44 protein-coding genes and 1 tRNA gene (1 of these 45 running past the window's edge) are annotated in these 57,671 nt (G+C 45.0%); 21 read left to right on the top strand and 24 right to left on the bottom strand.

What is annotated here, in order from left to right; all coding sequences use genetic code 11:
- The 5 genes from MWG72_RS11440 to MWG72_RS11420 form a co-directional block, all read left to right on the top strand.
- Window positions 1–1,500: the 3' portion of a cation:proton antiporter domain-containing protein gene (locus tag MWG72_RS11440; protein WP_247144083.1), read on the top strand. It extends 354 nt beyond the left edge of the window; 1,500 of the gene's 1,854 nt are visible here — the last part of the coding sequence; its start codon lies off the left edge, out of view; it ends in the stop codon at window positions 1,498–1,500.
- Between the two features lie 50 nt (window positions 1,501–1,550).
- The gene (gene hslO, locus MWG72_RS11435) at window positions 1,551–2,426 is read left to right on the top strand and encodes an Hsp33 family molecular chaperone HslO (protein ID WP_004647344.1); all 876 of its coding nucleotides are present in this window, start codon (window positions 1,551–1,553) and stop codon (window positions 2,424–2,426) included.
- A gap of 322 nt (window positions 2,427–2,748) precedes the next feature.
- Window positions 2,749–3,210: a DUF2147 domain-containing protein gene (locus tag MWG72_RS11430; protein ID WP_247144082.1), complete on the top strand. Its 462-nt coding sequence runs from the start codon at window positions 2,749–2,751 to the stop codon at window positions 3,208–3,210.
- 484 nt (window positions 3,211–3,694) lie between these two features.
- A complete protein-coding gene (locus MWG72_RS11425) occupies window positions 3,695–4,024 on the top strand; it encodes a chaperone modulator CbpM (RefSeq protein ID WP_004278573.1) in 330 nt (109 codons plus the stop codon).
- A gap of 89 nt (window positions 4,025–4,113) precedes the next feature.
- A complete protein-coding gene (locus tag MWG72_RS11420) occupies window positions 4,114–4,377 on the top strand; it encodes an HP1242/YdcH family protein (RefSeq protein ID WP_004729352.1) in 264 nt (87 codons plus the stop codon).
- Between the two features lie 137 nt (window positions 4,378–4,514).
- Here MWG72_RS11420 and pnp read toward each other — a convergent pair whose 3' ends face one another.
- From pnp to MWG72_RS11395, 5 genes are all read right to left on the bottom strand, one after another.
- A complete protein-coding gene (gene pnp / locus MWG72_RS11415; protein ID WP_171054287.1) occupies window positions 4,515–6,602 on the bottom strand; it encodes a polyribonucleotide nucleotidyltransferase in 2,088 nt (695 codons plus the stop codon).
- A gap of 260 nt (window positions 6,603–6,862) precedes the next feature.
- Complete coding sequence (gene rpsO / locus MWG72_RS11410; RefSeq protein ID WP_004278577.1) at window positions 6,863–7,132, bottom strand: 30S ribosomal protein S15; 270 nt, start codon at window positions 7,130–7,132, stop codon at window positions 6,863–6,865.
- A gap of 892 nt (window positions 7,133–8,024) precedes the next feature.
- Entirely contained in the window at window positions 8,025–9,806 is a 1,782-nt protein-coding gene (gene recD / locus MWG72_RS11405) for an exodeoxyribonuclease V subunit alpha (RefSeq protein ID WP_247144081.1), read from the bottom strand.
- 71 nt (window positions 9,807–9,877) lie between these two features.
- Window positions 9,878–14,002, bottom strand: coding sequence for a UvrD-helicase domain-containing protein (locus tag MWG72_RS11400; RefSeq protein WP_247144080.1), 4,125 nt, complete (start codon window positions 14,000–14,002; stop codon window positions 9,878–9,880).
- A 4-nt stretch (window positions 14,003–14,006) separates the two neighbouring features.
- Entirely contained in the window at window positions 14,007–17,717 is a 3,711-nt protein-coding gene (locus MWG72_RS11395) for an exodeoxyribonuclease V subunit gamma (RefSeq protein WP_247144079.1), read from the bottom strand.
- Between the two features lie 176 nt (window positions 17,718–17,893).
- Between MWG72_RS11395 and MWG72_RS11390 the strand changes: the two genes are divergently transcribed.
- A complete protein-coding gene (locus MWG72_RS11390; protein ID WP_247144078.1) occupies window positions 17,894–18,394 on the top strand; it encodes a hypothetical protein in 501 nt (166 codons plus the stop codon).
- 54 nt (window positions 18,395–18,448) lie between these two features.
- On the opposite strand, the gene pap is transcribed toward MWG72_RS11390, so the two are convergent.
- Window positions 18,449–19,867: a polyphosphate:AMP phosphotransferase gene (gene pap, locus MWG72_RS11385; protein ID WP_004729341.1), complete on the bottom strand. Its 1,419-nt coding sequence runs from the start codon at window positions 19,865–19,867 to the stop codon at window positions 18,449–18,451.
- A gap of 205 nt (window positions 19,868–20,072) precedes the next feature.
- Here pap and MWG72_RS11380 point away from each other — a divergent pair, with 205 nt between their 5' ends.
- The 6 genes from MWG72_RS11380 to MWG72_RS11355 all read left to right on the top strand — a co-directional run bounded on the left by MWG72_RS11380 (window position 20,073) and on the right by MWG72_RS11355 (window position 25,815).
- On the top strand, window positions 20,073–20,777 hold the full coding sequence (locus tag MWG72_RS11380; protein WP_247144077.1) for a DUF8198 family protein: 705 nt from the start codon (window positions 20,073–20,075) through the stop codon (window positions 20,775–20,777).
- A 146-nt stretch (window positions 20,778–20,923) separates the two neighbouring features.
- Window positions 20,924–21,868 carry a bifunctional demethylmenaquinone methyltransferase/2-methoxy-6-polyprenyl-1,4-benzoquinol methylase UbiE gene (gene ubiE, locus MWG72_RS11375; RefSeq protein ID WP_004647333.1) on the top strand — a complete coding sequence of 315 codons (945 nt, stop codon included), beginning with the start codon at window positions 20,924–20,926 and terminating at the stop codon, window positions 21,866–21,868.
- A gap of 12 nt (window positions 21,869–21,880) precedes the next feature.
- Window positions 21,881–22,558: a ubiquinone biosynthesis accessory factor UbiJ gene (locus MWG72_RS11370; RefSeq protein ID WP_005102869.1), complete on the top strand. Its 678-nt coding sequence runs from the start codon at window positions 21,881–21,883 to the stop codon at window positions 22,556–22,558.
- Between the two features lie 12 nt (window positions 22,559–22,570).
- Window positions 22,571–24,190, top strand: coding sequence for an ABC1 kinase family protein (locus MWG72_RS11365; RefSeq protein ID WP_247144076.1), 1,620 nt, complete (start codon window positions 22,571–22,573; stop codon window positions 24,188–24,190).
- Between the two features lie 167 nt (window positions 24,191–24,357).
- On the top strand, window positions 24,358–25,437 hold the full coding sequence (locus MWG72_RS11360) for a patatin-like phospholipase family protein (protein ID WP_247144075.1): 1,080 nt from the start codon (window positions 24,358–24,360) through the stop codon (window positions 25,435–25,437).
- A gap of 60 nt (window positions 25,438–25,497) precedes the next feature.
- Window positions 25,498–25,815, top strand: coding sequence for a hypothetical protein (locus MWG72_RS11355; RefSeq protein WP_180184494.1), 318 nt, complete (start codon window positions 25,498–25,500; stop codon window positions 25,813–25,815).
- Between the two features lie 52 nt (window positions 25,816–25,867).
- Here the strand turns inward: MWG72_RS11355 and MWG72_RS11350 are convergent, their stop codons facing one another.
- The gene (locus tag MWG72_RS11350; RefSeq protein ID WP_247144074.1) at window positions 25,868–28,222 is read right to left on the bottom strand and encodes a Tex family protein; all 2,355 of its coding nucleotides are present in this window, start codon (window positions 28,220–28,222) and stop codon (window positions 25,868–25,870) included.
- A 335-nt stretch (window positions 28,223–28,557) separates the two neighbouring features.
- Here MWG72_RS11350 and ompR point away from each other — a divergent pair, with 335 nt between their 5' ends.
- The 4 genes from ompR to MWG72_RS11330 all read left to right on the top strand — a co-directional run bounded on the left by ompR (window position 28,558) and on the right by MWG72_RS11330 (window position 33,691).
- Window positions 28,558–29,322, top strand: a complete 765-nt coding sequence (ompR, locus tag MWG72_RS11345; RefSeq protein ID WP_004278590.1) for an osmolarity response regulator transcription factor OmpR — start codon at window positions 28,558–28,560, stop codon at window positions 29,320–29,322.
- 260 nt (window positions 29,323–29,582) lie between these two features.
- Entirely contained in the window at window positions 29,583–31,043 is a 1,461-nt protein-coding gene (locus MWG72_RS11340; protein WP_180038619.1) for an ATP-binding protein, read from the top strand.
- Between the two features lie 205 nt (window positions 31,044–31,248).
- Entirely contained in the window at window positions 31,249–32,766 is a 1,518-nt protein-coding gene (locus MWG72_RS11335; protein WP_005267562.1) for an acetyl-CoA hydrolase/transferase family protein, read from the top strand.
- Between the two features lie 232 nt (window positions 32,767–32,998).
- Window positions 32,999–33,691 (top strand): DsbA family oxidoreductase, encoded by a 693-nt coding sequence (locus MWG72_RS11330; RefSeq protein ID WP_247144073.1) that lies wholly within the window; start codon window positions 32,999–33,001, stop codon window positions 33,689–33,691.
- Between the two features lie 67 nt (window positions 33,692–33,758).
- On the opposite strand, the gene MWG72_RS11325 is transcribed toward MWG72_RS11330, so the two are convergent.
- Window positions 33,759–33,959 (bottom strand): dodecin family protein, encoded by a 201-nt coding sequence (locus tag MWG72_RS11325; RefSeq protein ID WP_004278594.1) that lies wholly within the window; start codon window positions 33,957–33,959, stop codon window positions 33,759–33,761.
- 410 nt (window positions 33,960–34,369) lie between these two features.
- Here MWG72_RS11325 and MWG72_RS11320 point away from each other — a divergent pair, with 410 nt between their 5' ends.
- From MWG72_RS11320 to MWG72_RS11305, 4 genes are all read left to right on the top strand, one after another.
- The gene (locus MWG72_RS11320; protein ID WP_005267563.1) at window positions 34,370–34,537 is read left to right on the top strand and encodes a hypothetical protein; all 168 of its coding nucleotides are present in this window, start codon (window positions 34,370–34,372) and stop codon (window positions 34,535–34,537) included.
- A gap of 254 nt (window positions 34,538–34,791) precedes the next feature.
- Window positions 34,792–34,971, top strand: a complete 180-nt coding sequence (locus MWG72_RS11315; RefSeq protein ID WP_005267565.1) for a hypothetical protein — start codon at window positions 34,792–34,794, stop codon at window positions 34,969–34,971.
- 10 nt (window positions 34,972–34,981) lie between these two features.
- Window positions 34,982–36,388: a hypothetical protein gene (locus tag MWG72_RS11310; RefSeq protein ID WP_247144072.1), complete on the top strand. Its 1,407-nt coding sequence runs from the start codon at window positions 34,982–34,984 to the stop codon at window positions 36,386–36,388.
- A gap of 92 nt (window positions 36,389–36,480) precedes the next feature.
- Complete coding sequence (locus tag MWG72_RS11305; RefSeq protein ID WP_247144071.1) at window positions 36,481–37,590, top strand: hypothetical protein; 1,110 nt, start codon at window positions 36,481–36,483, stop codon at window positions 37,588–37,590.
- An 82-nt stretch (window positions 37,591–37,672) separates the two neighbouring features.
- Here MWG72_RS11305 and MWG72_RS11300 read toward each other — a convergent pair whose 3' ends face one another.
- The 6 genes from MWG72_RS11300 to MWG72_RS11275 form a co-directional block, all read right to left on the bottom strand.
- Entirely contained in the window at window positions 37,673–37,936 is a 264-nt protein-coding gene (locus tag MWG72_RS11300) for a hypothetical protein (RefSeq protein WP_004278599.1), read from the bottom strand.
- Between the two features lie 194 nt (window positions 37,937–38,130).
- The gene (gene htpG, locus MWG72_RS11295) at window positions 38,131–40,050 is read right to left on the bottom strand and encodes a molecular chaperone HtpG (protein WP_247144070.1); all 1,920 of its coding nucleotides are present in this window, start codon (window positions 40,048–40,050) and stop codon (window positions 38,131–38,133) included.
- 150 nt (window positions 40,051–40,200) lie between these two features.
- Entirely contained in the window at window positions 40,201–40,545 is a 345-nt protein-coding gene (locus MWG72_RS11290) for a lysozyme inhibitor LprI family protein (protein WP_004647317.1), read from the bottom strand.
- 175 nt (window positions 40,546–40,720) lie between these two features.
- A complete protein-coding gene (locus MWG72_RS11285) occupies window positions 40,721–41,311 on the bottom strand; it encodes an OmpW/AlkL family protein (RefSeq protein WP_005108067.1) in 591 nt (196 codons plus the stop codon).
- A 331-nt stretch (window positions 41,312–41,642) separates the two neighbouring features.
- Window positions 41,643–43,007: a Na+/H+ antiporter family protein gene (locus MWG72_RS11280; RefSeq protein WP_004647315.1), complete on the bottom strand. Its 1,365-nt coding sequence runs from the start codon at window positions 43,005–43,007 to the stop codon at window positions 41,643–41,645.
- A gap of 100 nt (window positions 43,008–43,107) precedes the next feature.
- A complete protein-coding gene (locus MWG72_RS11275; protein WP_247144069.1) occupies window positions 43,108–43,989 on the bottom strand; it encodes an alpha/beta fold hydrolase in 882 nt (293 codons plus the stop codon).
- Between the two features lie 117 nt (window positions 43,990–44,106).
- On the opposite strand from MWG72_RS11275, the gene MWG72_RS11270 reads away from it, so the two are divergent.
- Window positions 44,107–44,601: a DUF4442 domain-containing protein gene (locus tag MWG72_RS11270; protein ID WP_201771462.1), complete on the top strand. Its 495-nt coding sequence runs from the start codon at window positions 44,107–44,109 to the stop codon at window positions 44,599–44,601.
- A gap of 57 nt (window positions 44,602–44,658) precedes the next feature.
- Here MWG72_RS11270 and MWG72_RS11265 read toward each other — a convergent pair whose 3' ends face one another.
- The 10 genes from MWG72_RS11265 to MWG72_RS11220 all read right to left on the bottom strand — a co-directional run bounded on the left by MWG72_RS11265 (window position 44,659) and on the right by MWG72_RS11220 (window position 57,565).
- Window positions 44,659–45,024, bottom strand: coding sequence for a glycine zipper domain-containing protein (locus MWG72_RS11265; RefSeq protein ID WP_247144068.1), 366 nt, complete (start codon window positions 45,022–45,024; stop codon window positions 44,659–44,661).
- A gap of 201 nt (window positions 45,025–45,225) precedes the next feature.
- Complete coding sequence (gene rpoC / locus MWG72_RS11260; protein ID WP_004278609.1) at window positions 45,226–49,416, bottom strand: DNA-directed RNA polymerase subunit beta'; 4,191 nt, start codon at window positions 49,414–49,416, stop codon at window positions 45,226–45,228.
- A gap of 152 nt (window positions 49,417–49,568) precedes the next feature.
- Window positions 49,569–53,657: a DNA-directed RNA polymerase subunit beta gene (gene rpoB, locus MWG72_RS11255; protein WP_005102827.1), complete on the bottom strand. Its 4,089-nt coding sequence runs from the start codon at window positions 53,655–53,657 to the stop codon at window positions 49,569–49,571.
- A 307-nt stretch (window positions 53,658–53,964) separates the two neighbouring features.
- A complete protein-coding gene (rplL, locus tag MWG72_RS11250; protein WP_004278611.1) occupies window positions 53,965–54,330 on the bottom strand; it encodes a 50S ribosomal protein L7/L12 in 366 nt (121 codons plus the stop codon).
- 48 nt (window positions 54,331–54,378) lie between these two features.
- The gene (rplJ, locus tag MWG72_RS11245; RefSeq protein ID WP_004278612.1) at window positions 54,379–54,885 is read right to left on the bottom strand and encodes a 50S ribosomal protein L10; all 507 of its coding nucleotides are present in this window, start codon (window positions 54,883–54,885) and stop codon (window positions 54,379–54,381) included.
- A gap of 301 nt (window positions 54,886–55,186) precedes the next feature.
- Entirely contained in the window at window positions 55,187–55,882 is a 696-nt protein-coding gene (gene rplA, locus MWG72_RS11240) for a 50S ribosomal protein L1 (RefSeq protein WP_004278613.1), read from the bottom strand.
- A gap of 3 nt (window positions 55,883–55,885) precedes the next feature.
- Window positions 55,886–56,314, bottom strand: coding sequence for a 50S ribosomal protein L11 (rplK, locus tag MWG72_RS11235; protein WP_004278614.1), 429 nt, complete (start codon window positions 56,312–56,314; stop codon window positions 55,886–55,888).
- Between the two features lie 119 nt (window positions 56,315–56,433).
- Window positions 56,434–56,967, bottom strand: coding sequence for a transcription termination/antitermination protein NusG (gene nusG, locus MWG72_RS11230; RefSeq protein ID WP_004278615.1), 534 nt, complete (start codon window positions 56,965–56,967; stop codon window positions 56,434–56,436).
- A 7-nt stretch (window positions 56,968–56,974) separates the two neighbouring features.
- Window positions 56,975–57,415 (bottom strand): preprotein translocase subunit SecE, encoded by a 441-nt coding sequence (gene secE / locus MWG72_RS11225; RefSeq protein WP_005245824.1) that lies wholly within the window; start codon window positions 57,413–57,415, stop codon window positions 56,975–56,977.
- 74 nt (window positions 57,416–57,489) lie between these two features.
- Window positions 57,490–57,565, bottom strand: a tRNA-Trp gene (locus MWG72_RS11220).
- Between the last annotated feature and the right edge of the window lie 106 nt (window positions 57,566–57,671).

Genomic DNA, 57,671 nt, shown 5'->3' with positions numbered 1-57,671 from the left:
CTCGCCGGCAGTTTGTCCGCCCTGACTTTGGTGATTCAACATCTCAATCATCAGGAACAGTTCGCCACCAGCTATGGTCAGCAAGCCTATTCGATTCTGCTGATTCATGCTCTGTTGGCCATTCTGGTGATTGCAGCCATTCCCTTATTTGCCGGGATTCGCTCGACCGAACATGGCGTGGCCTACTTTGCTGCCCTCATCGCGACGTTAAGCGGTCTGTTCCTGTGTAATCGTTACTTGATGCAGCCGTTGTATCGCTGGATTGCTAAAAGTGGCAGTCACGAACTGCATGCGATTGTAGCGATTGCGGTGACCTTGGCATTGTTGGTGTTAATGAATACCCTCGGCCTGAATCTATTTCTCGGTGCCTTATTTGCCGGCATTTTACTGGCAGATTCAGATTTCCGGCCTGCGGTAGAAAGCGCGATTCGGCCTTTTCAGGGTCTGTTGATGGGCCTAGCCTTTATCAGTCTGGGCATGTCACTGCACTTAGCTGATCTGCTCAATTTCCCTTGGATGATTCTCGGTGGCACCCTCATTTTAATCTTGGGCAAGTTTGCAATCAACCTGGCATTGGCGCGTTATCATCAAAATAGCTGGCGCAATAGCACCTTGTTAGCAGCCAGTCTGGCACAAGGTGGCGAATTTGCCTTACTGGCACTGGTGATTGCGGTTTCCGACCAGATTATTACGGCCGATCTACTCTCTCCCTTGCTGTGGATGGTGAGTTTTTCCTTGCTGCTGACGCCAGCATTTTATTGGTTATTGCACAGTCAGATCCTACCGCATCTGGATCGTCACAATCATCTGGCAGCGACCTTCGAAACTGATCTCAATCCTCAAGCCCATACACCAATCCTGCTGATTGGCTTTGGCCGCTTCGGGCAAATTATCGCCCGGATTTTACTGCAGCAGCAACATGCTTTTAGTGTCGTGGACAGCAATGTGCAAGCCACTGAACTTCTGGCACAGTACGATATTCCTTTCTATCAGGCAGATGCGACAGAGCCTGAAGCCTTGATACAGACCGGCATTACCACAGCGCAACAGGTGATTGTGGCGATTGACGATATTGAAGACTCGATGCTGATCGTGCGGCATCTGCGGCTGAATTATCCTGAAACCTGTTTATGGGTCCGCGCCCGTGACCGACATCATGTGCATTTATTGCAGGATTTGGGTGTGAAACACATCTGGCGTGAAACTTATCTTTCCGCCTTGGAACTCAGTCAGGCCCTACTAAACCAGCTCAACCCTGACCTCAAAAATAGCCAACAACAGATTCAAAATTTCCGTGAACAGGATGAAAAACTGCTGAACAGCCAATATCATCTGGATTCGGATGAATATCAAAATTATGAAAATCAGCATAGTAGTTTGGCTGAACTGGAGCATCTGTTTACCCAGGATCAACGCCATAAAGTGCAAAAACAGGCTAAACAGCAGCAACAGGATACAAACGGCGCAGGAATTGATACGTTAAGAGATGAACTGTCCTAACTTGTGTTTTACAATAATGACACCATTAAAGCAGGGTTATGGAGAATTTTATGTCTGATTTACGCCAACGCTTTTTTATTGAAGATAGCCCTGTTCGTGGTGAAGTGGTGCATCTTGAAGAAGCTTTACAAACCATTTTAGCGCAACGTGACTATGCACCTGCAGTTAAAATTCTGCTAGGTGAAATGCTCAGTGCCACTGCACTGCTGGCCAGCACATTGAAGATTAAAGGGCGTATCAGCCTGCAAATTCAGGCATCAGGCACATTTAAATGGGCCATGGCTGAATGTAACCATTTGGGTGAAGTTCGCGCTCTGGCTGACTATGAAGAAGATCCGCACTTTCTGGTCGGTGAAGACAGCAGTACCGTGTTGAAATCACTCACCTCTCCGGTGCTGTTCATCAATATCGAACCAGAATTTGGTGAGCGTTATCAGGGAATTGTACCCCTTGATAAAGAAAATCTGGCGGGCTGTCTGATGCAATATTATGACCTTTCTGCACAGATTCCGACGCGTATTGTACTGGCAAGTGACCATCAGCGTGCAGGTGGTTTACTGATTCAGTTGTTGCCACGTAATAGTGAAGAAGAACAACGCCGGGTAGATGAAGACCTATGGCCACGTCTGACCATGCTCACAGAGACCCTGAAAACTGAAGAGTTAGTCGGTTTGCAAGCTACTGATATTCTGTACCGTTTATATAACGAAGAAGAAGTGCGTCTGCCAGATACGGAAGTGTTGAAGTTTGGCTGTACCTGCTCTAAAGAGCGTTGTGCAGTCGCTTTACAGCAAATCGGCGTAGAGTCGATCCGTGAAACGCTGGAATTTCAGAATCCGATCGAAATGGACTGTCAGTTCTGTAATAGCCAATATACTTTTACCGCTGAAGAAGCCTTGGGTCTATTTGGTAAACACCTGAGCTAAGCAGTTCTAATCCTTAAGTTTAAAAGCATTCCTAGGAATGCTTTTTTTTATATTTTAAAACCTATGGGACTGAGTTCAACAGAGCGTATTCTCCTACAGTAGAAAACCTGTCTACCCCCTGAATCAAACTCTCCTGTAAATCCAATCCAAAAATTCCAGTTAAATTATAAGATTATTCACATTAACAGAACCTAAATATTCATCATTTTCAAAAAATTATGAGAAAAACTGCACAGTTTATACTCTTGATTTAATTATGCTTTTAAAATAGATTAGAGCAATAATTCTAAAATGAATACATCATCAATTTAACAGGTATGTTATGAGAAAATTATTGAATACTCTACTAATGGGGATGAGTTTAATCGCAGTTTCTAGCTTGGCCTTTGCCTATGAAGATCCATTATTGGGTAAATGGAAAACCATCGATGATCAATCGGGCTATTCTCGTGCGGATGTGGAAATTCGCAAGAAAGCAGATGGTAGTTATGAAGGGGTAATTGTCGAAACACGCAGCTTGCCTGGCGCAGAAAAAATGGGGATCTGTCATAAATGTCCAGGTCAGCTCAAGAACAAGCCTTTTCTAGGCCTGCCATTTATCTGGGATTTTAAGGCAGATCCGAAAAAGCCGCGTGAATACCATGATGGCAAAGTACTTGATCCGATCAGTGGCAAAGTTTATAAAGGCAAAGCACGCTTAAGTGCTAATGGCAAACGTCTGACCTTGCGTGGTTATGTCGGGGTATCAGTAATTGGTCGCAGTGTTACTTGGGTAAAATATTAATTTCAGAAAGATTTTCAAAGCCCCTATATCAGGGGCTTTTTTCTTTGTCATGATTTGAAACAATAAGGTACAAATAAAAACTGTTTTGGAGCAGGCAAAGTCATAATAATGGATCGAAGACGGTTATTTTTTATCCACTTATGATGATCAATCTTCAGCCTCGTTCAATTTTGCCCTCTGGTCTGCTTTGCAGCCCTGATATGGCGCCCTCTATTCAACACAGGAAAGTGATTGAATACGCTTTGTCGATAACACATAAAATTATAAAAACAACTTCAGCTTTAACCTTCTTTGCCTCGCATGCTGCTGATAGATATCCGGTCAGACCGACTGATCCATCAACTACTGGCACATCCCGACTCTTCACTCATGATCATTTGAGTCATCACTCTGAGTCTGCATGTCCAAGGATTGGAAAGCGTTCTATTTTAGCACCTTCCCTTTCTCCGGATTTTGCACACTTGGCTGTTTAAGGAGTAGACCCATGACTACGATTCAGTACCAAGAAAGTTTTTCCCACGGTTATACCCCCTCAGAAATTATGGACGATCGTTCATTTGACTTGATCCACTTTGCAGAAGCCTGTGGACAAAGCCCGGAATGGGTCATGCAGTTAATTGAACATGGAATTTTACCAAATCGTTCTACAACCCCGACCAGCACTTTCCTCGGTGAAGATATCTCGCGTGCACAACGCGCCTATCGCCTGCAACGCGATTTTGATGCCTCATTTAGCGCCGTTGCCATGATGCTGGACCTCATTGATGAAGTGCAGGAGTTACGCCGCGAGGTCAAACATTTGCACTTCAAGTAAATCCTTTTCATGTTCTGTCGATCTGCATTTTCCAGTGCAGATCAGAACATATTTATATTTAATTTTATGATTAGAGTATAAGAATCCCTATGAAAACCAAAGATTGCAATAAGAAAATCAAATACATGTTTCCCGAATACCGCGACTTGATTGTGCAACTTCGCGAGGAAAATCCCTATTTTGCCAAGTTATTCGAGGAACATAACGAGTTGGACAAAGAAATCAGCCAGCTTGAACTTGATCCAGTCAATCATATCAACAATGATATTGAGGCGATCAAGCGTAAAAAACTGAAATTAAAAGATGAAATTTATCGTTTGTTAAAAAGCTCTGAAGCGGACCCCTTGACCTGAGATCAACTGGACACCACATTCAGACCAATACTGACGCATAAAAAAAGCCCTAAGCCAGCCAAAGTAAACACTTTGACCAATCTCAGGGCTTTTTTATTGTTATTCACATGAGTTTTCCCATGTGAATATTTTAAGAATTAAACTTGTTCGATGTCTTTCATCGTCAATTTGATACGGCCACGGTTATCAACATCCGCAACCTGTACTTTCACTTCTTGACCTTCTTTCAATACATCTGCCACGTTCGCAATACGTTCGTTTGAGATTTGAGAGATGTGAAGCAAGCCATCAGTACCTGGCAGGATATTTACGAACGCACCGAATTCAACGATACGAATCACTTTACCTGTATAAATTGTACCTGGCTCGATTTCAGCAGTAAGTGCCTGGATCTTGGCAACTGCAGCTTGCGCAGCCGCTTTAGTTTCACCAAATACGCGAACTGTACCGTTATCTTCGATATCGATCGCTGCTTTAGTTTCTTCAGTAATTGCACGAATGGTCGCGCCGCCTTTACCGATCACATCACGGATTTTATCCGGGTTGATGTTGATCACCTGGAAGGTCGGTGCGTGCATCGAAATTTCAGGACGCGCACGTGAAATCACTTGGTTCATCTCATTCAAGATGTGCATACGACCCGCATAAGCCTGGTTCAATGCAGATTCCATGATCTCTTCAGTGATGCCTTCGATCTTGATGTCCATTTGTAGCGCAGTAATACCGTTTGCAGAACCCGCTACTTTAAAGTCCATGTCGCCCAAGTGATCTTCATCACCCAAGATGTCAGAAAGAACTGCGAAACGTTCGCCTTCTTTCACTAGACCCATCGCAATACCTGCAACTGGTGCTTTAAGCGGAACACCGGCATCCATCAATGACAATGATGCACCACATACAGACGCCATTGAAGACGAACCGTTTGATTCAGTGATGTCAGATACGATACGGATCACATACGGGAAGCGGTCAGCAGCAGGAAGTACAGCCTGAACACCACGACGTGCCAGACGACCGTGACCAATCTCACGACGCTTAGGACCAGATTCACGACCTGTTTCACCTACAGAGTATGCAGGGAAGTTGTAGTGCAACATGAAGTTGTCAGTTTTGGTACCTGCAAGGGTATCAACCATCAACGCATCACGTGTATTACCCAAAGTCGTTGTGACCAAGGCCTGAGTTTCACCACGTGTGAACAATGCTGAACCATGTGCACGATCCAATACGCCTACTTGTACGTCGATTGCACGAACAGTTTTGGTATCACGACCATCGATACGTGGCTTACCAGACAGGATGTTGTCACGAACGGTACGGTATTTAAGGTCTTCGAACAGCTCATTTACTTCTTCTGCAATGCCAGTTTCGTCATTTTCAGGAACGAACTGTGCAACTGCTTCTGCATAAAGCGCGTCAAGTGCCGCATAACGGTCTTGCTTAACTGCAATCGTGTAAGCTTCAGAGATTTTCGCTTCGAATGCTTCTTTCAATTTACCAAGAAGTTCTTCGTTTTTAACTGGAGCAACCCAAGTTGATTCAACCGCGCCTGCAGCTGCAGCAAATTCTTTGATCGCCTGGATCGCAATTTGCATTTCGTCATGACCGAACAATACAGCGCCCAGCATTTGGTCTTCTGAAAGTTCTTTCGCTTCAGATTCAACCATCAATACTGCAGTTTCAGTACCCGCAACAACAAGATCAAGATCAGACTCTTTAAGTTGTTCAAGGTTTGGGTTCAGGATGTATTCACCGTTGATTAAACCAACGCGCGCGCCACCAATCGGACCACGGAAAGGTGTACCAGCAATAGACAATGCAGCTGAAGTACCCAACATTGCAGCAATGTCAGCATCCATGGTTTTATCAGAAGAAATAACAGTGGCTGTTACTTGAATTTCGTTGAAGTAACCTTCTGGGAACAATGGACGAATTGGACGGTCAATCAAACGTGAAATCAAAGTTTCAGCTTCAGACTGACGGCCTTCACGCTTGCCATAACCACCCGGGATACGACCAGCAGCATATTGCTTTTCTTGGTAGTTCACCGTCAATGGGAAGAAATCTTGACCGGCTTTTGCTTTAGGCTGTGCCACAACAGCAACAAGGACTTGTACGCCGCCCATGGTAATCACAACAGTGTTTGCCTGACGGGCAACGCGACCTGTTTCCAAGATAACGTTGTGCTGACCGAATTGGAATTCTTTACGAATAATATTAAACATTGACATGTTTTATTTTTTCCTAGTTCTTGTGAACAATTATTCTAGTGGAGACCCCTAAGGTTTGGCATTCATGACCATATGGACGAGTAAATGACAAAGCTTAGAAGCCGACCTCACCAGATTAAATACTATTTTTAAACACAAAGAAGGAGCGAAATATTCGCCCCTTCCACAGACCTAGCCATAAGCCAAGCCAACTTTAGTTTTCAGCAATACAGCACAAAGCATGCAATAAACCCGAAAATAAAGTTTAAATCGAATTAACGACGTAAACCTAAAGCACCGATCAATGCTACATAACGACCGTGGTCTTTACCATTTAGGTAGTCAAGAAGCTTACGACGTTGGTTAACCATACGGATCAAACCGCGACGGCTATGGTGGTCGTGTTTATGCTCTTTAAAGTGACCTTGTAAGTCATTGATTTGAGCAGTTAAAAGAGCTACTTGAACTTCTGGTGAACCAGTGTCGTTTTCAGCGCGAGCGAATTTAGCCATGATCTCTGCGCGATCTGCGTTAGTTAAAGCCATTCGATTTCTCCGAGATGCTTATATATTTTGATAAAAATCAAAGTGATGAGAATTCAAAACCTTGACTGCCGTGCATCACTACAGCAAGTTGCATATTTTAAGGGAAAACGCATCAAATTGCAAAAATAGATCCAGATTTTTGCATGGCTTTGGTCGCTCATTGATGCAGTTCAGATCCGATGACTCTTGTTCCTTAAAGATTCAGGTTTTGCATTATTTTAGTGAAATAAATCCAGAATGAATTAAATATAGAAATTCCTTTGAAAAGCCAACAAACCCTTTAGCTCGCGTGAATCTTCCGCTGCTCTCCATAAAAATGGATAAAAAAAAGCCCGAGTAAACTCGGGCTTTTTGGCGCTGTAGTTCTTTCTCTTATCATTATTATTTATTGTATTATTATGGCATTTTACGCTTATTATTATTTTCAAACATCCTGTTGAAAAATCATCTTCCTTGTGTGGTAGATTTTGCCACATTCCCACCAGACAACTAGAGGTATTTGCCTCATTTTACTGTAAGCCATTTCGTACATCATAGGGTAAAAATTTGCATAATGTTACACAGCTCTCGTTTTATTTAACGCTATTTACTTAAGTTTACTGGCTAGGGCTGAAAAATTTTGCTAAGAAATTAGGATAAAAATCCAGCAAGATTCCTATAAAAAATCAGGATATAAAAAAGCCTTGTAATCTCTCCCAAAACTACAAGGCTTAGCGGCTGTAAGTTTCCTCTTTCACTTACTTCACTGTAAGTTCGCTGTCTACCGACATTATTATTATCATTATGCGATTATGCTCAACTTTCCGTGTTGAGTTATTTTGTAGAACCAATCTTCTCAAAAACCGAGTAAAAGCTCTATGCGTCAATTTCCTGAATCCTTGTAAGCTTTTACCTACAAGATTTGATTATTTTTGCCAATTAAATTACTAGATTGTTCAATGATTTTTTGGCTCAAACCACTTTTCCGGATGGTTCTGACACAAAGTGCTTGTGTAAAAGCATTATAATCTACCAATAAACTGACCACTTTTTTGGCTCGAGTAATTGCAGTATAAATCAACTCTTTGCTCAATAAATTTTTTGCATATTGATCCAGCACCACTGCCGTATGGGAAAATTCTGAACCTTGAGATTTATGAATAGTCAGCGCAAAGGCCGGTTCAATACTTTTAGGTAAACGGGTGGCTAATACCCATTTTTCCAGACTTGGGAAATACACTTCAAACTGACGCTGACCAGACTGCTCACGTAAAAAACAAATGCCAATATCACCATTGGACAGCCCCAACTGATAGTCGTTATACCCCATCATCACGGGTCGTCCAACATACCAGTCGCCCTGTTTCAATTGGCCTTGTGCTGCTAAAAAGCGTTGCTCAATCTGCAGATTGATCTTGATCAGACCCAGATCACCAGAACGGATTGCTGTTAAAATCCGGTAATCATCAAAAGTTTTGACCACCTGTTGCACATACTGCTCAAAATCAGCTGAGTTTCGTTCTGTTTTTATGGCCTGTACATAAGCCTGATAGCCATACATCAGCTGATCATAATACTGATTCAAGTTATGCGCGGTCTTTTCAGTGTCCGAGAGCAGATATTGTAGCTGCAACTGGTCGATTTCGACCTGATTCAAGTCAATCGCTTGTAACTCACTGGCTGCCACGATTTGCTGCTCAAATTTCTGCAAGACGTGAGAAGACTCATGATTCTGCTGGATAAACTCCGCCATTGCTCCAATTTTGGCTCCAGGCGCAAAACGTCGCGTGGTGATTAAATTGACCCGGTTTTCCTCCAGAGTCACTACTTGCTGTAAATCTGCCAGTACCGTTCCGACATCCACAGAGGCCAGCTGGTCTGCATCACCGAGTAAAATCAGCCGTGCATGAGGCGGTATGGCGGCCAGCAACATCTGGGACAGATTCAAATCCAGCATCGAGGCTTCATCGACCACGATCACATCATAGGGCAAAGGCTGTTTGGCATGAAAGCGTGGCTGTCCGCGAGTACCCAAACCTAGTAAGCGATGCAGGGTCACCGGTTGCAACTGTTTTAATGCTTCTAGCTCAAACTGTTGTAACGCTTCACTGTGCAAGGCTTTTTGCAGTGCTTCTTTCATTCGCTGTGCAGCCTTTCCCGTAGGCGCTGCCATAGCGATCCGTATATGCGGCAAGGCTTCATATAGCACCGCAATCATATGTGCCAGCGTATAGGTTTTACCAGTCCCCGGACCGCCGGTAATAATGCTTAAGGCTTGCTGCGCCACCATATGCAGGGCTTTTTGCTGCTGTGGATCTGACAATAGGCTGCGATCACGTTCAGATAAATGAATGGCGGCAACCGGCTGGGTTTTAATTCGTGCAATATGTGCGGCTACCTCCTGCTCTAGCTGCCAGTAGCGGTACAAATATAAATGCTGATCTGCAAAAATAAACGGCGCAATTCCTGTACTTTGCTGACGGCGGTCTAGAACCAGATTGTGTAATAAGACAACCTGCCGAGGATCAACTTCGATACAGCTATCCCCCGCCTGCATCGCTTCAAGCAATTGCTCGATCAAGATTTTTGCTGCCGGATCAAATGTAGCCGTACTAAACGGCGGCTGACACAGATAGTCAATCCAAGCCATTAAATTGGAGTCTTGCTGTGACACGTGATTCTGCTCATTTTCCACACAGTTATCCTCAAAGTTATCCACAGGATAATTTTCTGTTTAATCTCTATATATTTTATAAAACTGCAAAGTCAAGCTGATTTTTTCTGCTCAAAATAGCCCAATATTTGATCCAGTTTTTCTATGAATTCAGAGTCCGGTTGCCAATGATAGACTCCTTGCTGAACCTGTCCATTCATCCCGCGCAAATACAGATAGGTTGCGCCGCCCAAGTGCTGCTGAATCGAATAACCCTGCATATTCGCACTCAGGTACCGATGCAGTGCCACCAGATACAGAGCGGCCTGCAACCAGTAACTGGACTGGCTCATATTCTGCTGAATGGCTTCAGCGCTATAGTGCTGCTGATCAGGTCCGAGGAAGTTACTTTTATAATCGGCAATCTGGTAGCGCTGGCCATCGAAATACACCAGATCGATGGAACCGGTCAAATACCGCGCCGATTTGGCCTCATTAAAATCGCTCATGATCATGTCATGTTCGAGAAAAAGCTGATGGATTTGCCGAATCTGCAAAGGGGCATCGGTCAAGGACAGATAAAAAGGGAATTCTGAAAGATACTGTTTAGCCTCCAGCTGTGCCAAGGCAAAATCTGCCTGGATCGGAGTGGCCAGAATGTCATGTACCCAGTCATGCATCAGGTTCAGCAAAATATCTTCTGTAATTTCGTCCAGCAATCCCTCAAAAGCAGTCTGGAAAATACTTTCCACATTCAGCGATTCAGTGCTTGCAGAGCGTGTGAGCTGAGCTATTTCCTGTTCAAAAAACTGGATAAAGGAGTCATCCTCCAGCCCATCGAAATACACTTGAAACTGACCTAAAAATTCTAGCAGAGCTGAACGCTCGAGCTGCTGTTCCGAGTGAAACAGCTGCTGCCCTTGCTGGCGATAAGCTTCACTTTGATCATGCAGGCGAATTCCGGTCAATAACTTATAGTTCAGGCTGGACAATACGCGCTGCATACTATGACGCAATTCCTCTGCTTTGAAATCTGCCTGAGCTGTGGCCTGAAACAGGGTTCGCAGATTCACCACAGCAGCCTGATAATGCAGGGAAAAGGCCTGTTCCAGCACACTACGTATATGAAAAGCCTGTTCAAATTTTTCTTTCAGTTCCTGCCAGATTTGCGGTGCGGTATTTTTAAAACGGCGCCGGATTTCCAGATTCCAGTAACTGCTGTCCTGAAAATCAATATGTTCAAAAATGCTGTGCAAGAATGTTCCGGCTACGGTGCCTTTAGGAAAATTCAGCCTAATCCAGTCTAGGGGCACAGCTGCTGGCTGTTCTTCCAGACCGGTAAAATGAATTTCATCGGCAGCACTATCGGGCTGTTCAGAAGCCGTGACCAGATCGTCCTGCAAGACATGCGCATGTAGCTGATGCTGTGACAAAGCCGTAAAACTGGTTTTGGTTCGCGGATAAAACTGCCGCTCTGGCAAAGGTTGCGCCCGCATGTCGACCTGATGATGGCTCGACTGCTCGACCAGACGCGGTGGTTCCTGAGACAGCGGCTGCTCGACCAGACTTAGAGCATGTTCGAAGATGGTATTTCCCTGACCACGCCAGAAGGCCAGCCCGGAATCGGACTGTGCGTTCTGATCTTGCAGCATGGCATATACCCGGTGACTGGCACGGGTCAGCGCCACATACCAGAGCCGGTGGTTTTCGGCAGCATTACGCGCTGCATTCTGCAGAATCGCCTGCTCATGTAAATTCTTATGATTGACTGCAATCACCCGGGATTGTTCCAGAATATTGTCCTGTTCAGGTGTAGACAGGGAAAAATTCAGATTGCCTTTATTCACATCAAAAGCAGCATCTGCTCCCAATAAAAACACCACTTTAAATTCCAGCCCCTTGGAGGCATGAATGGTCATCAGCTGCACCCCATGATCCCTAGACAGCTTGCGTTCTTTTTCGCTGTCCTTGCCTGAAGGTGACTGAAGCTGGCGCAAATACCAGTGATAGAGTTTTTGCGCCCCCTGATAATATTCGCTCTGCTGGCTCAGCATCTCGGTCAGATGGCGCAGATTGACCACCACCCGCTCATTGTCCAGACTTTGACTGGCCACCAGATTGGTCCAGACCTGAAACAGGTTCAGTGCATAATTCCATGCGGTCAAAAAGCCTTTCTCAAACCACATTTCCCGAATGATATCCAGATCGGCAATATAGCGACTGAGGCCTTCACTCTGGCTTTTCAAATCAATCAATTTTTTCAGATTGAAGCCTAGCAAACGGGTTAGTAAAGCCCGCTTGACCTTGGCTTCATTGAAAGGATCCATAATCGCCGTCAATACGGCTGCGACATCCTGAGCGATTGGACTGGCGAACACGCTCTGTTTGGATTCTTTATAGCAGGGAATGCCCATACGTTGCAGACGCTGCTTCACCTGTTCCAGAGCAAAATGTCCAAACCCCAGTACGGCAATATCATCTGCGCTCAGGCTTTGCTGATGCTCTTGCTGCTGAAAGTACAGTTGCTGCTGGGCAGACTGATTCAGCAATGCACGGATTTTCCAGGCCACCTGGTCTGCCTCCAGGTCCGATTCACCTAGCTGAATCCATCGTAAAGGCTGCGGGTTGATCCTGCCCATATCGACCAGATCTGGATGCGGGCGACTACCGGCCTGAATCAAGGTGTACTGCACCTGTTCGCCAAAATCCATTTGCCGCTGGAACAGCGCATCAACCACTTCTACGAGTGGTTTGACTGACCGATGGTTCTGCATCAGGGTATATTCGCGGCCCTGTTTATGCAGCACATCGGCATGTGCCTTGTTATAGGTGAGCATATCGCCGCCACGGAAACCGTAAATTGCCTGTTTCGGATCACCGACCATAATCATGCAGCCGGACTGCACCCGGTTAGCATCACGCCAGATCTTGGCCAGCAAATCATCCTGATCCTGATTGGTGTCCTGAAATTCATCGACCAGAATCAGCGGATAACGTGCCTGTACAAACTGGGCAAAACGCTGTCCCTGCTGGCCTTGCAATGCTTCCGCCAATGTACGAATTTGCTGGGAAAAAGTGGTTTCACCCTGCTGCTGCAAGGTTTGTGGCAAACGGGTCTGCACACTTTGAATAATATGAAATTCCAGATAGGTTGTAAGCTGTTGCAGCTGCTCATCCAGATACTGTTTGACCTCGCACAGCGCATCAATTGCCACGATCAGACTATGTTGCAAAATCAGCTGCTGCTCTGCATCCGGACAGCTTTTGTTAAAGACCTGAGTGGTCGGCTGGAAATCGGTTTTCTTGCGGCGCAAATGGCACAGATTCAGTAAAATCGGCTGCAATTCAGCATCAAAGAAACTCATGCCACCCTGATTTTTCAGGGCTGCGCTCCAGGTCATAAAGTTTTCACAAATTTCGGTTAACTTGGTCAAAAAACTCTTGTGAAAATACTTCGGACTTTCCTGACAATAACGCCGCATGACGGCAAGATCATGCTCCTGAATACTCACTAATTGACTGATGCAGGCTTCCAATTTGTTCAGGTCACATTCAGCCAGTTCGATCTTGCGGAAATGCTGCTTGCTGAAATTCAGGGCATCACGCACCAGCCCGGTATAATGCTCCACCGGTTTCAGCAGATTTTGAACATACAGATGATTGACCATATATTGCGGCTGCTGCTGAATCCAGTCACGCAGCACATCATGAATCAGCTGCTGAATATACAGATCCTGATCTTCGGTCAGTTCTGCACGTTCAATCTTGCCACTTTCAAAGGCAAATTCACGTAACAGTTTCTGGCTAAAGCTGTCCAGGGTGCCGACAAACAGTTCATCCAGCTGGTTTAGCACCAGACGTAAACGGCGACGGGCATAATCCAGCCGTGAACCATAATCTTTCAGTACCTGCTGAAATAAAGGATCGGTTTCATTCTGGATTTTTGCTGCGATTTCAACTGAATTGAGCTGCTGATGACGCTGGATATAAGCCAGCGTTTCCTCGACGCGAAGCCGTACCCGGTTTTTCAGTTCAGCCGTGGCCTTACGGGTAAATGTCGTCGCAATCACCTGATGCGGATAATACTGGTCCAGAAAAATCCGCACCATCAGACTGGATAGCGTATAGGTCTTGCCGGTGCCTGCCGAGGCTTCAATCCAGTGTAGGCCCCGAAACTTCATGTCCTGAATCGGATTGGTAGAAATGGCTGTTTGCGTCTGCTGCTTTAAGAAAGTCATACGGCTATTTCACCCATTCCAGATGTTGATGAATTGGTGCATACAGGCCATGGGCAAAATCATGACAGCAGTTTTGCAAGGCCAGATCCGGATCCTGATCTTGCAAAATAAATTGCCAATCCTGATGCAAGACACTAGATTCATTCGAAGTCAATGGCTTAGCTGTTTTAGGACTATAACTGTTGTTCCAGGCTTCCAACAATTCCTGCATTTCCACAATGGTCATTTTACCCTGTTCATTCTCGGCCCACTGCCACTCTTTTTTCATCAGTAATTCTGCCGGCAAGACCAGCGGCTGCTGTTGACCAATTTCCCAGGCCTTTAACCAGAGCTGCAAATACTCATGTGCCTTGCTCGAACTCAAGCCAGAAAACTTCAGGGTTTTATTACTGAAAATGACAATGCGCTCCAGTTCTGGTGAGCGTGCATCGTCATTCAAGTAAGCCAGCCATAGCAGATACTCCAGCCAGATCTGGGCACGGCGTTTTTCCGAGGCCGAAGAGGATTGCATACTCAGCCAGTAGCTGCTGTGTGGAACCTGAGGCACGTTTATATGAATGATCAGTTCAGGACTGAACTGCAGGGATTGTTGGGTGACTGGCGTCAGTTCTTTGCCCAACTGTAGCAAACGTTCTTGCAATAACTGCTGTTCCTGCTGGCTGCCCAGCCAGGTGGCTTGCTGGGTTTTGCCCACCGGCAAACGGTCTAGCATCAGGTTTGGCTCAATCTCCTGCTCTTGTTGTAACAGGAAATCCCGCACCTGATACTGTTCCAGCTTGTTCAATAATAAGGGTTCCCGGGAACTCGGCAAATCGGCATAGCGAATCGTGGAAACCCCGACACTTTTCAGGAATAGACGTGCCGGGAAAATCATATCGCGGATCCATTCATCACCTTTGAGTACCCGGATTTCTTTTTGTTCTAGTGCCGGATAATGTGCATTAATCCAGCTGCTGCGTTTGCCTTCGGCGCTGCGGATATATTCTGCCACTGCAAACCACTGATCCTGATAACGTGGTGTCTGCATATCTGCGAATCCGGCTGGATCAAAAGGCTGCAAGGGATGTACATGATAAAGCTGCTGGATATGTTGAGCGACCGATAGACCATGAATATCCACCATCGGATCGACTTCGACATCCGGCTGTTCAGACTGGCAGATCAGCGCGATATGCTGAACCAGTTCCTGCAAGGCAGTGGATGGATCGCGAGCCTCACCATCCTCCAGATCAAAGCCATTATAGAACAGCCATAGATTTTCCTGTGCCAGCAGCAAGGCATCCAGAAAAGCGCCCTGCTCGTCATCCAGACGGGAACGGTCACCGAGTTGCGGCTTCAGGCTGCGCATCAGGTCAAACGGAACCTGTTGATTACGGCTCGGAAATTTACCGCTATCCAGATTCAGCATCACCACCAGTTTATAAGGCAATGGCCGGATCTGGCCAATCTGGCTAAAGGTAATCTGCCCGGTCGGTTCGGCCTGATCCAGCTGCATCTCCAAGGTATTCTGAATTTCTTCCAACACATAAGGCAGAGGCAAACTCAGTGCCACCAGTTCCTGACTGGCATGTGGATCATCCTGATCATGATAATCGGCCAGGGTCAGCATCCGCATTTGCTTGTCGATAATTTCGGCAACGGTTTTGAGCGATTCTACTCCAGCGTCACGAAATTCATTCAGATCGGCGCGCAGATATTCCAGCCAGGTTTTGACTGGCGTGCGTTGTCCAGTTTCATGTAAAGTCAGCCAGTCACGGCGCTGTACCAGATCTTGATAAATCCGGATCAGGGTGGATATCAAGGGAAAATCACTGGTCAGAACCTTGGCATAACTCAAGGTGTCCTGAAACAGGGTATGTTCAGGAATCGCCAGACCCAACGCCAGACGGTCCAGGGCGAATTTAAAGCTAAACCGGTAATCCTCATCGCCTGCGCTCAGACTTTGCTGTAAATGCTGCTGGTCCAATCCACGCTTGAAGCCAGCATCTGTCAGCAATTGTAACATCCGCTCTACCTGACTATAGTCCAGACCATAATACTGCTGGGTCGCATTCAGGCTGAGCCAGTCGGCAAAGTCCTCAATACTGAAACGGCGCCGTACCCACTGAATCCGGCCCAGTACCGCGCGCCAGGCATTGCTGACATCCAGACGCGACACCCCGGCAATCTGGATCGGTAAATACAGGTTATCTTTTTGCAGGCGTTTGCTGCCGGTTTCGCGCTCACGCGGTGGTGGCGCAAAGACACTGCGAATTGCCGGTTCCAGTTCTTTCAGACTTGGCGTCAACACCAGAATATCACTGGGCTGACGCGGCGCTTCTTCATTGCCTTGAGCCAGCCAGTGAATCAGTTGTTCTTTGAGAACTTCCAGCTGACGTAATGAAGAATGACAGACATGAATCTGTACCGAATCATCATCAGGGCTTAAAGCATATTGATGCTGCTCGGGCTCGAGCAAATACAGGATATCCGACTGGATTTTGGCCAGCAGCCTGTCCTGATATTCATCCACAAAGACATCGGCCCAGAGACCCTCTTCCCCCGAAGACAGTTTAGAGAGTAGAGAAAAATGATCCCGTGCCTGCTTGCCGAATCGGGTCAGGAGCGGATGCCGCGATTCCCGGTCTTCGGCATTAAAGTTCAGCTGCTTGATCCTGAAATCTTTTATTTCCGCATCATTCGGTTTACGTTGACGGGTTTTTTCAAAACGCTGAATAAAGCGCTCTTCCCGCTGCAAATCAAATCTGGCTTTCCAGTCCGGATCGACACTGTCGGCCCAGTATTCCTGCGAGGGGTTGAAGTGAAAAATATAGATATCAATGTACTGGCCCAGACGGCGTAAAAAATCCAGCTGGCTCGGTGGCAATTCTAACAGGCTAAACACCACAATCTGTGCCGGCAGTCGTTTCAGAGCTTGGGCCCGGGTCTCTGCATTTTCCAGCCGATCCCAATACAGGCGTTCAATCTCCAGGATTTTGGCATAGTCATCCTGAAATACATGCTGCCACAACCAGCGTTGCCAGGCTTCCAGTTCACGCGCCTGAATCTTGACAAAATCCGCCACCTGCATCTCATGGCCATTTTCATCTTTGGGGCTATAGATCATCTGTTCGATATCAAGCGCAATATCCTGTCCCCAGGCCTCGAGCCAGTTACTCGGACAACTGCAGTTGTTTGGAGGACAGTTACGCGCGCAATAACCGCGATAATCCATATAATGACTGAACAAACGTGACACCTGCTCCGCCACCCAGTATAGCATGCTCTGTTTTTTCAGCTGTTTTTCTGTGCCCTGTTCCAGCCGGTCGGCACTGTCATAAATCCGCTTCACAATGGAATACAGTGGATGATCGACATCTAAAGGAATCTGTTCAGGCAGAATGCATTTTCGCAGCGCCTGAAACACGCGCCATTTGATGATAATGCGCGGAATATTGGCTTCACGGACCTGCTCTACTTCTTTGGGAGCATTCAATACCCACTGATAAGAGGTCCATTGAAAGGCGCGAATCCGGTGATGAAACTGGGTATTGGCGCTAATGCCTTTTTTCTCGGCAATTTTCTGGGTCAGCCAAGTTTCTACAGCCGGAGATGGCACAATAAAATGCCGGGTTTGTAACACCTCAAATGGATTCCGGGCAGTCTGGTTGACAATACGCAGCATACTATCCAAAAGCACATCAATACGTTGACTCTGAATAACATGGATGGCCATTGGTTCCCCTGAACTGCTGAATGTGGTTCTTACTACAAAACGATAAAGATTATTTACTATACATCCCGAACGCGCTATGACACTTTAAAACCACACTTCAGTCGAAAAATTTCTTTGAAAAAAGCATCTTAAAGATGCTTGAATAGAAAAAACAACATAGAGCTTAGGTAGTGCCCATGAAATTAGATAAAATTCCTGAACGTCTCGATCCGAGCCTAGATTTAGAACAAATCCGCGCCGAGTGCCTGGAACTCACCAAAAAACGCGCCTATTATTCTGCCGGTGCTGCGGTTATTCCAGTGCCGTTTATGGACGTGGTCATTGATATCGGTATCTTGTCGCAATTGATTCCCGAGATCAATGCCCGCTTCGGCCTGTCCCCTGAGCAGATCAGTGTCTATGATCCAAAAACCCGTCAGGTGCACTGGAATGAGTTGCGTAAACGCGGCGTAGAATTTTCTGGTCTGGTGGTCGCACGTACGGCAGTTAAAAAATCTTTGAACAATGTTGCAGCGAAAGTGATCACAAAGCAAGTCACAAAATTCATTCCGCTGGGCGGCCAACTGGTGGCGGCAAGTCTGGGCTATTTTGTCATGAAAAAGATTGCTGAAGCACATGTAGAGGAATGCTACCGTGCAGCTAAAAATATCCAGCAAAAACAGGTGGCGCAAGGTTAAAATCCGGGTGAGCTGAATTTTTGCAGCCCTCTAGATACTCTTACTTCAGGCAGATTATTCTGCCTGAAGCTGTTTTAAAATAGCCTTTAATACTTCGACCCGTGCGGTATGTTTATCATCAGACGCGATAATGTGCCAAGGCGCTTCCTCGGTCGAAGTATGTTCAAACATATCGGCTGCCGCTTTCAGATAATCGTCCCAGCGCTCCCGGTTACGCCAGTCTTCTTCAGTAATTTTAAAACGCTTATGCGGTGTATCTTCACGCGCCTTGAACCGTGCTGCCTGTTCCTCTTTAGAAATGGCCAGCCAGATTTTCACAATCACCGTTTGATGCTTGACCAGGCTCTGTTCAAAACGGTTAATTTCCGCATAAGCTCGCTGCCATTCTACCGGACTAGAAAACCCTTCTACCCGTTCTACCAATACCCGACCATACCAGGAACGGTCAAAAATGCAGATATCATCATCGGTTTGCAGCTTGGTCCAGAAGCGCCATAAATAAGGACGGCTCAGCTCATATTTTTCTGGTGCGGCAATGGTATGAATTTCATATTCACGTGGATCCAGTTTTTTGACAATCCGCTTGATCGCGCCGCCCTTGCCAGCAGCATCCATGCCCTCAAACAGAATTACCACATTACGCGAATCGGAACGCATGGCTTTGGCGACCTTCGCGGTTAATTTTTTTAGTTCCGGTTTGTAATCTTCTGGCTGGGCTTGAGTCTTGGAAGGATGTTTTAACTGCTCGGGAATCTTGGCCTGTTTCCATCTTCCCTTGGCTCTGGCGGGATGATCCGGACAATGTTTCAAGGCACTCAGGATATACTGGGCAAATTGCTGGTCGCGCTGCTGCTCATCTTCGCCATCAATAATGAACCAGTCCTCGGTAAAGCGCTGACGCAGGCGCTGCAAGGTGTCATATTCTTTGCGATTGCGCCAGTCCAGACCATGCAGTTGATGCCAGTGAGTTTCACTCGGATCCATGGCATCCAGACGTTTTTGCAAGACTTTCCAGGACAGGTCAAACCAGACCTTGATCACATCGACATGGTTATTTTTCAGGTCCTGTTCAAAGGCCTGCATCTCTTGCAGATATTCATCAAACTGTGCATCACTCAGCGGGCTTTCAGCTTGCATGGCACTGCCAAGCAGATCACTGTACCAGTTACCAAACAGCACCATGATCTGGCCTTCGGCAGGAATAAAACGTGCATAAGGTTGCCACAAGGTCTGCTTCGGGCCGGCTAGCTGAGGCTTATCGGCTTTCACACGCAAATAGCGCGGATCGACCCATTCACGTAACTGTTTAACCGCTTCACCCTTGCCGGCCAGTTCAATGCCATTCACCAGAATCACCAGACTTTTGGCATTTTTCTGGCCCCGGGTCTTTTTTAAATTATATTGGGCATCAATCAGCTCGACAGACAGCTGATCTTCATCCATTAACTGAAATTGTGGTTGTTCCATACGCATCTTCAACCCTGATCTTTTATTCTGTTTGCAGTATAGCGAGGAGTTTCAGCGCAAAAATAGCTCTGGCAACGTTTTTCACACGATTAAATTGGCCATTTAAACAACAGATTGACATACAAATGCCCGATCTCTGTTCAATTTGTCATAGCAGGATTGTCCGGCAGCCTCTAAGATTCTTGCATCCTCCAATCATAATTGAAGCCTCATGTCCAAACTTGCCGTACTCGATGATCTGTTAGCGCATTATTATCAACTGGCTTATCACACCCGGCCTGACATTTTAAGCCGTTTACAGGATGTGCAGGCCTGGCAGAAAGTCCGCATGCAGCGCACCCATCGCGCCCATTTTGCTGAAAAACAAAACCTGTTGATGTCCGAATATTTCCTGAACCGTCTCTACGGCGGTGCTGACTTTGATGCGCTGGCAGAACAGATTGCCCGGCTGATGAAATATGCGCATAAAGCAGAAAAAGTTATTCCGGAAAATGCCATTAAAACCGGCACCTCAGGCGTAGAGCTGGCTATTCTGGCGGTACAACTGGATGAACAGGTCGCGATTCAGTTATTACAGGATTATCATCCACATGAACCGCTAACTGACGAGATGATGCGCCTGACCTATTTGAAGCTGGATCAGGGTGAAGCACGCCTGAAACAGTTGGCTCTGCTGGATCAGCTCGGTATGAGTCTGGATAAATACATGCGTTCATTTGTGGTCTATACCGCCTTTAAAATGTGTAAGGGCGCGGCGAATAAATATAACTTTCAGGTAATGTATGAATTTATGCAGGATGGTTTTCTGGCCATGAAGCCACTCAAATCGGCAGAAAAATTTGTACGCACGTTCACTGCCACCGAATGCCAGATTATCGAGAAAGTACATTCTGGCGATCCGCTACCATTTCAGTAAATACCCGATGAGTATTTCTGCCAAGCGTGAATTTTTCTGTATATTATTCATAACAATTGCATCATGATTGCTGAATAAGCCTTTAGAATCTGTCATGATGCAGACAATGCAAGATTAACCCGATTGATATGTTAGGAGTGACTCCAATGTCGAATGAAAATACAACGCCTACCCCTACCCCCGAGTCGGCACAACAGACAGACAAAGTGAGCCCATTCTTAACTGAACCCCTTCCACAAGGCACTCCGCAAGGTCAGCAACAATCTTTAGAACAACGTCTGACTGACACGCCTGTGACGGGTACTGTGCCCAAATATAATCTGCCACGCGGTGCCAATACGGGTAACGTCGGCTCAACCACGCACTTCGGCTATCAAACTGTAAACAGCGAAGAAAAAGCCCAGAAAGTCGCAGAAGTGTTCCACTCTGTAGCGAGCAAATACGACATCATGAATGACTTGATGTCTTTTGGTATTCATCGCCTGTGGAAGCGTTTTGCAATCAATATGTCAGGTGTACGCCGTGGCCAGCATGTGCTGGATATCGCGGGTGGTACTGGCGACTTGGCTAAAGTCTTTAGCCGTGAAGTTGGTCCGACAGGTCATGTGGTACTGTCTGATATTAACGAATCGATGCTGAATGTCGGTCGTGACCGTCTGATTGATGCGGGCTGTACCAATGTCGATTTCGTTCTGGCCAATGCCGAAACCTTAGAACCATTTGCAGACAACAGCTTCGATCTTTTAACGATTTCTTTTGGTCTGCGTAACGTGACCGATAAAGATGCTGCACTTGCTGCAATGTACCGCGTCCTTAAGCCAGGTGGCCGTTTACTGGTTCTAGAATTTTCTAAACCAGTGTTTGAGCCATTCTCTAAGCTGTATGACCTTTATTCGTTCACGGCATTGCCAATCATGGGCAAAATCATTGCCAATGATGCAGAAAGCTATAAATACCTGGCTGAATCGATTCGTATGCATCCGGACCAGCGCACCCTGAAAGGCATGATGGAAAATGCCGGCTTCCAGAATTGTGACTATCACAACCTGACTGGCGGGATTGTTGCAGTTCACCGCGGTTTCAAACTTTAAGGTTCCTTGCCTATGTGGTCAATTCTGGCACTCGGTGCTATTGAACGCGTGATTCATCATGTGATTGATCTGGATGCCATTACCCGCATCCAGCTGAATGCCCTGTCCGGTAAAATGCTGCGGGTGGTAATCGCCTCGCCGCAGCTTTCGGTTGATGTGTTTTTTGATGAAGGTAAAGTTCGTCTGGAACCAACGGCAACCGGTCATACCGAAACACCTTCAGTCTTTGAACAACGTCCATTTGACGCAAGTTCCTTGACAGTCACCGAAGCGACCGCAACCTTGCAGGTCAGCAATGTGGTGGAATTACTCAAGCTGCTGCTTTCCGATGAAGTCGGTAATATCCCCCTACAAGGCGACTACAAGTTATTGCAGGAAATCCAGCGCATCATGCAACAGGCGGAACTGGATCTGGCGGCGCACTTAAGCCCTTGGGTTAGCCCGACACTGGCACATGAAATTGGTAAATTGCAACTGCTGCCCAAGCAGCTAAAACGCACCCTGCAAAGTCAATTATTTTTTGCCGAAGATGCCTTAAAAGAAGACAGCGGTCTGTTTGCCCCCCGCTGGCAAATGGATGACCTGAATCAGGACACCCGTATCCTGAATCAAAATTTAGATCGGGTTGAAGCAAAAATCCATCAGCTTCAGGCTCAAATTGATGCCTCCAACAATTCTACTCAAGACTAGGTACACAGCTTTATGATTCCGCATGTTTCACGTTTACTCGAACTTTGGCGCATCGCCGCGCACTATCGACTCGACACGTTGTTTCCTGCGGAAGAATTACCAGAAAAATCCCGGCATGTGCTGTCCCTCATCCGGATGCATCCGGATGCCTGGTCCAGTCGTGAACGTAAAAATCCGCTCAAGCTGAAACTGGCTTTAGAAGAAATGGGGCCGTTGGCGATCAAGCTCGGTCAACTGCTCTCGACCCGCCGTGACCTGATTCCACCTGAAGTTTTACAGCAACTGGTGTTACTGCAAGACCGGGTCAAGCCATTTGATAATGACGTGGCCAAGATGCGCATTCAGGAATCCCTGAAAGCTGATGTAAATACCCTATTCGCGCGTTTCGATACCCAGCCACTGGCTGCAGCTTCGATTGCTCAGGTGCATACGGCTGCCCTGCATGATGGCCGTGAAGTGGTGGTTAAAGTCACCCGCCCGAATATTCGCCAGCAGATTTTGCAGGATTTTGAAATTCTGGAATGGCTCGGTCAATTTCTGGAAAAACGTCTGGAAGCAGCACGTGCCCTACATTTATCAGAAATCATTCAGGATTACCGCCAGATTATTCTGAATGAGCTGGATCTGACGCTGGAAGCAGACAATACCCGCCGTATGCGCCATCACTTTACCGGCTCGAGCATGATGTATGTGCCAGAAATTTACATGGACAGCAAAGACGTGCTGGTGGCCGAGCGCATTACTGGGGTGCCGATTTCAGATATCGCGACCTTTGACCGGTTGGGCATGGATCGTGCCGATCTGGCGCGTAAAGGTCTAACCATCTTCTTTACTCAGGTCTTCCGCGATAACTTCTTCCATGCTGACATGCATCCGGGAAATGTCTTTGTAGAAACCATCAATCCAGCCAATCCGCGTTTTATTGCGCTGGACTGCGCGATTATGGGCGAGCTGTCCAAACACGACCAGATGACCGTAGCACGCATGCTACTGGCGGTCATGAACAGTGACTTTATGCAGCTGATTCAGGTGGTGCATCAGGCTGGCTGGATTCCACCGGGGACTGATCAGGATGCTTTGGCACGTGAAATGCGCCGCAGTGTGGGGCCGATGGTGTCCAAACCGATGCATGAATTGGACTTTGCCGGCATTCTGATTGAAGTGATGGATATCGCGCGTCGTTTCCATCTCGAAATTCCACCTCAATTGATGTTGCTGCTAAAAACTTTGGTGCATGTCGAAGGTCTGGGAACCGACTTGTATCCTGAACTGGATATCTGGAGTCTGGCTAAACCAATTCTGACGGACTGGATCAAGGCCCAGATGAATCCGCAAAAGAACCTGAAAGAACTGGGACAGAAAATCCCGGATCTGCTTTTAGGGGCGCAGGATTTACCGACCCTGATGATCGACAGCTTAAACGGTTTAAAAAACCAGTCAGCTTGGCATGCCAAACAGCTCAATGAATTACACAGCATGCGCCTGCAAATGGAACATCAACAGAAGCGTAGCTGGATGTTCGGCAGTGTCATGGCCATTCTGCTGGCGATTGCAATTATTTCACCATGGTTTGTGTCGGTGATTCTGATTGTGCTCGCAAGCATGCTTGCCGTCTGGCGGATTACTAAATAAATCTCCGTGATTTTAGAACATGATAAAAAAAGCCTGAAATGATGCAGGCTTTTTTTATGTCTTAAAGATGAGGATGACTCCAAAGTCACCTTAGGACATATCTTGCCATTGGGTCTTCGGACCTATCGCTTAAAATAAGCACACATTTGGCTAGTATAGGTTCAACCATGGTACAGATTTTACAAAAACGTGCGCCTGCGCTGACGATTCGTGCTGGCCATCTGGCACGTGAGCTGATTCTGGAACAAGGTTTGCAACCCGAACAGGTCGATATTGTACCTGGTGCTGCAGGTGGCCCCAAAGGCATCGGTATTCAGGGATTGGATCAGGCGATTTTTGGTGAGTTTTTTCCACGTGCACCTCAGCGTAGAACTTTGGTGGGTTCTTCGATTGGTAGTTGGCGCTTTGCCAGTATGGCTGCACATGGTGCTCAACAGGGAACCGAACGCTTAGCTGAACTCTACACTAACCTCTATTTTCATAAAAAAATGACCCGTCAGGATGTCAGCGACATCTGCCGTGGCATGCTGCTGGATCTGGTACAAGGCAAAGAAAACGATCTGGTCAATCATCCGGATTATCATCTCGCAGTCATTTCAATTAAAGCCCAGCACATTTTCCAAAGTGACAAGGCATTGCCATTAATGGCTTCTGTAGCTGGAATTCTTGGAACGACCGCAGTCGCGCGCCGGCACAGCCGTCATTTCATGCAACGTGTGATCAGCCAGCCGAATACGGGTGAGCAGTTTAAAATCGCTGAAGATGGATTTACCACGCATTATCATGCACTGACCCAACAGAGTGTGTTGTCTTGGCTGATGGCTTCAGCATCTATTCCCGGGGTAATGGCGGCAGTAAATAATATTCCGGATGCACCGCAAGGTTATTACCGCGATGGTGGTTTAATTGACTATCACATTGACCTACCCTTCCAGAGCAAAGGCATTGTACTTTATCCGCATTTTACTGACAGCATTACGCCGGGCTGGTTTGACAAGTTATTTAAACGCACCTCAAATCCGGAAAATCAGGCACGAACTTTGCTCATATCTCCATCACAGGAATATTTGCAAAGTTTACCTTTAGGCCGTTTGCCAGACCGTAAAGATTTTACGTTAAAAGGTTTGGATCAAACCCAGCGGATTCAGCTCTGGAAGCAATGTATTGCTGAAAGTCAGCGTCTGGGCGATGAATTTCTGGAGCTGGTCGAGAAACAGAATTTTGCCAACCTGATGCAAGCCTTGTAATTGGCCGCAGCTGCCCGATTATTTGTATAATTGCCTTCATTTTTTGAGCTGTTGAGATTTATGCAGAAGTTTTTAGTGGTCCTGCAATATGCCTGCATTGCCTTTGGTCTTTATCTGATCTATAGCGTTGGCATGTCGCTATATACCCAGCAATTTGAGCTGATGGAACTGGTGGCCGATATTGGTACGATTCTGATCTGTATCGACTTGGGGGTGTTTTTATATACCAGTAAAGGTAAGCCCGGCATTAGCATGGAAGAATATGCAAAACGACTGGAACAGCCACCGTCGAAACTGGTTTATGTCACACGAAAAATGGGGCATCTCGGTATTTTGCTGATTATCACCAGCTGGATTGTGCCGATAATCAATTCATAACGATCCAATAAAAAACCTCCCATTTGGGAGGTTTTCTTTTAGAAATTAAAGATTATTTCGAACCTTTAATCCCTGCTTGAAGTAATAATGCACCCAAACCACCAATTTTTTGCTCTTGTGGTTTAGCCGCTTGCGGTTTCTTGCCCTGAGGGCGATCACCTTGCGGACGTGCTTGCTGTGGACGTTTAGCTTGAGGCTTACGTTCACCGCGCTGTTCATTATTTTCACGGCGTGGCTGACGTGGTGCTTTCGCCGGTGCTTCAGAACCTTCAGGACGCATCGATAGATTCACGCGGTTACGTTCAGCATCGACATTTAATACACGCACTTGCACGATTTGGCCTGGTTTCACCACTTTATGCGGATCAGCGACAAATTCATTGGCAAGTTCAGAAATATGTACCAAACCGTCTTGATGCACACCCACATCGACAAATGCACCGAAGTTAGTCACGTTGGTGACTACACCTTCTAGCTGCATGCCTTCCGACAATTGCGCAACTTCCGTAATGTCATCACGGAATTTAGCAGTGCGGAACTCTGGACGCGGGTCACGGCCCGGTTTTTCCAGTTCAGCCAATACGTCTTGAATTGTCGGCAGACCGAATTTCTCGTCTGTAAATTCTTCAGCATTCACTTGGCGAATGATTTCAGTATTGCCAATGATGTCTTTTACAGTCGTTGCTTTCGCTTCAACAATTTTGCTCACCAAAGCATATGACTCAGGGTGAACCGCAGAAGCATCTAGTGGTTCTGTACCATCTTGAATACGCAAGAAGCCCGCAGCCTGCTCAAAAGTACGCTCGCCTAAACGTGGCACTTTCTTCAAAGACTGACGATTGTCAAAACGACCATTTTCCTTACGGAATTCCACAATTTGCTGTGCAATTGATTTATTTAGACCCGCGATATAACCCAAAATCGCTGCTGATGCAGTATTTACATCCACACCCACTGAGTTCACACAGTCTTCAACGACCGCTTCAAGGGTTTTCGCCAGACCGGTCTGGTTCACGTCATGTTGATACTGACCCACACCAATCGATTTCGGATCGATTTTCACCAGTTCTGCTAGTGGATCTTGTAAACGGCGTGCAATCGATACCGCACCACGAATAGATACATCTAGTTCAGGCAGTTCCTGTGAAGCTAGTTCAGATGCTGAATACACCGATGCACCTGCTTCAGATACAGAAACACGCGTCATTTTCAGATCACTGTTCGCAGCCATCATTTCAGCAACTAAAGCTTCAGTTTCACGGCTTGCAGTACCATTACCAATCGCGATCAGGTCAACATTGAACTCGCGGCATAAACGCGCCAGCTCGGCCAGTGAACCTTCTTTATCGTCTTTTGGTGCAAATGGATAAATCGTGCTATGTGCCAGTACATCACCAGACTCGTTCACTACCGCCAGTTTCACACCGGTACGGATACCCGGGTCCACGCCCAAAGTGGTACGTGCGCCTGCAGGTGCAGAAAGCAGTAAATGACGCAGGTTTTCAGCAAAGACGTTCATCGCTTCTGTTTCAGCAGCCAGACGTTTTTCAGTCAGCAATGAATGTTCGATCGTTGGACGAACTTTACCGAGCCAAAATAGTTTTGCAGTTTGCTTCAAGAAATCCTGACGCGCTTGTGGCTGAACAGTTTCAAGATTGTATTCAGTTTCAATACGCGCCAACGGGGCATCGTCTTCGCCATCCACTTTCAGGCCTAAAACGTTTTCCTGACGGCCACGTAGCATCGCCAATAAACGATGTGAAGGGACTTTGTTCAAGTTTTCAGAGAAATCGAAATAATCACGGAATTTTTTACCGACTTCTTTTTTCTCATCACTGGCAACCAAACTTTTCAGCACGGCAGTTTTTGCAAATGTCGCTTTAAGTTCAGTGGTCAGCGCGATATTTTGCGCCCAGTCATCAATCAGGATGTGCTGGATCGCATCAAGCTGGCTTTCAGTATCTGGGTAATCTTCATGGCTAAAACCCACCAAAGCTTCAGCTGGATCAACGGCTTCATTAAAGATTTTTTCGGCAATCGGGCCTAGACCGGCTTCTTTGGCCTTGAATGATTTACTGGTACGTTTTGGACGGTACGGCGCGTAAATTTCTTCTAATGCATTTTTGGTTTCAGCGGCATTCACACGCGCCAATAAATCATCAGATAATTTATCTTGTTCTTTGAGTGATTCAATCACCTTTTCACGGCGCTCATACAAATCACGCAAGTATGATAAACGCGTATCGAGTTGACGTAGTTGCGTATCGTCTAAGCCTTGCGTTACTTCTTTACGGTAACGTGCAATAAAAGGAACACTGGCACCTTCATCAATAAGCTTGATGGCAGCCTCAACTTGATTTGGACGTACGGCAAGTTCTTTTGCCAACTGCTGAACTAAGTCAGTCATCGTGTTTGATCCCACAAGGATAAGTACTAAATGGCATGATTATAAAGACCGGGTCTATAAAATCCACCATTGTTTTTATTAATTTACCTCATCTTTATATTATGAAGTGCCACAGTTTTCAGCTTTTCCCGATAAAGTTTGTATGAACTTTGCTTTTTATCCAGCTTAAAATCGTATTTTTTGCTCATTTAGATGTATATATTTGGTATCTATGTCTTGATTTTAACTGCAATATTTGGTGCTTTAGAGCATAGTCAATTAATATCAATGAATCGTATACTCAAAGCCTATTTGATTTTTGTTTATGATGACAATAAAGAATAAAGGAGCATCTCATGAGTTTAGTTGTACCTGCTGAAAAAGCCGATGCCGTACATACCGAAACGGACCGGGTCGAACGGATCCTGGTGGTTGATGATGATGTTCGTCTGCGTACCTTATTACAGCGTTTTCTCGAAGATAAAGGCTTTGTGGTTAAAACTGCACATGATGCCACGCAGATGGATCGACTTTTACAGCGGGAACTGTTTTCTCTGATCGTGCTCGACTTTATGCTTCCGGTCGAAGATGGCTTGAGTATCTGTCGTCGTTTACGCCAATCCAATATCGATACGCCTATCATTATGCTCACCGCTCGTGGTAGCGACTCGGATCGTATTGCCGGTTTAGAAGCAGGTGCCGATGATTACTTGCCTAAACCGTTTAACCCGAATGAGCTGCTGGCACGTATTCGTGCGGTATTGCGCCGTCAGGTACGTGAAGTGCCGGGTGCACCAAGCCAACAGATGGAAGTGGTTTCTTTTGGCCCATGGTCGCTAGATCTCTCTACCCGCACTCTGACCCGTGAAGGCCAAGTGGTAACGCTCACTACTGGTGAGTTTGCGGTACTGAAAGCACTGGTTCAACATCCACGCGAACCATTAACCCGCGACAAGCTGATGAATCTGGCGCGTGGCCGTGAATGGGGTGCCATGGAACGTTCAATTGATGTTCAGGTGTCACGTTTACGCCGTCTGGTTGAAGAAAATCCTGCGCGTGCACGTTATATCCAGACCGTATGGGGTGTGGGTTATGTCTTTGTTCCAGATGGTGCTGAATAAAGGAAAAATTATAGGATAAAGATTACCCCAGTCTATTGTCCCTAAAAGCCATTCGCTGCTGTTTGAGCCTCCCTTCTTTAAAGGCTCGTATACAAATGCGCGAGTTCAGCGAATGGCAAAGTTTTTACTTGCGTAACAGTGTTACTCATTTTTTCAAAAAAAGTAACACAACAAGCTCCTTCCATCGAAGGTTCAAGCAGTAAGATTCTATTACAAATATTATTACTGCTCAATTTGGAAAATGCCTACAGGGAGCTGGTGTGAAACTCGACCCCATCGATCCACAAAAATTTACCGATTTTGTCAGCTACTCGGAAAAAAAGCGTACCCGCGGGGAACGCTTTCTCGACAAGATCAAGCCGCGTTCTGCTGCCATGCGTACCACGGTACTGGTGGTTTTTGTGGTCTGTTTCAGCCTGTTTATGTCCTTATGGTTCTTCTGGCGCACCCTGTTTTTACCTGAAATTCAGCAACATGCGCGTTATCTCGCCATGGAACTGGAAATTCTCAACAATCCCGATCTGCGCCTGTATCATAAACAGCAGGAAGTCGACATTGACGACTGGTTAAGAAATCGGGTCGGCATTGAATATGTCACCAATCCGGCAGAATATCCTACTGTGCGGGAAAAGCTGATTGCCGAATTTTTTACCCGACAGATCGAAACCAAACTCGCCAAAGAGTTACGCATCGAACAAGCCACAGTCTATTTCCAGTTTAAGCCGAGTCCACGTATCTGGATCCAGACTCCTGAAATGAATGGTCACTGGGTACAGGAACCTTTAAAGACTTATGCCAATTATAGCAATGAACTGATTTTGGGCTGGTTGCTTGGCACGCCGATTATTGTCGGCATCATTATTTTGACCTTGGTGCGTCAGCTCAACCGTCCTTTACGCCGTTTGCAGAATGCCGCCAACAGTTATAGCCGAATCGGTTCAGCACCTTATCTGGATACCAATCATGGTCCACTGGAAATCCGTCAGGTCAATCATGCCTTTAATCAGATGATTTATACGCTGGACCAGACCGAGCGGGAACGCCGAATCATGCTGGCCGGCATTTCACATGACTTGCGCACGCCCTTAACCCGAATCCGCCTCAGTGCCGAAATGATGCCAGATGAAGACTTTCTCAAAGAAGGCCTGATTTATGATGTCGAAGATATGGACGCGATTCTGGATCAGTTCATTTCCTATATGCGCGACGGTTCCGATGAAGAACCGCAGGACACCAATGTCAATGTACTGCTACAGGAACTGGTCAAGCAGTTTAAACCGCTAGATATCCGTTTCACCCCACAAGATATACCGACCATTCAGGCACGTAGCATGTCGCTAAAAAGACTGATTGGCAATCTGATCAACAACTCAAAACGCTATGGTTCAGAACCAATTGAGCTTTCTGCGCATGTTGAAGAAGATCAACTGTTGATTTGTGTCGCAGACCATGGCGAAGGCATTCCGGAAGATCAGATTGAAGCCTTGATGCAGCCTTTTGTTCGGGGCAATTCGGCACGAACGGTACAAGGCAGTGGCTTGGGGCTGGCCATTGTTAAACGGATTGTCGATATTCACCATGGTCAATTGCGTATTCATAATCGTCCTGAAGGTGGGCTGGAAGCTATCATTTCACTACCCGTGAATCAGGCGAACCCTGAGACACTTCCCCCCGCCACTACACTCGATAAAATTCGCCAAACTTTGACTGATCACTTTTAAGAAGTGATCAGTAATTCAACAAATGACTTTTTAGTTTTTCTATACAATTCATTTTATAGTTCACGAATTCAATCATTTAAAAATCATCATTTTTTATTATACCTACATTTAGCTAAAAAATTAGACCTTAGCCTAACACCTATGCACAATACATTTTTTGAGCGGTACAATCCGTATCATAGTTTAAGAATTAATGAGAGTTAAAATGTCTTTAGATCGTATCCGTTTAGCCTCCCTACACAACAAAGTCATCAGCCCTGAACAAGCGGCTGAATTCATCCAAGATGGCATGACTGTGGGTATGAGTGGCTTTACTCGCGCTGGTGAAGCGAAGGCGGTTCCTTTAGCTTTGGTTCAACAGGCAAAAGCAAATCCATTAAAGATCACGTTAATTACTGGTGCATCACTAGGGAACGATCTAGACAAACAACTGACTGAAGCTGGTGTATTGGCACGTCGTTTACCGTTCCAGGTAGACAATACTTTACGTAAAGCGATCAACAACGGCGAAGTGATGTTCATTGACCAGCACTTGTCTGAAACTGTTGAGCAAATGCGTAACCTGCAGTTGAAAAAACCAGACGTTGCGATCATCGAAGCCGTAGCAATTACTGAAGATGGCGGCATCATTCCAACAACATCTGTTGGTAACTCTGCAAGCTTTGCGATTTTTGCTGAAAAAGTGATTGTAGAAATCAATACGAATTTAAGCCCGGCATTTGAAGGCTTGCACGATATCTACATCCCGACGTATCGTCCAACGCGTCAAGCGATTCCATTGACTCAAGTTGATGAGCGTATTGGTACGCATGCAATCAATATCGATCCATCTAAAATTGTTGGTATCGTATTTAACAGCGAATTGCACGACTCTCCATCTACTGTAACCGCACCAGATGATGAGACTCAAAGAATTGCCAACCATTTGATCGCTTTCTTTGAAAAAGAAGTAGCTGAAGACCGTCTACCGAAAAACCTCGGACCTCTTCAAGCAGGGATCGGTTCAATTGCAAACGCCGTATTGACGGGTCTGAAAGATTCAAACTTCGAAGACTTGATCATGTACTCAGAAGTACTACAAGACTGTACGTTTGAATTGATCGATGCCGGTAAAATGAAGTTTGCTTCAGGTTCTTCTATTACGCTTTCTGCTAAGTACGGCGAGAAAGTATTTAACAACCTAGAACAATACAAAGACAAACTGGTATTACGTCCACAGGAAATTTCAAACCATCCTGAACTGGTACGTCGTTTAGGTATTATCGGCATCAACACTGCACTTGAGTTTGATATTTACGGTAACGTGAACTCAACTCACGTATGTGGTACCAAAATGATGAACGGTATTGGTGGTTCAGGTGACTTCGCACGTAATGCCCACTTGGCGATCTTCGTAACCAAATCAATCGCGAAAGGTGGCGACATCTCTTCTGTAGTGCCGTTTGCTTCACATATCGACCATGCAGAACATGATGTTGATATCCTAGTAACTGAACAAGGTCTTGCGGATCTTCGTGGTTTGGCTCCGCGTGAGCGTGCACGTGCAGTAATTGATAACTGTGCGCACCCAATGTACCGCGATGCGTTGAATGATTACTTTGACCGTGCATGTGCAAAAGGCGGCCATACCCCTCATCTTCTTCGTGAAGCGCTTTCTTGGCACTCAAACTTCGAAGAAAATGGTCACATGCTTGCTGTTGAAGCTGCAGTAAAAACTGCATAATTGACTGCATTCACAAAACGCCCTATGGGGCGTTTTTTTATGGCATTTTTATATTTTTTTTGAATAGTCAGAACCTGATTATATTAAGGAAGCCATCTGGCTATCACCTACTCTTTCTTCTTTTATTTATCCTGCCGATCTGCTGTAGAAATACACTTCTGATGCTCAAGGGCTTTAAATTCTGATTCTTCACCCTCATACTTGAACACAAGAGCAAAATTAGAGACATGACATGCGCGTAGATATCTGGTCAGATGTGGTTTGCCCCTTCTGCTATATTGGTAAAAAACGTTTAGAAGCTGCTGCACAAGAAGCAGGTATTGAGCTAGAAGTACATTGGCACAGTTTCCAGCTCGATCCTGAAGCACCGGTACGTCAGGAAGTCTCCAACTCTGAGCGTCTGGCGCAAAAATATGGCCGCACCGTGGTAGAAGTCGAAGAGATGCAGCGCAATATTGCTGAAATGGCCAAAGCCGAAGGTATTGAATTTAACTGGGAAGGTGCCAATTCAGGCAATACCTTTAATGCGCATCGCCTGATTCACCTGGCGCAAAGCAAAGGTTTGGGCAATGAAGCACAGGAAGCGTTCTTCTATAGCTATATGACCCAAGGTCTGGCGATTGGAGAACGTGAAACACTGGAAGATGTCGCAGCGCGTATTGGCCTGAATCCGGTCGAAGTCGATGACCTGTTGGATTCGGAAGAATATGCTGATTTCGTCAAATTCGATCAGGAAGTCGCACATGAACAACTCAAAGTGACCGGTGTACCTTTCTTTGTTTTTGATCAACGTGTGGCATTGGCAGGCGCGCAGCCTAAAGAAGTTTTCCTGCAAGTATTTGAAAAAGCGCTCGATACATCAACCAACAGTCAGGCAGCACAGTGCTCACCAGAAACGTGTGACACGCCAGACCAAGCTAAATAAAACAACGTTCAATAAAAAAACCCCATTTTAAATGGGGTTTTTTTATTTGTTATTGAATGGCATTCGCTTAATCAACCAGAAAACTAATTTTTAAATTGACACGATATTCCGTGATTTTATTTTCTTTAATGACAACCTTCTGTTCATTGATCCAAGCACCTTGTACATTTTTGACCGTTTCTGTGACTTTTTGAATGCCCGTTTGAATCGCATCTTCAAAGCTTTTATTGCTGCTTGAATTGACTTCTACCACTTTTGCAATTGCCATAATAAAACTCTCAAAATGAAAATGAATGGAATTCCATCTTAGTCCATTCTCAGAAGATTGCAGCAGCCCGTAAACAAGCGATAGCAAAAACTTACATGGATTGAACAAAGCTCGAAATTCAATCTTAAATTGGCAGATCAAAAACACATCGCCGCTTGTTTTGGCACTCGATCAAGTCCAGATTCTCATCGCTAAAATAAAGCATAAAGTCCTGTAAAACCATAAAAATCAAACTAGAGTAAATATACTAATTTATTGTTTTATAGAGTAATTTATCTAAAATTTACTGCCTGAATTTGCCGAATCTATCATTTTCTATTAAGTCTTATTTGCTATTATTTCACCCGAATTAAGTTTAAATATTCTCCTCTGTTCAAATTATTGAACACTCTGATATTAAAGGTCATCCTATGAATGCTCTTAAATTTGCTTTTGCAGCAACCGTTATGGCTTTTTCTGTTCAAGCGTCTGCACAAATGGCGCAAGTGGTTCATCTGCCAGACTTTCCAGCGACTAAAGCACCTGCTGAAACAGTAAATGCAGATGCTGCGACTGTGGTAACTGAAAAAACGGCTTAATGCAAAGCTGTTTTTCATTAAAACGGGCTGATTGATTCAGCCTGTTTTTTTGATCACATTAAACACCTTCAATGTGAAAGACGCACAACTCTAAAAAAAATATCGACTATTTCCTACTCTCATTTTTTCTATTGATTTTTATCACTTTTAATTAAAAAATTTGTTTATAAAATACTCAAAATAGATCACTATTTTATGTGATCTCTGCTTATAATTGCAGCAATATAAATAGATTAATGATAAGAAAATTTTTTATGCATGAACTTCAGGCATTGGTACAGGGCAAAATTCTGCCTCAGTCGGTTTCTATTGATTATTTAATTGAAATGGCAGAAAGCTATACAGACTCGAATTCTGCTGAATACAGACTGGTCGAGCTGGCGGTTAACATTGTACTGGCACAAACCTTGGATAAAGCACTGAAACATCTCTAGAGATCAAAAAATGAATGCTTTAGAAAAAGCACACTTAATTAAAGAACTACATGGACTGGCGCAGCAACTGGAGCATAAAGTCCTGCCTTTCTATGAAATTGCCCGTTCTAAAAAAAGGATACGCGATATTTTTAATCTGTGTGATGAGCCTATTTTCAAGACCCAGATTTCAGTATTTAAGGCCCGCACTCAACCTGAACTTGTTGCTTACCAATTTTCTGCTAATACGTCTTATCATCTAAGCTTTCGTGGCTATTTCACCGAAATCTTAGCACTGGAACAAGCACTGTCTGCCCATCCGGATTCTGGCTGGGCAGTTTTGCATCATCCTGAACGTGGCTGGCAAATCTGGCTGATGCCCGCTCCCCAAGCTCCTGCCCTGCACAGCCAATGGGCTGAATTGCAACACTGCTATATCTGGCTGTTGCAACAACAGCAGCAATTTTCTTGTCTGCAACAGGATCCCCCCTTGATCGTTCCTGCCTTATCCTTAAACGAAGCTGAAACCAGCTGCAATTCTGTGGAAACAACCAAATATCATCGGGGACGGCCGCGCGCAAGAATCCATACATTAGAACTACGCCGCCCAGATGAGTCAACCAATCAGATACTGACTGAACCCAAGGAACTAAATCCTCAACTAAAAGCTGAAATGACAATAACGAAAATTCCGCAAGAACAGATCACAGTCTCCGAATTGATTCAATTCCCTGCACAGATTCAACTAGGTGAACTAAACGCCCATGTATACCCTTTAGGCTTAGAAGAAACCAATATCCAGCGGCTCTGTGCTTTAGAAGTGACTGAGAATATCGAGCATCCTGCCTATTTGGATATCGCACTGTATTATGCAGCAGAAGATAATTGGCAGGCACGTCAGGTTTATTTGGTTGAACAACTGAATCTGCAAGGCCAGTTTGTTAAATATCTGATGCTCTTAGGGGTACCGAGTCAGTTGCAGGCTCACTATTGTATTCAACATTGGCTCAGCCATCATCAACGCCAGGCTGCTGCGATTAAATCACTGGCCTGGTCTGTTATAAGCATCAGGTTCATGCAACTCGAGCTTTTTTCAACGGCTTACTTGCAGCAGGCTGAAACAGTCTGGACAAAGCCAGATTACCATCCTTTTATACCCGCCCAGTTTATTCAGAAGCAGAAATTTATTTCGTTCAAAGAAGCTGCTGCTAATTTTTCTACTCCAGTGCTCTTGCTACAGGAACATCAAAAAATCCGAGTGATTCATGGTGAAAAACGCATCTCTCTCGCAGAGGATGAACTGGCCTATCCATACATCTTGCTGCAACGCGACAAACAGCTAAATTGGCAGAATATTCACAATATTATTTTAACAATGCCACAACCCATTCGGGTATTAGAGCTTTATCGGGAAATTCAGGCTCAAATGATTGAATAATTGCTGTTATTTTGTAGCTTTAACTTGCTTTTTAAGGCCGTTTTTTAGAAAACTACAACTGAATATAAGAATACAAGAGCAACAAATATCTCATGCAAATAAACAGGATTACTCAAATTTTACTGCTCTCTCTGGGCTTAGGAATGAGTGGTAGCATGTCTTGGGCCAATTCAGTCACAACTGCTCCTGCCAGTCCAACGAATATAGAGCCAAGCCGATCAGGCTTGCTGGATCAGATTCCACGTTTGATCGATGCAACACCCACGGTTCTGCCGGAGCAATCAAATGTCGCCATTGTTCCATCCACGCTAGAGACAGAAAATTATTCATGGGCGGATCAAAAGCAGAAAGGCATCCGCGAATGGGTCGATCGTACTGCGCATAAAATTGATAACTGGTTTGGTGAAAGCGATCCGGATCAGCCAGCTGCAGCTACATTACGGATCATTCTAGATAATCGCTGGGATGAATATGAAGGCTATGAGATTAAGCCCCGAATCCGCGGCAAGATCAAGCTTCCGACCTTGGAACAAAAGCTGAGTGTGGTGTTTGGTGATGACAGTCTGGACAATGAATTAGACAGCAATGTCGCGATTACCAATGAAAACCCTGCCACTTCCGGAAATAAGCGTCTGGATACTAAACGTGCCCGTGAAGATAACAGCTCTTTTGCCTTACGTTGGTCAGAATGGTCAGATCGCATTCCTTTCGAAACCGATCTGGATTTGGGCCTACGTTCTGGCGATGATATTTACCTGCGTGTCAAAGCCAGTAAGGATTGGACACTAGAAAATGACTACTCTTTTCATGCCGAACAGATTTATCGCTATGGCGTTCAGAGTGAAAACTATTTACGGACCAATCTGGAGTTGATCCATGCTCGTCCCAATCAGGCCTTTTTCTCCAATCAACTCAGTCTGACTTATGCAGATGATCAAGACGACGATCTGACTTGGGACAACTACACTTTTAGACAACACCAGTTTTTTCAGGACAACCGTTTCAGTTACGGCATTTATACCGGTGGTTATCTGAACGATAAGGATCTGCGTCTTAATCGCTGGGGTCCCTATGTGTCCTGGAGACAACCCTTTTTACGTGAATGGTTTTTTGTCCAGACCGACCTGAACTATCTGAATGATCATCGCGAGGATCGTGATCACTATGTCGGGGCTTTGGTACGTTTAGAAGCGTTGTTTTAAACTGACTGATACTAGAAAATAATAAAAGCCCATCATTCATGGGCTTTTTTCAATATTACTGAGGCAATCAGCGCGGTAAGTATTAGCTGGTTTTATTCAGGATAATACGATCACTGCGTAGCACACGTTTTTGCTGCAATGAGGGTTGCTCCATCACTGGCATATTGAAGCGAATACGATCGCTACGTTGCACACGTTGTGGTTTTGCTGCCTCTACTTTCGCAACTTTATAAAAACTGATGCGATCTGTGCGTACCACTTTTTCTGCAGCAGGTGCCGCTAGACTAAACTGGCTCATCGACATCAGGATTACAGCGCCCATACTGATCATCAGCTTAGATTTCATAACATTCTCTCTCTTTGCTTAATGATCGCAATTATAAATTAAAAATTAATTAATAATCTAAAATATAGATTTATGATTCGAAGGTATTTTTTTATTCTCTCTATCGTTTTTCCAGATCATTTCTAGAAATGAAAAATGAAGCAGGCATAAAAAATCCCTCCGAAGAGGGATTTTCTCATTCAACACATCAGCAGTTAAGCAAGCAGCAAGCTATTAATCCGCTTGACATATTCAGCAGGATTTTCTGGTAATCCACCTTCTGCAATCACTGCCTGGTCAAAGATCACATTGGCCAGATCATCAAACTGCGCCGAGCCATCCAGTTTTTTCACCAACGGATGTTCCGGGTTGATTTCCAAAATCGGCTTGATATCCGGCACAGGTTGGCCTGCATCTTTCAGCATACGAATCAGCTGCGGAGACAACTCACCTTCTCCAGTCACCAGACAAGCCGGAGAATCGACCAGACGCGTCGTCACCCGCACTTCTTTGGTCTTGTCTTTTAATGAATCCGTCAACTTATCCACCACCGGTTTAAACTGGGCTGCGGCTTCTTCAAGGGCTTTCTTCTCTTCGGCATCCTGAAGGTCACCTAAGTCAACTGCACCTTTCGACACGTTTTGCAAAGGCGTACCATCGAACTCATTCACGAAGTTCATCGCCCATTCATCCACGCGTTCAGTCATCAACAGAACTTCAATGCCTTTTTTCTTGAACAGTTCCAGTTGTGGTGAATTTTTCGCAGCATTCAGACTATCTGCAGTCACATAATAAATGGCTTTCTGCCCATCTTTCATACGTGCTTTATAGTCTGCCAATGATGTGCTGACTTCATCATTGGTCGACGTCGCATAACGCAGCAGTTTTAAGATACGTTCACGGTTACTGAAATCTTCGCCCAGACCTTCTTTCAATACTGAAGCAAATTCCTGATAGAAGGTCTTGAAATTTGCCTGATCTTTTTCATCTTCAGATTTAGCCAGATTATCCAAAATGGTCAGGATACGGCGGGTATTGCCTTCACGGATGGTTTTTACATCACGGCTTTCTTGCAGTAATTCACGGCTCACGTTCAATGGCAGATCGGCACTGTCCACCACACCTTGCACAAAGCGCAGGTAGTTTGGAATCAGGTTATCCGCATCATCCATAATGAACACACGTTTCACATACAGTTTGATACCCGCTTTGGATTCACGGGTGAAAATGTCATGTGGCGCTTTGCTTGGAATATATAACAACTGGGTATATTCAGTACTGCCTTCAACGCGGTTATGCGCCCAAGCCAATGGCGCTGCGAAATCATGGCTCAGGTTCTTGTAGAACTCGACATACTGCTCTTCAGTAATTTCCGACTTGTTACGAGTCCATAATGCGCTGGCCGAGTTAATGGCTTCCCACTCATCGATTTTGACATATTGGCCACCTTTAGACGTTTCACCTTCAGCCGCTTCTTCTTCCTGCCAGACTTCTTTTTGCATTTGGATTGGCAGGCTGATGTGGTCTGAATATTTATTGATAATCTGCTTCACTTTATAGCTTTGCAAATAATCCAGCGCATCGTCACGCAGATGCAGAATAATATCTGTACCACGGCCTTCTTTGCTGATCTGTTCAACTTCGAACTCACCGGTTCCGCCACTAATCCAGCGTACGCCTTCAGAGACATCTGTGCCGGCACGACGCGATTCTACCGTAATCTTGTCAGCGACAATAAAGCCGGAGTAAAAACCGACACCAAACTGGCCAATCAACTGGGCATCGGCTTTTTGATCGCCGGTCAGTTTGGACATAAAATCTTTGGTGCCTGATTTGGCAATAGTCCCTAAATTATCAATGGCTTCCTGTTCGCTTAAGCCAATCCCGTTGTCTGAAATGGTAATGGTTTTGTTGTCTGCATCCAGGCTGACACGAACGCGCAGATCAGGATCATTTTCATAAAATTCGGGATGGTTAATCCCTTCAAAACGTAATTTGTCACATGCATCTGAGGCATTCGAGATCAATTCACGTAGGAAAATTTCAGGGTTTGAATAAAGCGAATGGGTCACGAGATGTAGTAACTGAGCCACTTCAGCCTGGAAACTATGTTTTTGTGCGCTAGACTCGCTCATTAATCACTCCTTTTATTTTAAATACAGGTCAATACTGTTGCCTATATGAATGGAGTGAGTTGCTAAATTTTCAATAGCCAGTTGTATATTTTTTCTCAAGATACTTTATAAAGGATCGTTTGATCTAAAATGGCCTGCATTTGTAAACGCTTAATAAGGCCCGAGCTTATAAATACGTTGAAATTGCAGGTCTATTTGCTGCTGGCGCATATTATAGACCTGGCTCAGACAGGACACCGATTCCTGACAGCGGTCACGGAACTGTAGCCATTTCACCTGATCACGCTGGATCACCGAACGGGTTCCCATAGGCACCATACGGCGTAAAATATGATAGCTGGTACTCATCTTGACATCGGCATCATTGAGCAGACGATGTTCACAAATCGCTTTCTCTGTCACGGTTTCAGCTTTCTGACAATCAAAACTTGCCGCATAGGCAGACCCTGCCAGCAGGCTGAAGAAGATCACAATACCTTGGCTTAAAAACTTCATGCTGATCTTCCTTATTATTCAATTATTAAGTCGTATTCAATTAATATTTACTTTATTCGTTTTAATATAGTTGAACATTGCCGATCTGCTCAATTTCAATAAGTTATAAATCGTTGTTATTTTGAAAAAAAAGCCTCATTCAAGATGAGGCTTTTTTGTTGAGTAAGACTAGAATTTAAAACTTATAGCTATAACCGATCGTGTAAACCCAAGGATCAATATTCAAGTCGAATTTAGTATTATCAGCATCATCTAAAGTCACTTCAGGACTCAAATCTGCATAGCGCACGTCAGCAAATACTCCCCAGTTTTTGGCATCGGCTGGCTGATAATTAAAGCCAACCTGACCTGCCAAACCAAATTCCTCTTTCACATCTTTAGCCAGACCTTCTTCATCCCAAGCAATAAAAGCTGTGCCACCTACACCAATATATGGCGTAAAACGTGTTGCATTTTTAAAGTTATATTTAGCGGTAATTGTGGGTGGAAGATGCTTAATCTTGGCAATTTTCCCTAGACCCTGAGCAGAAATGTCGTGATTAAATGGCGTAGCTAATAAAAGTTCTGCAGAGATATTGTCATTAAAAAAGTATTCAACCGATGGCGTAAAACCATATTCTTGATCCGCTTCTACGACTAAACCTGGTGCAATTTCAGTGTCACTTGATGGTGCTAAAGAACTGGCACCAACTTTCACCTGCCATTGACCTGCCATCGCAGATGCAGAAAGACCCATTAATGCAATTAGAGCAGCTTGCTTTAACATTTTAAAATACCCCACAGGAAGAATAATTATTAAGAAAATAAATCTTAATTAATAATAAACACGAGGGAAAATAATATGCAATAAGGATTATAAAACTAATTTTAAATTATTATTTAAAATATTGATTTAAAAAGTTATTTATTTTAAATTTACTGAATTGGTTGGTTTTAAATACCAAGTATATTAATCAGATAAATATGGCTTTATTCAGAGTAAAATAATCAGGTTTATATTAATTTTTATTTAAACATATATTTTAAATACATCTTATTATTTATTTTAAATCCAGATGAATCTGCTCCAATAGATATCAGAGCAGATTGAAATTGACTTACAGAACCATGGCTGCAATCCAGCCAAAAATCATCAACGGAATATTGAAGTGAATGAAGGTTGGAATCACACTGTCCTTCATATGGTCATGCTGACCATCCATATTTAAACCCGAAGTTGGGCCCAAAGTTGAATCCGAAGCTGGAGAACCGGCATCCCCCAAAGCTGCTGCAGTCCCGATAATTGCAATAGTCGCAGCCGGGCTAAAACCAAACTGGATACACAGCGGTACATAGATGATGGCCAGAATCGGCACGGTTGAAAATGATGAACCAATGCCTAGGGTAATCAACAGGCCGATGAGCAACATCAGGAACGCTGCCAGTGCCTGACTGTCACCAATCCAGTTGACCGATGCTTCGACCAGTGCAGGTACCTGATTGGTCGCTTCAATCACGGCGGCAAAACCTTGTGCTGCAATCATGATAAAGCCGACCAGCGCCATCATGCGCATACCGGTAATGATCACATCATCCGCTTCTTTCCATTTGAAAATGCCAGCACAGCTGAGAATCGCGACACCGACTAAACCTGCCAGAATCATTGAATCTGAATACAGCTGTACAGCCAATGTAGCTACAACTGCAAGACCGGCCATCCAGATGGTAAATTTCGAAATTTCAGGTTTAAGGTTTTGCTCTACTCCAAGTTCAGCAGAAATACTTTGCTGCTCTTCGATATGAATATCTTTATAGAGACGTGGTTTACGGTAAGAGAAGAAAATGGCAATCAACAACCCGACCAGCATGCCAATGACCGGAATGACCATTGCAGATGGAATCTGATCATAAGTAATTTCAAAACCATAAGGCTTACCAAAGGTATTGATGTTATGCCCCAGAATATCATTCAGGAAGATCGCGCCAAAACCGACTGGAATGAGCATATAGGTGGCAACCAGACCAAAGGTCAGCAAACAGGCCACCAAACGGCGATCCAGTTGTAAATGGTTAAATACAATCAATAGCGGCGGAATCAGTACCGGAATGAAGGCAATATGCACGGGAATGACGTTCTGCGAGAACACGGCTGCAATAGCAACCGTGAAGAAGATCAGATATTTCACCCGGTTTTGCGCTTTAAAATCGGCCTCACCTTTTAAGGTACTGATCATTTTATAAGCCAGCAAATCCGGTAAACCCGAACGCGCTAGAGCCAAAGCAAATGCACCTAAAATACCGTAAGCCAAGGCAATTTTGGCACCACCACCCAAGCCATTGTTAAACGCGTCCAAGGTTCCCTGCAGGCCCAGACCTGCCAATAAACCACCTGTAACAGCACCAATGACCAGGGCAAAAACCACAGGTACACGTGCCAACGAGAGTCCGAACATGACTCCAATAGCAGCAAGAATTGCGAACATAATGAATCGGGATAGAGAGAAAGCGGCTATTTTATCAGAAAATGCGGATAAAAATTCCGCCACTTTTTTCTGGTCGGGTCATGTTTCGCGGAGTGGCCTGTCAATGAATGTCAGCAGATTTACGCTGAATAAACTCATCAATCAATTGAGCCACTTGCTGCGGTTGACTCAGGATCGCCCAGTGATTGGCAGCCAGTTCTACTTTCGAGAAATCATCCACCCATTTTGACATTTCATCAACCAGATCTGGCCCGACAAACTGGTCATATTTCAGCATAATCGCCTGTACCGGACAGATGGCAAAACGCTGCCGTGGTTGAGCTAAGCGTGGCAAAAAATTGGCCCGATACAGGTTCACACCATATTTGCCATCTTTGACAATATGCGGGTTGAGTGGCAGATCATCGTGTCTTTCCAGTTGCTGCACGATCTTGCCCCAACGCTGCGGATTAAAAAAATTCCAGGCCAACGGCGCCACTAAAGGCAACTGAAACATCGCGATATACCAAGATTTGCTCATTTGCTTTAAAAATTTTGCTTTGTTTTGCTGGAACTGTTCACGCATCCAGAAAGCGGCATGATCCAGACATGGCCCAGATAAGGTGCTATAAGACAGAATTCGCCCTTTAAAGCGTGGATCGGTGACAGATTCCCAGGACTGAATTGAGCCCCAGTCATGCGCAGCCAGATGAAAAGCTCGATTCGGCAATACCTTATTCACCACCTCTTCCAGATCCTGACTTAAACGGGCCAAGCGGTAATCGGAGATTTTTTTGGGAATACTGGACTCCCCTGCGCCCCGGACATCATAAGTCACCACAAAATAATCCTGACTCAAATGAGCAATGACTGGCTCCCAAACTGCTTGATGATCAGGATAGCCATGAACCAGTACCAAGGCTGTTTGTTCGGGTTGTCCATAAGTTTTGACACAGAGACACTGCTGATCCGTGGTATCGACCCATTGCACTTGTGTTTCCATCTTTTGATCCTGTTTTTATTATTGACCACTTAGTTTATAAATCGGCATGATTGATCAATGCCAGCGCATTTTTGTTGCTCTAGTATGCATAATCACAGCCGCAAAAAGAATGTCAGTATGAGCCTATTCCAGAAAATTCAAAAACTGCCTCTGGTTTCAAAATTTATTCTGAACCGTTATGCCCCTTATCGTGGTGCAGGCATCGAAATTGATAAGATTGATTTTAATAATTATCATGTTCGGGTCAAAATGCCACTGACCCGTAAGAACCAGAATATTGTCGGTGTGCATTTTGGTGGCAGCCTGTATTCAATGGTCGATCCCTTTTATATGTTATTGCTGATGCATCATTTGGGGCCGAAATATCTGGTCTGGGATAAAGGCGCCAGCATTCAGTTTTTGGCACCGGGTCGCGGCACAGTGGTGGCGGACATTCGGATTTCTGCTGAAGAAATTGCCACGATTATCAATCTGGCAGCCGATAATGCGCCAGTGTATCGACATTATCAGCTGAATATTTATGATGAAGCCGGGGTCAGAATTGCCGAAGTAGAAAAAACAGTATATATCCGGCGTAAACAGAGCAAAGGGAAAATTAACTCTCCTAAATAAGATAAAAGCGCCACATTGGCGCTTTTAAATCTAGATGAATCTGAAGTGACTTTCGACTTAACGACGACGGTTATCCTGTTCAATCGCAGCACCGGCACCACCACCGATTGCGCCACCGATTGCAGCACCCGCATTACCACCGAAGATGCTTTTACCGACTGCGGAACCAACAGCACCACCTACACCACTATAGGTCGCATTACGGTTTGAACCGCCTTGGGATTTACTACCCACTGCAGCACCGGCACCACCACCTACAGCTGCACCAACGCCACCGCCGACTTTATTACCAACACCACCACCGACTGCACCACCAAGGGCCGCAGCACCGATCCGTTGCTCATTGGCAGACATACTTTCACAACCCGCCAACATAAAGGTGGAAAGAGTGGCAACTGCCATAACACCTATTAATTTTTTCATGACCTTGGCCTTCCTGTCTTGCTTTAATTAAGCTTATCTTCATTTTATGAAACTAAAATCTGTAGCGTGTTACTTCTCTCGGTATTCCTGCTGAGTTTTGTAAATATCAATGGATTATTCTTCTGTTCAAGCTGTCTTATTTATAAATTTTAGACAAAAAAAGACGCCCGAAGGCGTCTCTTTTCTCAGCTTTAACTCGAATTAGAATTCTTCGTTAAATGCCTGGCTAAGCGCTTGGTCTACATCAGAGAAGTCATTGTGCAGTTCAAATTCTGCAGCTTCTGCTTCTTGACGACGACGCTCCAGGTGGTAAGCCAAACCTGTACCCGCTGGGATCAGGCGACCTACAACTACGTTCTCTTTCAAGCCACGTAAGTCATCTTCTTTACCTGTTACAGCCGCTTCAGTTAACACACGCGTGGTTTCCTGGAACGATGCAGCAGAGATGAACGAGTCAGTAGAAAGCGATGCTTTGGTAATACCCATCAATTGACGTTCAAACTTCGCAGGGAACTTGTTTTGTGCAAGAACTGCTTGGTTTTCTTGAACAACGCGGATGTAATCCACTTGTTCGCCTTTGATAAAGCTGGTATCGCCGCCATCAGTGATATCAACTTTACGCAGCATTTGACGTACGATGACTTCAATATGCTTGTCGTTGATTTTTACACCTTGCAGACGATATACGTCCTGAACTTCGTTCACGATGTAGTTTGTAAGCGCAACTTCGCCTTTCAAACGTAAGATATCGTGCGGGTTCTGTGGACCATCAGAAATAGTTTCACCACGGTTCACATGTTCGCCTTCGAACACGTTAATCGTACGCCATTTCGGAATCAGCTCTTCATAAATCTCAGAGCCATCATCCGGCGTAATCACCAGACGGTTCTTACCTTTGGTCTCTTTACCAAAGCTTACAACACCCGACACTTCTGCAAGGATTGCATGCTCTTTTGGCTTACGTGCTTCGAACAAGTCAGCTACACGCGGCAGACCACCGGTAATATCACGGGTACGTGAAGTTTCTTGTGGTACACGACCGATGACATCACCGACACCAATCGTTTCGCCATCACGAACAGAAAGAATCGTGTTCTGTGGCAGGAAGTAGAACTGTTCGCCACCATCAACGGTATCCAACACAACAGCAGGACGCAAATCTTTACCTGACGCAGGACGTGAAGTCACTGGCAAGATTTCGATAGTTGACATACCTGTTGCATCATCAGTTTTAGAAGTAACCGTCACGCCATCAGCAATCTGGCTGAAACGTACTTTACCAGCAACTTCTGTTACTAATGGATGTGTATGCGGATCCCAAGTCGCCACAATACCGCCTGCTTCTACAGCTTCGCCATCTTTCAGCAAGATAGACGCACCGTAAGGAAGTTTATAGCGCTCGCGCTCACGACCTAAATCATCCGCAATACCGATTTCACCTGAACGTGAAGTCGATACCAAGTGACCTTTGGCATGTTGTACTGTTTTCACGTTGTGGAAACGTACTGTACCTTGGTTACGAACTTGTACGCTGTTTGCAGCAGAAGTTCGGCTTGCAGCACCACCGACGTGGAAGGTACGCATCGTTAACTGTGTACCTGGCTCACCAATCGATTGAGCTGCCATTACACCAACAGACTCACCCGGGTTCACCTGATGACCACGTGCTAGGTCACGACCGTAACATTTCGCACATACACCGAAGGTAGACGCACAGTTCACGACTGAACGTACTTTAATTTCGTCGACACCTTGGCTTTCGATAAACGTCGCCAATTTCTCGTCAATTAACGTATTACGAGGAAGTAGAACTTCATCTGTACCTACACGTTTCACATCTTCAGCAACCACACGACCCAATACTCGTGCACCCAGGTTCTCGATGACATCGCCACCTTGAATGAACGGAGTCATTACCAGACCGTCATACGTACCACAATCCGGCTCAGTAATGACCAAGTCCTGCGCAACGTCTACTAGACGACGAGTCAAATAACCAGAGTTCGCAGTTTTCAGTGCTGTATCGGCCAAACCTTTACGCGCACCGTGTGTCGAGATGAAGTACTGAAGTACGGTCAAACCTTCACGGAAGTTCGCTTTAATTGGGGTTTCAATGATCGAGCCATCCGGCTTCGCCATCAAACCACGCATACCCGCCAACTGACGAATCTGAGCTGCCGAACCACGGGCACCCGAGTCAGACATCATGTAGATCGAGTTGAATGATTTTTGCTTCTCATCTTCACCCTGTTTGTTCTTCACAGTGGTGAAAGACAAGTTGTCCATCATCGCTTTAGCAACCTGGTCATTGGTACGCGCCCAAATATCGACCACTTTGTTATAACGTTCGCCGGCAGTTACGAAGCCTTGTTCGAACTGTTGTTCGATTTCACGAACTTCAGCTTCCGCTTTACCAATAATTGCTTGTTTTTGCGGTGGAATAACCATGTCTTCCATACCGACAGATACACCTGAACGCGTCGCTTGACGGAAGCCCAAGTACATCAATTGGTCAGCGAAGATAACAGTATCTTTCAGACCCAATTTACGGTAGCAAGAGTTAATTAACTTCGAGATATTTTTCTTAGTCATCTCAACGTTAATTTGCTGGAAATCCATACCTTCAGGCACAACTTCCCAAAGTAGGCAGCGACCAGGCGTCGTATCTACAATAATGGTTTGCTGTTCACGGTTACCATCTTCGTCGATCACAGTCTGGTGTACACGTGCCTTAACGCGAGCGTGTAGATCAACCTGACCTGTTGCCAGTGCACGGTTTACTTCGTGAGTATCCGCGAACACCATGCCTTCACCTTTGGCATTGATTGCATCACGCGTGATGTAATACAAGCCCAAGACCACGTCCTGAGACGGTACGATGATTGGCTCACCGTTCGCTGGAGACAGAATGTTGTTAGTCGACATCATTAACGCACGAGCTTCAAGCTGAGCTTCAAGTGTTAATGGTACGTGTACCGCCATTTGGTCACCATCGAAGTCGGCGTTAAACGCAGCACATACGAGTGGGTGTAGACGGATCGCTTTACCTTCGATCAGGATCGGTTCAAATGCTTGAAGACCCAAACGGTGAAGGGTTGGCGCACGGTTCAACATCACTGGATGTTGACGAATCACGTGAGCAAGAACGTCCCAAACTTCCGGGGTTTCGCGCTCAACCATTTTCTTCGCAGCTTTAATGGTGGTTGCTTGACCAGAGGCCTGTAGTTTCGCGAAAATGAATGGCTTGAACAGTTCAAGTGCCATTTTCTTCGGAAGACCACATTGGTGCAAACGCAGGTTTGGACCAACAGTAATTACCGAACGACCAGAGTAGTCAACACGCTTACCAAGTAAGTTTTGACGGAAACGACCTTGCTTACCTTTGATCATGTCTGCCAAAGATTTAAGCGGACGCTTGTTCGAACCGGTAATTGCACGACCACGACGACCGTTATCCAGCAATGCATCTACAGACTCTTGTAACATACGTTTTTCGTTACGTACGATGATGTCTGGCGCTGCAAGGTCAAGAAGACGCTTCAAACGGTTGTTACGGTTGATCACACGACGATAAAGATCGTTCAGGTCAGAAGTCGCGAAACGACCACCTTCAAGTGGTACAAGCGGACGAAGGTCTGGTGGAAGAACTGGAAGTACAGTTAACACCATCCATTCTGGCTTGTTGTTCGAATCGTTGAATGCTTCCATCAACTTCAAACGCTTAGACGCTTTTTTCAGCTTGGTTTCTGAAGTTGTAACAGGAATTTCTTCACGAAGACGCGCAATTTCAGCTTCAAGATCGATGTCTTTCAACAAGTCTTGAACCGCTTCAGCACCCATTTTCGCTGTGAATTCATCACCGTGTTCTTCTAATGCATTGAAGTATTCTTCATCGTTTAGAAGTTGGTATTTCTCAAATGGAGTCATACCCGGATCGGTCACTACATAAGATTCGAAATACAATACGCGTTCGATATCACGTAGCGTCATGTCTAATAATAGACCGATACGGCTAGGCAATGATTTCAAGAACCAGATGTGTGCAACTGGAGATGCCAGCTCGATGTGACCCATACGTTCACGACGAACTTTCGCAGTTGTTACTTCAACGCCACATTTTTCACAAATGACGCCTTTGTATTTCATACGCTTGTATTTACCACACAAGCATTCGTAATCTTTCACTGGACCAAAGATTTTGGCACAGAACAAACCATCACGTTCAGGCTTGAACGTACGATAGTTAATGGTTTCTGGCTTTTTAACTTCACCGTGAGACCATGACTTAATCATTTCTGGTGACGCAAGACCAATACGGATGCGGTCAAACTCTACTGGAGCATGACCGTCTGAATCCGTCTTTTTGCGCATGATATCGAGCAAGTCTTTCAATTTTTTTCTCCGTGTGTTGTGGAGATTTTCACTCAACAACTGGGTCACAAATATTGTTTTTTAACTGAATTTTAATCCCCCTCAATCCCCCTTTGTTAAGGGGGAAGCCCCTCTTTATCAAAGAGGGGTTTGGGGAGATTTAATGGAGATTCTTAGTCACCATTTTTCAGTTCAATGTTGATACCTAAAGAACGGATCTCTTTGGTCAATACGTTGAACGATTCAGGCATGCCCGGGTCCATATAATGGTTGCCATCCACAATGTTCTTGTAGATACGGGTACGGCCTTCAACGTCATCCGATTTCACAGTCAGCATTTCTTGTAGCGTATATGCTGCACCGTAAGCTTCTAGTGCCCAGACTTCCATCTCACCGAAACGCTGGCCACCGAATTGTGCTTTACCACCAAGCGGCTGTTGCGTTACTAGAGAGTAAGAACCAGTTGAACGCGCATGCATCTTGTCATCAACCAAGTGGTTCAGTTTCAGCATGTACATGTAACCAACAGTTACCGGACGATCGAAACGCTCACCAGTACGACCATCATATAATACGGTCTGACCAGTACTAGACAGGCCTGCAAGTTGTAACAACTCTTTGATCTGACCTTCTTCAGCACCATCGAATACAGGAGTAGCCAAAGGCACACCAGCACGCAAGTTGCCAGAAAGTTTCAAGATTTCCTCATCAGTCAAGCTATCAAGATCTTCTTGCTCGCCACCAACTTTGTTGTAAATCTTGTCCAGGAAATCACGAAGCTCAAGTACAGTACGTTGCTCTTTCATCATCTTGTCGATTTGATCGCCAAGACCTTTCGCCGCCATACCCAAGTGAGTTTCAAGAATCTGACCCACGTTCATACGCGATGGTACGCCAAGCGGGTTCAATACGATATCAACAGGTACGCCGTTGGCATCATGTGGCATGTCTTCTACCGGCAAGATGTTTGATACAACACCTTTGTTACCGTGACGACCCGCCATCTTATCACCCGGCTGGATGCGACGTTTTACAGCAAGATAAACTTTAACAACTTTCAATACGCCAGTGGTCAGTTCATCGCCAGTCGAAAGTTTGCGTTTTTTCTCGGCAAATTTCTCGTCAATTTCGAAGCTCTTCTCTTTCAAGAACACTTGAATTTGAGTTAAACGTTCAGCAATTGCTTCATCAACTGGTTGAATTTCAAGAAGATCAACAAGCTCTAAACCAGACAACACGTCTTCAGACAGTTTGTCGCCACGTTTAGTTGTACCGCCACCATTCGACTCTTGGCCATTCAGTAGACGGATTACACGTTCACGTGCAGCTTCTTCAAAGATTTTGAATTCTTCTTTCAAGTCTTTACGGTATGCATCTAACTGCGCTTTTTCAATTGCTTGAGCACGTTCGTCTTTTTCAAGACCGTCACGTGTAAACACTTGAACGTCAATCACAGTACCTTTCGTACCCGATGGAACGCGTAAAGATGAATCTTTTACGTCAGCCGCTTTTTCACCGAAGATTGCACGTAGCAATTTTTCTTCTGGAGTAAGCTGTGTTTCACCTTTAGGGGTTACTTTACCAACAAGGATATCGCCAGCAGTTACTTCTGCACCGATGTAAACGATACCTGACTCGTCCAGTTTAGACAGAGCAGCTTCACCCACGTTCGGGATATCGGCAGTGATTTCTTCCGCACCCAGTTTGGTATCACGTGCGACACATGACAATTCCTGGATATGAATCGAGGTTAAACGGTCTTCTTGAAGTACACGCTCAGAAAGTAAGATCGAGTCTTCGTAGTTGTAACCGTTCCAGGTCATGAACGCAACGCGCATGTTTTGACCCAATGCCAGCTCACCGCCATCAGTCGATGGACCATCAGCCAGTACATCACCACGACCTACTTTATCACCTAGGTTCACAAGAACTTTCTGGTTGATACAAGTGTTCTGGTTCGAACGGGTGTACTTGATCAGGTTGTAGATATCTACACCTGCTTCACCTGCGATCATTTCGTCTTCATTCACACGAATAACCACACGAGACGCATCAACAAACTCGATACGACCACCACGCTGAGCGATCACACATACACCTGAGTCATGTGCTACGTTCGCTTCCATACCGGTACCAACAAGCGGCTTGTCAGCGATCAACGTCGGAACTGCCTGACGTTGCATGTTCGAACCCATTAACGCACGGTTGGCGTCATCGTGTTCTAGGAATGGAATCAGTGACGCTGCTACAGATACAACCTGCTGAGCAGATACATCCATATGGGTTACTTTTTCAGGAGGAATACGTACGAAGTCACCTTGATGACGAACAGATACAAACTCTTCTGTTAAGTTACCGTCTTTATCCATTGCAGAATCGGCCTGTGCAATCACAGTGCCTACTTCTTCAATTGCAGAGAGGTATTCAACTTCATCTGTTACACGACCATCAACAACCTTACGGTACGGGGTTTCCAGGAAACCGAAGTTGTTACATTTCGCATAAACAGAAAGCGAGTTGATCAAACCAATGTTTGGACCTTCCGGTGTTTCAATTGGACATACACGACCGTAGTGAGTTTGATGTACGTCACGTACTTCAAAGCCTGCACGCTCACGTGTTAAACCGCCGGGACCAAGCGCAGAAACACGACGTTTGTGGGTAATCTCAGATAACGGGTTGTTTTGGTCCATAAACTGAGATAACTGGCTTGAACCAAAGAATTCTTTGATTGCAGCAGCTACTGGCTTCGCATTGATCAAATCTTGCGGAGACAGGTTGTCAGTTTCAGCTTGGCTTAAACGTTCTTTAACAGCACGTTCTACACGAACCAGACCTACACGGAATTGGTTTTCTGTCATTTCACCAACAGAACGAACACGACGGTTACCCAAGTGATCGATATCGTCGACTTCACCTTTACCGTTACGGATTTCAACTAATGTTTTTAATACATCAGTGATATCTTCGTTCGAGAGAATGCCTTCAACTTCACGTGACTTCTGATCTGTACCGACTTCGTAAGGACGACCCAAACGACGGTTGAACTTCATACGACCCACTGGAGACAAGTCATAACGTTCAGAAGAGAAGAACAAGTTATTGAATAAGTTTTCAGCAGCTTCTTTTGTTGGTGGCTCGCCTGGGCGCATCACTTTGTAGATTTCTACCAATGCTTCTTCACGATTGCTCGTTGTATCTGCACGTAGAGAATCTGCAACGAATGAACCGCGGTCGATATCATTGGTGAACAGAATATTGAACTGCTTCACGCCGCCTTCTGCAATTTTCACCATGATTTCATGGCTTAATACAGTATTGGCTGCAATCACATCACCATCTTTTAGTGGGATGTCTTCAGCAGTGATACGCTCATACAGGTACTCATCAGGCACTGCAAGTTTTTCAAGACCTGAAGCTTCCATTTGACGTACATGACGCGCATTGATACGTTTACCTTGCTCAACAATTGCCTTGCCATCCTTGTCCAGGATGTCAAATTGTGCCATTTCGCCACGCAGACGTTCAGGCACCAGGTCAATCTGGTAGCTACCCATGTCAAGATACACAGGTACTTTCTCGTAGAACATGTCGAGAATGTTTTCGTTGCTATAACCCAAGGCACGAAGCACCACAGTCGCAAGCAATTTACGACGACGGTCAATACGTACATAGACGAGGTCTTTGGCATCGAATTCAAAGTCTAACCATGAACCACGGTAAGGAATGATACGTGCTGAATAAAGGACTTTACCACTTGAGTGAGTCTTGCCTTTATCGTGGTCAAAGAATACGCCTGGTGAACGGTGTAATTGTGACACGATCACACGCTCGGTACCGTTAATCACAAAGGTACCGTTATCCGTCATTAATGGCATTTCGCCCATATAGACTTCTTGTTCACGTACGTCTTTAATTGACTTCGTTTCACGATCTTTCAGGATCAAACGAATTTTTACACGCATTGGTGCTGCATAAGTTGAGCCACGAAGAATACATTCGCGTACATCAAACTCAGGCTTACCAAGACTATACTCAACAAATTCTAAAGCAGCATTGCCAGAATAACTTTCAATAGGAAAAACTGAACGAAATGCGGCTTGGAGACCGATATCTTCGCGGTTTTTTGGTGATTTGCCATCTTGTAAGAATGTTCTGTACGAGTCGACTTGAATCGCGAGCAAGTACGGAGCATCCATGACGCTAGGCAATTTACCAAAATTCTTACGGATCCGTTTCTTTTCGGTATATGAGTATGCCATCTGGAGTCCTCGGAAAGTGTAAACCAAGCCCGCCTGCAGAACGGGCTCAGAAGGAATTACGCTGGCCGATATGGCCACCACTCTTTACAAATGCTGCAATTTTTAGTGGTATTAAAACGCTTATCAATATTTTTTAATGAAAAATATTGGTAAACGTTTGTTCATTATGTTTATTTTCAATTTGTATGATTTTTATATCATGCAAACAAAAATCGAGCCGATTATTGTAACGCAAAAAGGCTGATGACCCAAGAGCCATCAGCCAATTTTTGGAGCCGATTATAAAAAAACCGGCTCCCTTAAGAAATTACTTAAGAGTAACTGTAGCACCAGCTTCTTCAAGTTTCTTCTTAAGCTCTTCGCCTTCTTCTTTAGAAACGCCTTCTTTAAGAACTGCAGGAGCGCCTTCAACCATATCTTTAGCTTCTTTCAAGCCAAGGCCAGTCGCTTCACGAACTGCTTTAATTACAGCAACTTTGTTCGCGCCGAAAGAAGTCAATTCAACATTGAATTCAGTTTGTTCTTCAGCAGCAGCAGCAGCTGGACCAGCAGCAACAGCTACAGCAGCAGCAGATACATTGAATTTCTCTTCGAAAGCAGAGATAAGTTCAACAAGTTCAAGAACAGTTTTTTCAGCAACTGCGTTTAGGATTTCTTCGTTTGTTAAAGCCATGAGATTAACTCCAAATGGGTATTGAATGATGTGTGTTTAAGTTTGAGCTTAAGCAGCTTCTGACTCGTTTTTCTCTTGAAGCGCTGTAAGTAAGCGGCCCAATTTCGAAATAGGAGCTTGAAGAACGTTTGCAAGCATAGTAAGCGCTTTCTCTTGGTTCGGAAGATTCGCGATTACGCTAACTTCTGCACCTTGATAAAGTTTGCCATCAAATGCAGCAGCTTTAAGTTCAAATGCTTTATTAGTTTTAGCGAATTCTTCGAACAAACGTGCAGCAGCACCCATGTCGTCTTCAGAATTCGAGAAAGCTAAGATTGTTGGGCCAACAAGGTTGTCGTTCAAGATATTGAATTGAGTATCTTGAAGAGCACGTTTAGCCAAAGTGTTACGAACGATACGTGTAGTAACACCAAGTTTACGCGCTTCAACACGTAGAGTAGTTAACTGCTCTACAGTCAAACCTTGGTAGTCAGCAACAACAGCAGCAAATGCAGTAGAAGCAACTTCAGCTACTTCAGCTACGATCTGTTTTTTGCCTTCGATAAGAAGAGCCATTGTAAAACCTCCTAACGGTGATTTATGTACTTACGCGAAGTACACTCCCAATTCGCAAGACCATCACTGGACTCACACGCGGAGGATGAACAAATCACACCACCGCGTCTACGCAGGCTGGACTATTAAGAGAGAAGCATAAAACTCCCCTCGCCCGCGGTCTTTGACGCTGATAAATTTTCATTTATCAATTCAAAGTTTGCCTAAGTTTGCAAAATACGACGGAGCGTTTCTTGCGTAAAATTTGAAGCACTGCTTCAAATTTTACTCAGGGCTTTAAAATTCTGTAATAAGTCGAGACTTATTTAGAAACGTTTGCTACATCAACGATCAAACCAGGACCCATAGTTGAGCTCAAAGTGATCTTTTGAATGTATACGCCTTTAGACGTAGCAGGTTTCAAACGCTTCAAGTCAGCAACAAGTGCTTCAACGTTTTGACGAACAGCAGCAGCCTCAAAACCTACTTGACCGATCGCAGCGTGGATAATACCAGCTTTGTCTACGCGGTAACGTGCTTGACCAGCTTTTGCATTTTTAACTGCAGTAGCAACGTCAGGAGTTACAGTACCCACTTTAGGGTTTGGCATTAAGCCACGTGGACCAAGGATCGTACCAAGTTTACCTACAACGCGCATTGCATCTGGAGCAGCAATTACTACGTCAAAGTCAAGGTTACCCGCTTGGATGCTTTCAGCAAGATCGTCGAAACCAACAACGTCTGCGCCTTCAGCTTTAGCAGCTTCAGCAGCAGCGCCTTGAGCGAATACAGCTACACGTACAGTTTTACCAGTACCTGCAGGAAGTGTAGTCGCACCACGAACAACCTGGTCAGATTTACGAGGATCAACACCTAGGTTTACCGCGATATCTAGAGATTCTTTGAATTTAGGAGCTGGAAGGCTCTCTAAAACTGCAACAGCTTCTTCTAGCGTGTAAACTTTGTGTGCTTCTACAGCAGCTACAATCGCTTTTTGACGTTTAGTTAATTTAGCCATGTCTTAAAGCTCCACTTCCAAGCCCATAGAACGCGCAGAACCAGCAATGGTACGTACACGTGCGTCTAAATCAGCACCAGTCAAATCTGGTTCTTTAGTAGTCGCGATTTCTTCGATTTGAGCACGAGTCAACTTACCAACTTTAGTTTTGTTAGGTACAGCTGAACCCTTCTGGATACCAGCAGCTTTCTTAAGAAGAACAGCAGCAGGTGGAGTTTTCATGATGAATGTGAACGACTTGTCGTTGTACACAGTGATCACGACTGGAATTGGCAGACCAGCTTCAACTTTTTGTGTAGCAGCATTGAATTCTTTACAGAATGCCATGATGTTCACACCACGTTGACCTAGTGCAGGACCAATCGGTGGAGATGGATTCGCTTTACCAGCTGGAACTTGCAGCTTGATATAGCCGTCAATCTTCTTAGCCATTTCAAATTACCTCTGGGTGCAAACGCCGGTGAAGGCTCCCCAATGATTTCAAGTAACGATACCGTTACAACAACAATGCCTGACTTATAAATAAGTCAGGCGTTTTCAACCCATACAAATTAGACTGATTTTTCGACTTGACGAAATTCCAATTCAACTTGAGTTGGTCGGTTAAATACATTAATGGTCAGCGTTAAACGCGACTTTTCGTACTGAACTTCTTCCACCACACCTTTAAAGTCAGTGAATGGACCGTCAACCACGAGTAATTCTTCGCCTGGTTCAAACATCGTCTTAGGACGAGGCGCTTCACCAGTATTGCGTACACGCGCAAGAATCGCATCTGCTTCTTTTTGCGTAATCGGTGCCGGTTTTTCAGCCGTACCACCAATAAAACCTAAAACTTTTGGACATTCTTTAACAATGTGCCAAGTATCATCATTCATTTCCATTTCGACTAGAACATAGCCAGGAAAGAACTTACGCTCTGATTTACGCTTCTTACCATCCTTCATTTCTACCACTTCTTCGGTAGGAACAAGGACTTCACCAAAGCTATCGGCAACAGCGCTACGCTGGATTCGATCATTAAGCGAACGCATCACTTGTTTTTCATAACCTGAATAGGCATGAATAATGTACCAACGTTTCATAGCTCTCTTACCCGATAATAAACTTCATTAACCAGCCTAAAATATAGTCAAAACACCACAACAAGATGGATGCAATTACGACTACAACAAGAACTTGCCAAGATGTGGACATCGTCTCTTGTTTGGTAGGCCAGGTCACTCGACGCAACTCAATTCGCGCATCTTTCAGCAGACGAATAAAGCCTTTGCCTTGATGGGTGGCGTATAATAAACCGAATGCTGCAACGATACAAGCCAAAATCACCCCAACGCGCACCCAAACATCATTCGCAGGTGCCCAGTACGCTGGTAAATATTGGTTTACCATCATTGCACCAACCAATAAAATCAAGGCGATAACCCATAGAACCATGTCTAATGGAGAACCAGAACTTACATCTACTGCAGGATTATTTCTTTGAGGAATTGCCGCTTCGCCTAATGCGTCGCGTGATTTTTCATTCGACATTTTTGTACTCGTCGTAGGTTTCGCGACTTATTATATGACCAATTTTGCCGACATCAAGCGTCTTTTTAGAAACTTGGCAGGTCAGGAGGGGCTCGAACCCCCAACATTCGGTTTTGGAGACCGACGCTCTACCAATTGAACTACTGACCTGCAAAACAACAAGTTGGAGCCTAAACCCCAACTCGTCTGTCTTATTCTATGATTATGCAGTTACTTTAGCAACTACACCAGCACCAACTGTACGACCGCCTTCACG

This window comes from Acinetobacter lwoffii (assembly GCF_022967985.1).
In the GTDB taxonomy this organism is placed as follows: domain Bacteria; phylum Pseudomonadota; class Gammaproteobacteria; order Pseudomonadales; family Moraxellaceae; genus Acinetobacter.
This window is presented reverse-complemented; position numbering and strand designations above follow the sequence as displayed.

Coding starts and splice junctions, on each gene's coding strand:
- hslO (WP_004647344.1), top strand. CDS start 1,551: ATGTCTGATTTACGCCAACGCTTTTTTATTGAAGATAGCCCTGTTCGT.
- MWG72_RS11430 (WP_247144082.1), top strand. CDS start 2,749: ATGAGAAAATTATTGAATACTCTACTAATGGGGATGAGTTTAATCGCA.
- MWG72_RS11425 (WP_004278573.1), top strand. CDS start 3,695: ATGACTACGATTCAGTACCAAGAAAGTTTTTCCCACGGTTATACCCCC.
- MWG72_RS11420 (WP_004729352.1), top strand. CDS start 4,114: ATGAAAACCAAAGATTGCAATAAGAAAATCAAATACATGTTTCCCGAA.
- pnp (WP_171054287.1), bottom strand. CDS start 6,602: ATGTTTAATATTATTCGTAAAGAATTCCAATTCGGTCAGCACAACGTT.
- rpsO (WP_004278577.1), bottom strand. CDS start 7,132: ATGGCTTTAACTAACGCAGATCGCGCAGAGATCATGGCTAAATTCGCT.
- MWG72_RS11400 (WP_247144080.1), bottom strand. CDS start 14,002: ATGACTTTCTTAAAGCAGCAGACGCAAACAGCCATTTCTACCAATCCG.
- MWG72_RS11395 (WP_247144079.1), bottom strand. CDS start 17,717: ATGGCCATCCATGTTATTCAGAGTCAACGTATTGATGTGCTTTTGGAT.
- MWG72_RS11390 (WP_247144078.1), top strand. CDS start 17,894: ATGAAATTAGATAAAATTCCTGAACGTCTCGATCCGAGCCTAGATTTA.
- pap (WP_004729341.1), bottom strand. CDS start 19,867: ATGCGTATGGAACAACCACAATTTCAGTTAATGGATGAAGATCAGCTG.
- MWG72_RS11380 (WP_247144077.1), top strand. CDS start 20,073: ATGTCCAAACTTGCCGTACTCGATGATCTGTTAGCGCATTATTATCAA.
- ubiE (WP_004647333.1), top strand. CDS start 20,924: ATGTCGAATGAAAATACAACGCCTACCCCTACCCCCGAGTCGGCACAA.
- MWG72_RS11370 (WP_005102869.1), top strand. CDS start 21,881: ATGTGGTCAATTCTGGCACTCGGTGCTATTGAACGCGTGATTCATCAT.
- MWG72_RS11365 (WP_247144076.1), top strand. CDS start 22,571: ATGATTCCGCATGTTTCACGTTTACTCGAACTTTGGCGCATCGCCGCG.
- MWG72_RS11360 (WP_247144075.1), top strand. CDS start 24,358: ATGGTACAGATTTTACAAAAACGTGCGCCTGCGCTGACGATTCGTGCT.
- MWG72_RS11355 (WP_180184494.1), top strand. CDS start 25,498: ATGCAGAAGTTTTTAGTGGTCCTGCAATATGCCTGCATTGCCTTTGGT.
- MWG72_RS11350 (WP_247144074.1), bottom strand. CDS start 28,222: ATGACTGACTTAGTTCAGCAGTTGGCAAAAGAACTTGCCGTACGTCCA.
- ompR (WP_004278590.1), top strand. CDS start 28,558: ATGAGTTTAGTTGTACCTGCTGAAAAAGCCGATGCCGTACATACCGAA.
- MWG72_RS11335 (WP_005267562.1), top strand. CDS start 31,249: ATGTCTTTAGATCGTATCCGTTTAGCCTCCCTACACAACAAAGTCATC.
- MWG72_RS11330 (WP_247144073.1), top strand. CDS start 32,999: ATGCGCGTAGATATCTGGTCAGATGTGGTTTGCCCCTTCTGCTATATT.
- MWG72_RS11325 (WP_004278594.1), bottom strand. CDS start 33,959: ATGGCAATTGCAAAAGTGGTAGAAGTCAATTCAAGCAGCAATAAAAGC.
- MWG72_RS11320 (WP_005267563.1), top strand. CDS start 34,370: ATGAATGCTCTTAAATTTGCTTTTGCAGCAACCGTTATGGCTTTTTCT.
- MWG72_RS11315 (WP_005267565.1), top strand. CDS start 34,792: ATGCATGAACTTCAGGCATTGGTACAGGGCAAAATTCTGCCTCAGTCG.
- MWG72_RS11310 (WP_247144072.1), top strand. CDS start 34,982: ATGAATGCTTTAGAAAAAGCACACTTAATTAAAGAACTACATGGACTG.
- MWG72_RS11305 (WP_247144071.1), top strand. CDS start 36,481: ATGCAAATAAACAGGATTACTCAAATTTTACTGCTCTCTCTGGGCTTA.
- MWG72_RS11300 (WP_004278599.1), bottom strand. CDS start 37,936: ATGAAATCTAAGCTGATGATCAGTATGGGCGCTGTAATCCTGATGTCG.
- htpG (WP_247144070.1), bottom strand. CDS start 40,050: ATGAGCGAGTCTAGCGCACAAAAACATAGTTTCCAGGCTGAAGTGGCT.
- MWG72_RS11290 (WP_004647317.1), bottom strand. CDS start 40,545: ATGAAGTTTTTAAGCCAAGGTATTGTGATCTTCTTCAGCCTGCTGGCA.
- MWG72_RS11285 (WP_005108067.1), bottom strand. CDS start 41,311: ATGTTAAAGCAAGCTGCTCTAATTGCATTAATGGGTCTTTCTGCATCT.
- MWG72_RS11280 (WP_004647315.1), bottom strand. CDS start 43,007: ATGTTCGCAATTCTTGCTGCTATTGGAGTCATGTTCGGACTCTCGTTG.
- MWG72_RS11275 (WP_247144069.1), bottom strand. CDS start 43,989: ATGGAAACACAAGTGCAATGGGTCGATACCACGGATCAGCAGTGTCTC.
- MWG72_RS11270 (WP_201771462.1), top strand. CDS start 44,107: ATGAGCCTATTCCAGAAAATTCAAAAACTGCCTCTGGTTTCAAAATTT.
- MWG72_RS11265 (WP_247144068.1), bottom strand. CDS start 45,024: ATGAAAAAATTAATAGGTGTTATGGCAGTTGCCACTCTTTCCACCTTT.
- rpoB (WP_005102827.1), bottom strand. CDS start 53,657: ATGGCATACTCATATACCGAAAAGAAACGGATCCGTAAGAATTTTGGT.
- rplL (WP_004278611.1), bottom strand. CDS start 54,330: ATGGCTTTAACAAACGAAGAAATCCTAAACGCAGTTGCTGAAAAAACT.
- rplJ (WP_004278612.1), bottom strand. CDS start 54,885: ATGGCTCTTCTTATCGAAGGCAAAAAACAGATCGTAGCTGAAGTAGCT.
- rplA (WP_004278613.1), bottom strand. CDS start 55,882: ATGGCTAAATTAACTAAACGTCAAAAAGCGATTGTAGCTGCTGTAGAA.
- rplK (WP_004278614.1), bottom strand. CDS start 56,314: ATGGCTAAGAAGATTGACGGCTATATCAAGCTGCAAGTTCCAGCTGGT.
- nusG (WP_004278615.1), bottom strand. CDS start 56,967: ATGAAACGTTGGTACATTATTCATGCCTATTCAGGTTATGAAAAACAA.
- secE (WP_005245824.1), bottom strand. CDS start 57,415: ATGTCGAATGAAAAATCACGCGACGCATTAGGCGAAGCGGCAATTCCT.